Below are 45345 nucleotides of genomic sequence, written 5' to 3' on the forward strand. Positions count from 1 at the left end.
ATAGGCCGGGTGTGGAAGCGGGGTAACTCGTGGAGCTGACCGGTACTAATATGCCGATGGCTTGACCACTCTTCAGGTGTGTTGCTCGTGTCCACTGTGCGGTTCTTGGGTTACGAACCCCCCACTAGCCCCTTTGGGGTGTGTGGGTGGGGGTTCGTGCTCGCGAGTTGTTTCGGCGGTCATAGCGTCGGGGAAACGCCCGGTCCCATTCCGAACCCGGAAGCTAAGCCCGTTCGCGCCGATGGTACTGCGTGGGGGACTGCGTGGGAGAGTAGGTCGCCGCCGGACTTCACTTAGGAAGGGCCACCCCCCATTGGGGGGTGGCCCTTTCGCATGCCCGGACACGGATGCACAGGTGCGCCGTCGACTCCGTGGGGTCGCGCGATCCCGCTGGGACGCCGTGGTCCGCAGCGACGGGCTGTGGTCCCGAGCCCTCCGAGGGCGACGAGCGGACCGCGGCCGAGCGCCGGGCGAGACGGGCACCCGTCGGCTCGTGGAGCGACATCGCCGTCGCGCATGATGGTGCCGGTCGCCGTGCGCGCGCCGGTGCAGCCCAGGAGGACGTGCGCCGTCGCCCGGCGAGAGCAGAACAGCTGGTGGACCGAGTGCGCGTCCCGGACCGAGGAGGACCCATGGCCGAGTGGACCGGAGACGACCGTGCGGGGCGGAGAGAGCCACGCGAGGGCGACGGTGCCGGGCGTCACGGGGGCGACCGCGACCGTGCCCCGCGGGGTCGAGGTCCTCGTGCCGGTGACGACCGCGCCCGCGACGGTCGCGGACGGGACGACCGGACGGGCCGCGGGGAGCGAGACCGGACCGGAGGACCGCGGTCCCGCACGGGAGGTGCGGGCGACCGTGGCTGGGGCGACCGCGGGCCGGGGGCGCGTGGCCACGCCCCCCGCGGCCGCACGGGCCCCGGGGGTGCGCACGGTGGTCGGGAGACCCGTGCCCCCCGGCCGGTGGAGCCGCCCCTTCCCGACGACGTCACGGGCAAGGAGCTCGACGCCGACGTGCGACGCGACCTCAGCGGGCTGTCCGGGGAGAACGCCACCGCCGTCGCGCGGCACCTCGTGCAGGTGGCGCGCCTCCTCGACGACGACCCCGCCCTGGCGCTCGAGCACGCCCGCGCCGCCCAGCGCCGTGCGGGCCGGGTGGGCGCCGTCCGCGAGGCGACCGGGCTCGCGGCCTACCGGGCCGGCGAGTACGAGGAGGCGCTGCGCGAGCTGCGCACCGCCCGCCGGATCACCGGTTCCCAGGAGCACCTGCCGGTCATGGCCGACTGCGAGCGCGGGCTCGGACGGCCGGAGCGCGCCCTGGACGCCGCCGCAGGGCCGGCGGCGGACGCGCTGGACCGTGCCGGACTCATCGAGCTGGCCATCGTCGTCGCCGGGGCGCGCCGGGACCTCGGGCAGGCGGACGCCGCCGTCCTCGAGCTGCGGCTGCCCGAGCTGACGGGCTCGGTGCCGCCCGGGCTGCGCGAGTCGCAGGCCCGCCTGCAGGAGGCCTACGACGACGCCCTCGCCGCGGCGGGGCGCCCCGTCCCGCCGCGCGGGCGCGGCGGTGCCGGCGGTCCCCAGGCCGGTGGGGGCGGCGGCGCCGACGAGGACGACGACGTCCTGCTGTGGGAGGAGGACGCGTGAGCGGTCCGGGTCCCGGCCCCGCCTCCGGCTCGCCCGAGCGGGGGGACGGCCTCGGCACCTACGAGTGGCTGCAGCGGGGGCTCGGCCTCCTCGAGGGCGGTCACGCCGCCGCGGCCGCCACGGTGCTCGAGCGGGTCGCCGAGGACGAGCCGCGCTCGGCGAGCGTCCTCGAGGCCCTGGCGCGCGCGCAGTTCATCGCCGGTCGGCCGGGGGCCGCGGTCCGCACCTTCGAGCGCCTCGCCGAGGTGGCCCCGGACTCGGACTACGCGCGCTTCGGCTACGGCCTGTCCCTGCGACGCCTCGGCCGCCTGCCGCAGGCCGCCGAGCAGCTCGCGCTGGCCGTCGCCATGCGCCCGCAACGCGCCGAGTACGTGGAGGCGCTGAGCAGCGTCCGCGCCCTCCTGCGGCCGCGTCCCGGCGCGAGCGGTGCGGGCGAGGCGACGGGCGAGGGCCCCGACAGTGCCGCGCCCGGCCTGCTCGACGTCGGGGGGACCACGCCCGACGACGAGGGCACGGGCACGGACGGCGACGGCCGTGGCTGACGCCCTCGTCGCGTCGGCGGAGGTGCTCCTGCTCGACCTCGACGGCACCGTCTACGCCGGGGACCGACCGGTCCGGGGCGCCGCCGAGGCCGTCGCGGCCTGCCGCGCGCGAGGGGTGGCCGTGCGCTTCGTCACGAACAACGCCTCCCTGCCCCCCGAGGAGGTGGCCGCGCACCTCGGTCGCACGGGCGTGCGCGCCTCCGCCGAGGAGGTCCGCACGTCCTCGCAGGCGGGCGCGAGCCTCGTCCTCGACCGCTGCGGCGCCGGCGCGCGCGTGCTCGTCGTCGGCGGGCCGGGCGTCGCCCTCGCGTGCCGCGCCGCCGGCCTGGTGCCGGTGACGTCCGCGGACGACGAGCCGGTGGCCGTCCTCCAGGGCTTCGGCCCCGACGTGGGCTGGGCCGCGCTCACCGAGGCCGCGTACGCCATCAGGGCGGGCGCCCTGTGGGTGGCGACCAACGTCGACACCGTCCTCGCGCGCGAGCGCGGCCCCGCCCTCGGCAACGGCAGCCTCGTCGCGGCGGTCCGGACGGCCACCGGAGCTGAGCCCCTCGTCGCCGGGAAGCCCGAGCGGCCGCTCCTCGACGCGGCGGCCGACGGGCGGCGGGCCCTCGTCGTCGGCGACCGGCTCGACACCGACGTCGCCGGCGCGCGGGCCGCGGGCCTGAGCAGCCTCTGGGTGGCCACGGGCGTGGACGCCACCGCGGTCGTCCTCGACGCCCCGCCCCACCAGCGCCCCGACCACCTCGGCGCCGACCTCGGCGCCCTGCTCGCGCCGGCGGCGACCGTCGTCCGGGAGGGCGAGGGCGCGCAGCGGAGCTGGCGCTGCGGGGACGCGCGGGTCCGGCGGGGTCCGGACGGACTCGTGGCGGAGGACGGCGGCGGACCCCTGGACGTGCTGAGGGCGGCCTGCGCCGCGCGCTGGGAGCTGGAGGACGTCGCCGTGACCGACGACCTGCGGCGCCGGGTGTCGCCGCTGGACGCCCGGTAGCGTGCCCGGGTGACCTCCGGCGACGCCCCGGCCCCCCGACCGGGCCCCGCGCCCGGCCCGAGGCCCGCCCCGGGGGGCGCCCCCGGGCTCGCTCCGGGGCCCCGCCCGGGCCCGCCGGCGCCCCGGCCCCCGGCGGGCGTCCCGCTCGGCTCCGGCCGGGGAGGCGACGGCCCCGACGCCGCCGACCCGGCGGGTGACCCCGAGGTCGCGCAGGTGCTGGCCGACCTCGCGGCGACGCCGGACGAGGCGGGGCCGCTGGAGCAGGCCGCCGCCCTCGAGCGGGCGCAGGAGCGCCTCGCCCGACGGCTCTCGGGCACGGCCCGGTGAGCGCGCCCCGTCGCGCGCGCCTGGACGCCGAGCTGGTCCGCCGGGGCCTCGCGCGCTCGCGGCAGGAGGCCGGCGAGCTCGTGGGAGCCGGGTCGGTGCTCGTGCGGGGCCAGCGCGCCACCAAGCCGGCCACGCAGGTCGAGCGCGCCGACCCGATCGTCGTGGACGAGGTCGGCGAGGGCGAGGGGCCGTCAGGGTCCGGGCGCCGCTGGGCGAGCCGCGGGGCGCACAAGCTCCTCGGCGCGCTGGGAGCCTTCCCCGACGTCGACGTCGCCGGGCGCCTCGCGATGGACGCCGGGGCGTCGACGGGAGGGTTCACCGACGTCCTGCTCGACCGGGGCGCGGAGCGCGTCCTCGCCGTCGACGTCGGCTACGGCCAGCTCGCCTGGCCGCTGCGCAGCGACGACCGCGTCGTCGTGCTCGACCGCACCAACGTCCGCCTCCTCGCGCCCGACGCCGTCCTCGCGCAGCTCGGCGCCCTGCCGGCCCTCGTGGTCGCCGACCTGTCCTTCATCTCCCTGCGGCTCGTGCTGCCCGCCCTGGCGGCCTGCAGCGCCCCCGGCGCCGACCTGCTGCTCATGGTCAAGCCCCAGTTCGAGGTGGGGCGCGAGCGGCTGGGGGCGGGCGGCGTGGTGCGCGACCCGCGCGCCCGGGCGGACGCCGTCGTCGACGTGGCCGCCGCCGCCGTCGACGCCGGCCTCCTCGTCGTCGGCTGCGCCGCGAGCCCGCTGCCCGGCCCGAGCGGCAACGTCGAGTACTTCCTGCGCCTGCGCGCCGGAGGGGCCGGCCCCGCCGGGGTGGACCCCGAGGACCTGGAGGAGGTCGCGCTCGCGGCCGTGCGCAGCGGCCCCGGCGGCAGCGCCAGCGAGGACGACGCGAGCGACGAGGGGGGCGCGCAGTGACCCAGGACAGCCCGGAGACGCAGGAGACCCGGGCGGGGACGGGCGCGGACCCGCAGGCTCCCGCGGGCGAGCGGACCGTCCTCGTCCTCACCCACACGGGGCGGGCGACCGCCGTCGCCGCGGCCCGCGAGCTCGTGGACCTGCTGCGGGAGCGCGGGCTGCGCCCGGTCATGCTCGCCGAGGAGGTCGGGGACATCCCGGGCGTCGGGGACGTGCCGCTGCTCGACCCGGACGAGCTCGAGGACTCGGTCGTGAGCGGGGCCGAGATGGTCGTCGTCCTCGGCGGCGACGGCACGATCCTGCGGGCGGCCGAGCTCGTGCGGCACCGCCCGGTGCCCCTGCTCGGCGTGAACCTCGGCCACGTCGGCTTCCTCGCCGAGAGCGAGCGGGACGACCTGGCGCGCACGGTCGACCGCATCGCCGCCCGCGACTACGTCGTCGAGGAGCGGCTCACGCTCGACGTGCGGGTGCTCCGCGACGGCGAGGTCGTGACGACGTCGTGGGCGGTCAACGAGGCCAGCGTCGAGAAGGCCGAGCGCGAGCGGATGCTCGAGGTCGTCACCGAGGTCGACGGCCGACCCGTGTCGGTCATCGGCTGCGACGGCGTCGTCATGGCGACGCCGACCGGATCGACCGCCTACGCCTTCTCCGCCGGTGGGCCCGTGGTGTGGCCGGAGGTCCAGGCGCTGCTCATGGTGCCCATCTCCGCGCACGCCCTGTTCGCCAAGCCGCTCGTGGCCTCGCCGGGCTCGGTCCTCGCGGTCGAGGTGCTCTCGCGGACCGCCGGCGGGGGCGTCCTGTGGTGCGACGGGCGACGCACGGCGCAGCTGCCGCCCGGCTCGCGCATCGAGGTCACCCGGGGGGTGCACCCGCTGCTGCTGGCCCGCATCTCCGACGGGCCCTTCACCGACCGGCTCGTCGCGAAGTTCCGGCTGCCCGTCGAGGGCTGGCGCGGACCGGTCGACGCAGCCGACGAGGCAGCCGACGACGGGGCCGACGGCGCGGCGGACGACCGGGGCGGGCCGCCCGGGGGACGCTGAGGCGTGCTCGAGGAGATCCGGATCCGCGACCTCGGGGCCATCGACGCCTCGGCGCTCGAGATCGGCCCCGGCCTCACCGTCCTCACGGGGGAGACGGGCGCCGGCAAGACGATGGTCGTCACGAGCCTCGGCCTCCTGCTGGGGGCCCGGGCCGACCCCACGGCCGTCCGCTCGGGCGCGCGGAGCGCCCTCGTCGAGGGGCGCTTCACGCTGCCCGCCACAGGACCCGCCGCCGAGCGCGCCCGGGGGTCCGGCGCCGAGCTGGAGGACGTCGGGGCCGGGCGCAGCGAGCTGCTCGTGGCCCGCAGCGTCGCCGCCGGGGGCCGCAGCCGCGCCCACGTCGGCGGTCGCGCCGTCCCCAACGGCCTGCTCGGCGAGCTCGCCGACGACCTCGTCGCCGTCCACGGCCAGAGCGAGCAGGTGCTGCTGCGCTCGCCCGCGCGCCAGCGCGAGGTCGTCGACGCGTCGGCGGGCCAGGACGTCGCGGAGCCGATGGCGCGCTACCGCACCGCCTTCGAGCGGCACCGCGCCGTGCGCGCCGAGCTGGACGAGATCCGCACGCGGGGCCGCGAGCGGGCCCAGGAGGCCGACCTCCTGCGGCACGGGCTCGAGCGCGTCGAGCGCGTCGACCCGCAGCCGGGGGAGGACCTGGCCCTGGCGCAGGAGGCCGAGCGCCTCACGCACGCCGAGGACCTCCGCCTCGCCGCGGCCACGGCCCGCGCCGCTCTCACGGGTGACGACGACGCCGGCGGGGGCGAGGCCCCGGGGAACGCGGTCGGCGCCGTCGAGGTCGCCCGTCGGGCGCTGGAGGCGGTGCGGGCCCACGACCCGGCGCTCGCGGCGCTGGCCGACCGCCTCGCCGAGGTGTCCGTCCTCGTCGTCGAGGCCGGCGCCGACGCCGCCGCGCACCTCGCCGAGCTGGAGGCCGACCCCGCGCGGCTCGCCGTCGTGCAGGAGCGGCGCGCCGAGCTCGCGGCGCTGGTGCGCGCCTACGGCGAGGACGCGTCCGCCGTCCTCGCCTGGGCCCGGGAGGCCTCGCAGCGCCTCCTCGAGCTCGAGGGCGACGACGACCGGGTGGGCGCCCTCGAGGAGGAGGACCGCGCCCTCGCCGAGGAGCTGGAGGCCCTCGCCGGCCGGCTGCACGACGCGCGGGCGGCCGCGGGCGAGCGGCTGGCCGCGGCGGCGAGCGCGGAGCTCGAGGCCCTCGCGATGGCCGGGGCCCGGCTCGAGGTGAGGGTCGAGCGCACCGAGCGGCTGTCGGCCACGGGAGGTGACGACGTCGCGCTGCTGCTCGCGGCCCACGCCGGCGCCGAGCCCCGGCCGCTCGCCCGGGGCGCCTCCGGGGGCGAGCTGTCGCGCGTGATGCTCGCGCTCGAGGTCGTGCTCGCCGAGGCCGACCCGGTGGAGACCTTCGTCTTCGACGAGGTCGACTCGGGCGTGGGGGGTCGCGCCGCAGTCGAGATCGGCCGCCGCCTGGCCGCGCTCGCGGAGCGCTCCCAGGTCCTCGTCGTCACCCACCTGCCGCAGGTGGCGGCCTTCGCCGACCACCACCTCCTCGTCGAGAAGGGCGGCGACGGCAGCGTCGTCGCGAGCGGCGTGCGCGCGCTCGAGGGCGAGGACCGGGTGGCGGAGCTGGCGCGGATGCTCGCCGGGCGCGGCGGCTCCACGAGCGCGCGCGCCCACGCGGCCGAGCTCCTCGAGGGCGCCCGCCACCGGTGACGCCCGACGGCGCGGCGCGCGCGGGTCGTGGTGCCGGGGACGGGGCGTCGACGTGGGACCATCGGCCACGATGAGACGCGTCCTGCGCCGGCGGCCCGCCGCGCCCACCACCGCCGGCGGCGTCGTGCGCGTCGACCGCCGCACGAAGGACCTCACCAAGAGGCTCCAGCCGGGGGACGTCGCCCTCATCGACCACGAGGACGTCGATCGCGTCGCCGCCGAGGCCCTCGTCGCCGCGCAGCCGGCCGCCGTCGTCAACGCCGCGGCGAGCACCTCCGGGCGCTACCCGAACCTCGGGCCGCAGATCCTCCTCGACGCCGGCGTCGTCCTCCTCGACCGGGTGGGCCCGGACGTCATGGGCGCCCTGCACGAGGGGCAGGCGGTGCGCGTCGACGGCGACCGGCTCCTCCTCCTCGAGGACGGCGAGGAGCGCGTCATCGCCACCGGCGTCCGGCAGACGCCGGAGACCGTCGCGGCGGCCATGGAGGAGGCGCGCGAGGGCCTCGGGTCCCAGCTCGAGCTCTTCGCCGCCAACACGCTGGAGTACATGCTCCGCGAGAAGGACCTCCTCTTCGACGGGGTCGGCGTGCCCGACGTGCGCACGTCCTTCGCCGGGCGCCAGGCCCTCGTCGTCGTCCGCGGCTACCACTACCGGGAGGACCTGGCCACGCTGCGGCCCTACATCCGCGAGTACCGGCCGGTGCTCATCGGCGTCGACGGCGGCGCGGACGCGGTGCTGGAGGCGGGCCACGCCCTCGACATGGTCGTCGGCGACATGGACTCCGTCTCGGACGCGGCGCTGACGAGCGGCGCGGAGGTCGTCGTGCACGCCTACCGCGACGGCCGCGCCCCCGGGCTCGACCGGGTGCGCGCCCTGGGCGTCGACCCCGTCGTCTTCCCCGCCACGGGCACGAGCGAGGACGTCGCCATGCTCCTGGCCGACGACCGCGGCGCCGAGCTCATCGTCGCCGTCGGCACCCACGCGACCCTCGTGGAGTTCCTCGACAAGGGGCGCGCCGGCATGGCCAGCACCTTCCTCACGCGCCTGCGCGTGGGCGGCAAGCTCGTCGACGCCAAGGGCGTCTCGAGGCTGTACCGCCAGCGGATCTCCACGGCGCAAGTGGCCGCCCTCCTGCTCGCGGGCCTGCTCGCGCTCCTCGTCGCGCTGCTGTCGACGTCGGCGGGCCAGACGCTCGTGTCGCTCCTCGGGGCCCAGCTCGACGGCCTGCTCGCCCCGCTGCTCTCGTGGACCGGCTGAGCCGCGGGCAGGCCGCGGGCCGGACCGCCCCGCCCCGGCGGCCCGCCGCACCGACCCGCACCCCGCGCGCCGCACGGCGGGCACGACCGCTCCTGGGAGACCACCGGTGATCGACTTCCGCTACCACCTCGTCTCGCTCGTCGGGGTCTTCCTCGCCCTGGCGATCGGCGTGGTGCTCGGCGCCGGGCCGCTGCGCGACTCCATCGGGGACACCCTCTCCAGCCAGGTCGACCTGCTGCGGGAGGACCGCGCGCAGCTCCAGGGGCAGGTCGACGACCTGTCCGGCCAGCTGGCCGCCCGCGACGCCGCCCTGGCCGCGGTCGCGCCCGCCGTCGCGGAGGGGGTCCTCGACGGCACGACGACCGTCGTGGTGGCCCTGCCCGGCGCCGACGGCGAGCTCGTGGAGGACCTGTCCGACGGCGTCGCCGACGCGGGCGGCGCGGTCAGCGGCGTCGTCGACCTCCGGGACGCCTGGAGCGACCCCGAGGCCTCGGAGGCCCGCGACGAGGTGGCCGCGGCCCTCCCGGAGCGCGCTCTCGGGGAGGTGACGACCGAGGACGCCGGGACGCCGGCGCTGCTGTCGGCCGCGCTGGCCGGTGCGGTCGTGGCCCCCGACCCCGTCCTCGCGGGGACGGCGTCGGTCGCCGGTCGCGAGGTCCTCGACGCCCTCGCGGCCGCCGACCTCGTGCAGCTGGAGGGCGACCCCGTGCTCCGCGCCGCGACGGCGCTGGTCGTGGCCCCGGCCCCCGCGCAGCAGCCGGCCGACGGTGACGCGGCGCCCGGCGCGAGCGCCGAGCTGGCGCTGCTGCAGGCGCTCGAGGCCACCGGCGCCGGGGTCGTCCTGGCGGGCCCGGCGGAGGCGGCCGCCGAGGGCGGCGCCGTCGCCGTCCTGCGGGGGGACGACCTCGCGGGCCTCGTCACGGGCGTCGACGGCGCGGGCTCCGCCGCCGGGGAGCTCGCCGTGGTGCTCGCCCTGCGCGAGCAGCTCGACGGCGGCGCCGGGCAGTACGGGGCGGGCGACGGCGCGGGCGCGGCGCTGCCTCCGCTGGCCGCGGCGCGCGCCGCGGCCGCCGAGCAGCCCGGCGGTGAGGGGTGAGCGCCCGGGCCCTGCCGGCCGCCGCCGCGGCGGCGACGACGGGGCTCGCCTGGGCCGCGGCGCGGCGCCTGGCCGCCCGGCCGGCGGGGGAGCGCTGGGCGCGCACGAACCACCGCGGGCGGCCGCTCACCCTCCTCGAGGGTCCCGCGCTCGCCGTCGGCGCCCTGGCCGGCGTCGCCGTCGCGTCCCTGCCCGCGCGGGCGCGGGTCGGGGCGGCGCTCGCCACCGCGGTCGCGGGCGCGCTCGGCGCGGTCGACGACCTCGCCGGCTCCGCCGACGCCCGCGGCCTGCGGGGCCACCTCGGCGCGCTCGCGCGCGGCCGGGTCACCACCGGCGGGCTCAAGGTCGTCGGCATCGGCCTCGGCGGGCTCGTCGGCGCGGCCGTCCTCGACGGCCGCGGCACGGACCCCGACGCGCCGTCGGTCCTCGACCGGCTCGTCGCGGGCGCCGTCGTCGCGGGCAGCGCCAACCTCGTCAACCTCCTCGACCTGCGCCCGGGCCGGGCCCTCAAGGCCGTCCTGCTTCTCGGGCACCTCGTCGGCGGCGCCGGCGTCCCGGGCTCGCGGCCGGGCGCGCCGCTGGCGTCGGCCGGGGCCGGCGCGGCCGCGGCGCTGCTGCTGCCCGACCTGCGCGAGCGCGGCATGCTCGGCGACTGCGGCGCCAACGCGGCGGGCGCCCTCCTGGGCTGCGCGGTGCTCACGCGGACGCGCTCGCGCGCCGCCCGCGCCGCCGTCCTCACCGCCCTGCTCGCGCTCACGGGGGCCTCGGAGCGGGTGAGCTTCACGCGCGTCATCGAGGCCACGCCCGGGCTGCGCGAGCTCGACCGCCTCGGCCGCGCCGCGCCGCCCGCCGGCTCGCCCACCGCCCCGGCGGCGCCGGCCACGACACCCGGCCCGTGAGGGCGCTCGGCCGCGGCCTGCTGGGCGCGGCCGCCCTCATCGCCGTCCTCACCGCGCTCGCCCGCGTCGCGGGCTTCCTGCGCGGGCTCGTCTTCACCGCCGGCGTCGGCAACGCGACCGTGGTCGGCGAGGCCTACAACGCCGCGAACACGGTGCCCAACGTCCTCTTCGAGGTCGTGGCGGGCGGCGCGCTGGCGGGCGCCGTCGTCCCGCTCCTCGCCGGGCCGCTGGCGGCGGGGGACCGGCGGGGCGCCGAGCGGGTCGTGGGCGCGCTGCTGGGGTGGACCCTCGTCCTGCTCGTGCCCGCCGCCGTGGCGGTGGCGGCCCTCGCGGGACCCCTGTCGCACCTGCTGCGGCCCGGGGCCGCGCTCGCCGACCAGCGGGCCCTCGTCGCCGCGATGCTCGTCGTCTTCGCCCCCCAGGTCGTCCTCTACGGGCTCGGCGTCGTCCTCACCGGGGCGCTCCAGGCGCAGCGGCGCTTCACCTGGCCCGCGCTCGCCCCCCTGCTGTCGAGCCTCACGGTCATCGGCGCCTACGCCCTCTACGCGCGTCTTTCGGGGTCCGGGGCGGGCGACGGCGCCGCGGCCGGTCCGGCGCTCGCCGTCCTCGCGGGGGGCACGACGCTCGGCGTGGCCGTCCTCACGCTGCCGCTGCTCGGACCCGTCCTCGCCGGCGGGCTGCGCCCCCGGCCCACGCTCCGCTTCCCCCCCGGGGTGCTGCGCCGCGCCCGGGGGCTCGCCGCGGCGGGGCTGCTCGCCCTGCTCGCCCAGCAGGCCGCCGTCCTGACGGCCCTGCTGCTGGGGGGCCGGCTCGGCGACCCGGCGCCCGGCTCCTTCAGCGTCTTCGTCCAGGTCGTGCAGCCCGTGTCGCTGCTGCCCTACGCCGTGCTCGCCGTCCCCCTGGCGACGAGCGCCTTCCCGCGGCTCGCGGAGATGGCCGCGCGGGGGGACGCGGACGGGTTCGCCCGGACGGCGGCCACGAGCACCCGCGCCGTCGTCCTCGTGGCGCTCCTGGGCAGCGCCCTCCTCGTGGCGGTCGCCCCCGCCGTCCAGGCCCTCTACGCGGCCCTCGACGCGGGCGGGGCGGGGGCGGGGAGCGGCCGCACGACCGCCTACGCCGCCGTGGCGGACGCCGTCACCGCCGTCGCCCCGGCGCTGCTGGGGCTCGCCCTCGTGGCCCACGTGGGGCGCGCGCTCTACGCCCTCGAGCGCGGCCGGGCGGCGGCCACGGCCACCGTCACCGGCTGGCTCGCCGTCGTCGGGGCCGAGGTGGCGCTGGCCGCGGTGCTCCCCGGGGAGGCCCGGGTGGTGGCGCTGGCGGCCGGCACGAGCGCCGGCATGGTGGTGGCCGCGGTGCTGCTCCTGCGGGCCCTGGGCGCCGCGGCGGGGCTCCGCGCCCTGGCCGGCGTGGGGCGCACCCTCGCCGCGTCGCTCGGCGCCGGCGCCGCGGGCGCCGTCGTCGGCCGGCTGGTCGTCGACGCCCTCCTCGGCGCGCTGGACGGGCGCGGCGCCGGCACGGAGCTCGCGGCCGTGGCCGCGGGCGCCGCGGGCGCGGCCGCCGCCGTCCTCGTCACCGCCGCCGGTGCGGCCCTGCTGGACCGCCGGACGGCGGCCGCGGCCCTGGCCCGCCTGCGCGGCCGGCGCGGGGTGCGCCAGGGTGGGGCGGTGCCCGGCGCGACTCCCGGAACGACCCCGGGCGCATCTCCGGGCGCGACGCCGGGCGACGGGACGGGCCGCGACGGGGGCCCCGGGGGCGCGCCGGGCAGCACGCCGCCGCGCGCCGCGCGGGACGACGAGGGGCCGGCGGACGGCCGCGGGAGGGAGCGGACGTGAGGGTGGTGCTCGTCGCCGGCCGCGCCACGGGCGGGATCGCCGGCCACGTCGCCGCGCTCGCCACGGGGCTCGCGGACGCCGGCGTCGACGTCGCGGTCGCGACGGGCGACGCGACGGCCGACCGGTGGGAGGAGCTCGGCGCGGGCGCGGGCCCGGGAGACGTGCACTCGCCCGTCCCCCCCGGCGTCCCGGTCCTGCGGCTGTGGCCGAGCTCCCGCCGGCCGCTCACGGCCCTGCGCCGCGCCCGGGCGCTGCGGCGCCTGCTCGCCGGCGCCGACGTCGTGCACGCCCACGGCCACCAGGCCGGGCTCCTCGCGCTGCTCGCCGCGCGAGGGCTCCGCGGGCCCCGCCGGGCCCGCGGGCGCGCGCGGGCGGCAGGTCCGGCCGTCGTCGTCACCTGGCACAACGCCGTCCTCGCCGCGCCCGGCGGCGCGGCGCAGCGCGCCCTCGAGGTCGCCGAGCGCCTGCAGGCCCGCCGGGCCGACCTGCTCACCGGGGCCTCCGGGGACCTCGTCGCCCGCGCTCGCGCGCTCGGCGCCGGGCGGGTCGAGGTGACGCCCGTCGGGGTCCCCGACCGGGCGGCCGACGGCGGGCGCGGACGCGGCGGCCCGGTGCCGGCCCCGCCGCCCGCCGGCCTGGAGGACCTGCCGCCGGACGCCCTGGTGGTCCTCACCGTGAGCCGCCTGGCCCCCCAGAAGGACCTGCCGACGCTCGTGCGCGCCGCGGCCCGCCTCGGCACCGGGCGCGGGGCGCGGGGGCGGGGCGCCCCCGTCACGTGGTGCGTCGTCGGCGACGGCGACCCGGCCGTCGAGGCGCGCGTGCGCCGCCTCGTCGCGGAGCTCGACGCCCCGGTGCGCCTGCTCGGGGCCCGCCCCGACGTCCCGGAGCTGCTCGCGCGCGCCGACGTCTTCGCGCTCTCGAGCACGTGGGAGGCCAGGTCGCTGGCCGTGCAGGAGGCCATGGCCGCCGGGCTGCCCGTCGTCGCCACCCGCACCGGCGGCCTGCCGGACCTGCTCGAGGGCGTCGGCGCGCTCGTGCCGGTCGGCGACGACCGCGCTCTCGCCGACGCCGTCGCGGCCCTGCTCGCCGACCCCCTGGCGCGCGAGCGCGCGGGTCGCGCGGCCCGCGAGGCCTTCACCGCCCTGCCGGGCCCGCAGGACGTGCTCCGCGGCTGGATCGACCGCTACGCCCGCCTCGCCGCCGACCGCTGAGGCCGCCGACGACCGGGCCCGCCGACGACTCAGCCCGCCGACCGCTGGGCCCGCCCGTCGCTGCTACCGTCGAGGTCCGTGGTGGAACGCGGTCTCTCCCGGTCAGGCGGCGCGCTCAGCGGCAGCGGCACGCGGCACATCTTCGTCACCGGGGGGGTGGCGTCGTCCCTCGGCAAGGGGCTGACGGCCTCCAGCCTCGGTCACCTCCTGCGGGCCCGCGGGCTGCGGGTGTCCATGCAGAAGCTGGACCCGTACCTCAACGTCGACCCCGGGACCATGAACCCGTTCCAGCACGGCGAGGTCTTCGTCACCGACGACGGCGCCGAGACCGACCTCGACATCGGCCACTACGAGCGGTTCCTCGACGTGGCGCTCGACGCGGCGGCCAACATCACGACGGGGCAGGTGTACTCCGAGGTCATCGCCAAGGAGCGGCGCGGGGAGTACCTCGGCGACACCGTCCAGGTGATCCCGCACATCACCGACGAGATCAAGGCGCGCATGCGCGCCAAGGCCGTGCCCGGCCCGGACGGCGAGCCGGCGCCCGACGTCATCATCACCGAGGTCGGCGGCACCGTCGGCGACATCGAGTCGCTGCCCTTCCTCGAGGCCGCCCGCCAGGTGCGCCGCGACGTCGGCCGCGACGACGTCTTCTTCGTGCACGTCTCCCTCGTGCCCTACATCGGCCCGAGCGGGGAGCTGAAGACCAAGCCCACGCAGCACTCGGTGGCGGCGCTGCGCAACATCGGCATCCAGCCCGACGCGCTCGTGTGCCGCTCCGACCGGCCGATCCCCGAGGGCGTCAAGCGGAAGATCGCCGCGAGCTGCGACGTCGACGAGGCGGCGGTGGCCAACGCCGTCGACGCGCCGTCCATCTACGACATCCCCAAGGTGCTGCACGCCGAGGGCCTCGACGCCTACATCGTCCAGCGGCTCGGGCTGCCCTTCCGCGACGTCGACTGGAGCGAGTGGGACCAGCTGCTGCAGCGCGTCCACGCGCCCCGGCACACCGTGCGCGTGGCCCTCGTCGGCAAGTACGTCGACCTGCCCGACGCCTACCTGTCGGTCACCGAGGCCCTGCGCGCCGGTGGCTTCGCGGCCGACGCCCGCGTCGTCCTGCAGTGGGTCGCCTCGGACGAGTGCGCGAGCCCCGAGGGCGCCCGCCGCGCGCTGGCGGGCGTCGACGCCGTCTGCGTCCCCGGCGGCTTCGGCGTCCGGGGCATCGAGGGCAAGCTCGGCGCGCTGACGTGGGCCCGGACCAACAAGGTGCCGACCCTCGGCCTGTGCCTGGGGCTGCAGTGCATGGTCATCGAGCACGCCCGCTCCGTCGCCGGGCTCGAGGGCGCCTCGAGCTCGGAGTTCGACCCCTCGACGCCGTACCCGGTCGTCGCGACGATGGAGGAGCAGAAGGCCTTCGTCGAGGGGGCGGGCGACCTCGGCGGCACCATGCGTCTCGGGCTCTACCCGGCCGCGCTCACGCCCGGCTCGGTCGTGGCCGAGGCCTACGGCGCGGAGCTGGTCCACGAGCGCCACCGCCACCGCTACGAGGTGAGCAACGACCACCGCGAGCAGCTCGAGGCCGCCGGCCTCGTCGTCTCCGGCCAGTCACCGGACCGTGCGCTCGTCGAGTTCGTCGAGCTGCCCCGCGAGGTGCACCCCTTCTACGTGGGCACGCAGGCGCACCCGGAGTTCCGCTCCCGCCCCACGCGCGCCCACCCCCTCTTCGCCGCGCTCGTCGAGGCGGCCGTCGCGCGCCAGCGCGAGGAGCGGCTCGTCGAGGTCGACGAGGTGCTCGCGTGAGCGGCGCCGAGGGGGGCGAGCTCGCCGACGTCCTGGCCCCGCGGCCCGTCGTCGGCCGCGAGACCGTGTACTCCGGCGCGGTCTGGGACGTCGCGAGCGAGCGCGTCGACCTCGGCGGCGACGAGCCCGTGCAGCGGGACAAGGTCGTGCACCCCGGCGCCGTGGGGATCCTCGCCCTCGACGACGCCGACCGGGTGCTGCTCGTGCGGCAGTACCGCCACCCCGTGCGCCACGAGCTGTGGGAGGTGCCGGCCGGCCTGCTCGACGAGGCCGGGGAGGCCCCGCAGGACGCCGCGGCCCGCGAGCTGGCCGAGGAGGCCGACCTCGTCGCGGGGCGCTACGACGTCCTCGCCGAGTGGTACAGCTCCCCGGGCGGGTCGGACGAGGCGCTGCGCGTGTACCTGGCCCGCGACCTGCGGCCCGTCCCCGAGGGCGAGCGCTTCGCGCGCGAGCACGAGGAGGCCGACATGGTCACGCGCTGGGTGGCGCTGGACGAGGCGCGCGACGCGGTGCTCGCCGGCCGCCTGCACAACCCGACGCTCGTCGTGGCGGTGCTGGCCGCCGTCGCGGCGCGCGAGCAGGGCTGGGCCACCCTGCGCCCGGCCGACGCGCCCTGGCCGGCTTTCGCGGACCGCCGGGACTGACGCCGGCCTCAGCCCTTGGCCTGCGACCACCGCTCGACGACGGCGACGTCCGCCGTGAAGCGCACGGGCGGCCGCGCGACCGCACGGCACCAGCGCGCGGAGGCCGCCTCGAGGTCCCGGACGAGCTCGGCGGCGACGTCGGGGGCCGCGTCCTCGCGCACGTGCAGCAGCAGCTCGTCGTGCAGGCAGAGCACGACCTCGCCGTCGCCGGAGGCGAGCAGCCGGGCCCGCACCGTGGCGGCCCACGCCTTGAAGAGCTCGGCCGCCGAGCCCTGGACGACGGCGTTGCGGGCGTAGCGGCCGCGCGCCGCCCGCGCGGCGCGCTCGCGGTCCACGGCCGCCGCTCCCGCCTCGACGGGCACCTCCTCGACGGCGGGCACGCGGACCCGGCGCCCTCCGGCCGTCCGCACGTCCTCACCGGCGGCGCCGCGGCGCGCGGCGTCGACGAGGAAGCCCGTCGCCACGGGGTAGGCCCGCTCCATGGCGGCCAGCGTGGCGCCGGCGGCGCCGCTCGTCTGCCCGTACATGGCCGCGAGCACCGCTACCTTGGCGACCTCGCGGGCCACGCCCAGGCGCGCGGCGACGGGGGAGTAGAGGTCGTCGGCGTCGGCCGCCCGGGCGAGCGCCCGGTCGCCCGAGACGACGGCGAGGACGCGCGGCTCCACCTGGCCGAGGTCGGCGCGCACGAGGAGCCGCCCCGGCTCGGCCCGCACGGCCACGCGCAGCTCGCGCGGCAGGTTGTGCAGCCCGGCCGACGCCGTCATGCGCCCGGCGCCGCCGTCGCTGGCCGACCAGGCCGCGCGCAGGCGCCCGCCCCTCACCGCCTCGTCGAGCCAGCGGTAGCCGTGGGCGACGGCGAAGCGCTCGGCCCGCCGCCACGCCACGAGCGCGCCGAGGGCGGGGTGGGCGCCGTCCTCGGCGGCCAGCCCCTCCAGGCGCCAGGAGCGGGTGTCCGGCAGGTCGAGACCGACGTCGTGCAGGGCCCGGCGCACCTGGGCGGGGCTGCGCAGGTCGACGGGCGACCCCGGTGCGCCGGCGCCCCCGTCGTGGCGGCCCGTCGCGCCGTCGGGGACGCCGAGGGCCGCCAGCACGGGGGCGTCGCGCGCCGCTCGCTGCCTGGCCGCCTCCGCCTCGTCGCGCGGGCGCGGCCCGACCACGCCCTCGACGACGCGAGCCGCCTCCGCGGCGTCCAGGGGGAGGCCGCCGTGCGCGAGCTCGACGGCGAGGACGGCCGCCGCCGACTCCGACCACGCCGTCTGGACGGGGTCGCCGCCCGCGCCGCCCGCGCCGCCCGCGTCGCCCTCGACGTCCCGGCCGCCGGTGCCGCCGGCCGCGCCGGCCGGGGAGGACTCCCGGACGACCGCGCGGAGGCGCTGCTCCTGCAGGCGGGCGGTCTCCAGGGCGACCGCCGCCCAGCGGGCGGCCCTAGCGGGGGAGTCCGCCCACGCCCCGTCCACCCAGTCGGGGCTGAGGTGCCCGTCGGGGCGCACCGGCCCGTCAGCGTCCCCGGCGGCGGGACCGCCGGCGGCGACCTCCAGGCCGCCGGGCGTCCCCCCGAGGTCCAGCTGCCCCGGCACGGGGGCGCCGGCCGGGTCCAGGCCCGCCGCCGCCGCCCGCACCGCCGCCGGGCCGTCGTCGTGCCCGCCCTCGAGGAGGCGGTGGACCGCCGCCAGGTCCCAGGCGCGGGCCGGGCGGGGCGGGCTCGCCGCCGCCTGGAGCGCCCCGAGGACCTCCGACGCCGACCACCACACCCATCGCGGTGACCGCTCGCGCTCCAACCGGTCGAGGGCGGCGGCCGCGGCGTCGACGCCGGACGCCGCCACGGCCCACGACCGCTCCCCGTCCGCCAGGCCCAGCCCGCCCGGCGCCCGGACGACGGCGAGCAGCGCCCCCGGGGTCACGGCGCGGACCCGTCCTCGGTGGCCTCGTGGCCGGCGTCGCGCCCGCCCCGGCCGTCCTCGGTCTCCTCCTCCTCGACGTCCTGGGTCGTGGCCCCGGCCGCACCCCCCGCGGCGGCGTGCAGCCGCTCGACCGCCTCGACGACGTCCGCCTCCGACGCCGGCTTGTCGGGCCGGTGGGCGAGGACCCGCGCGAAGCGCAGGGCGAGACCCGCGGGGTAGCGGGGGGAGCGCTGGACGCCGTCCAGGGCGATCTCGACGACGAGCTCGGGGCGCACGCGCACGACCCAGCCGTCCTCGTCGACCGCGAGGTCCCGCAGCCGCTCCGTCTGCCACGCGAGCATCGCGTCGGTGAGGCCCTTGAAGGTCTTGCCGAGCATGACGACGCCGCCCGGCGGACCGAAGCGGCCCTCGGGGTCGCGGGCGCCCAGCCAGAGGTTGGAGAGGGTGCCGCGGCGGCGGCCGGAGCCGTGCTCGGCGGCCAGCACGACGAGGTCGAGGGTCAGGCGCGGCTTGACCTTCACCCAGGCGGCGCCGCGCCGGCCGGCGGCGTAGGGCGCGTCCGCCGCCTTGACGACGACGCCCTCGTGGCCGCGCGCGAGCGCGTCGCGGGACGCCGCCTCGGCCGCGCCCGGCTCCGCGGGGGAGGCCTCGACGCCGGGCACGGCGAGGGAGGGGGCCAGGCGCAGGAGCTCGGCGCGCCGCCGGCGGAGCGGCTCGTCGAGGAGGTCCTCGCCGTCGCGGTGCAGCAGGTCGAAGAGGACGAGCCGGAGGTCGGGCTCCTCGGCCCCGTCGCCCTCCGCCCCCCGCGCCGGCCCCGGCCCGGCCGCGCCGGCGGACCCCGCCGCTCCGGCCGCGGGGCGCCGCCGCGTCGCCACCCGGGAGGCGGTCTCCTGGAAGGGCAGGGGCCTGCGGTCGCGCCAGTCCGCCGCGCCGCCGGGGAGGAGGCCGAGGACCTCGCCGTCGAGGACGAGCGCCCGGGCGGGCAGCGCGCGCACGGCGTCGGCCACGCCCGCCAGCCGGTCGGTGACCTCCTCGGCCGTGCGCGTCCAGAGCCGGACCTCGTCGCCCTCGCGGTGGACCTGCACGCGGACGCCGTCGAGCTTCCACTCGACGACCGCCGGCCCCGTGCGCGCCAGGGCGTCGGCCACGGAGGGGGCCGAGGCGGCCAGCATGGGCGCGAGGGGGCGGCCGACCCGGAGGCCCACGGCCGCGAGGGCCTCCTGCGCCGCGGCGGGCCCGGGAGCCCCCAGCGCCCGACCGGCCACCTCGACGACGTCGCCCGAGAGCGTGAGGGCGCGGCGGACGGCGGCGGCCGGGACCCCCGCGGCGGCCGCCACGGCCTCGACGAGCACGCCCCGCTGGGCGCCCTGGCGCAGCTCGCCGGAGACCAGCCCGGCGACCAGCCGCTGCTCGGGCCCGGTCGCGGCGGCCAGGACCGCCGCGAGCAGCTCGCGCCGCCGGCCGGCCGACCCCGGACCGGCCTCGGCCGCGGCGGCCTCCATGGCCGCGTCGAGGTCGAGGACGTCGAGCGACGCCTCGGCCGCCGGCGGCGGGCGGTCGGCCAGCGAGCGCCACCCGAGGCCCGTGCGCCGCTGCCGCAGCTCGCCCTCGAGGTAGCGGACGACGACGTCGCGCTCGTCCTCCGCCGCCTCGCGCAGCACCGCGGCGACGAGGTCGCGCTTGCGGGTGCGCGACGACGTGGCGGCGACCTCGTCGAGGCGGGCGGCGAGCACGGCGAGCAGCACGCCCCCATCATGGGCGGGCGCACCGACAGCCGGCCCGGCCGGCGCCGCGCCCGCCGCACCCGCGCGGGGGAGGACCGTCGGCCCGCCGCCCCACCACCCGACGGAGGACACCGTGCCCGACGCTCCCCGCAGCCACCCCGACGACGCCGGCGTGGTGCAGCGCCTCGTCGACCTCGGCGTCCGGGGGGCCGGGCCCCTCGACAGCGCGGCCGAGGTGGCCGCGGCGGCCCTGCGCTCCACCGGAGACCCCGAGCGGGCGATCGACCGCCTCGTGGCCCAGCACGTGCGCCTCGCGGGGGCCGAGGGCTTCGCGACCGGGCTCGGCGGCCTCGTCACGCTGCCCGTCGCCCTCCCCGCGAACGTCGTCGCCTTCTACGCGCTGGGCACGCGCCTCGCGGCCGCCGTCGCCCACGTCCGCGGCTACGACCTCGAGGACGGCCGCGTGCGCGCCGCCGTCCTCGACAGCCTGGTCGGCGCGGGCAACGCCCTGCCGGGGGCGGCCGGCGGGGGGCTGCTCTCGCGGACGCTGCTGCGCGGCCTGCCCACGCCGATGCGGATGGCGGTCAACAAGGGCGTCGGCTTCCGGCTCCTCGGGCAGACGGGCGCGCGCGCCGCCGGGCGCCTCGGCCGCTTCGTGCCCGTGGCCGGCGGCGTCGTCGGCGCCGCCGCCGACGCCTGGCTCATGCGCGGCATCGGTCGCCGCGCCCGCGAGGACTTCCCGGCCGAGGGCACCGCGGGGCTCGCCCGCCGCGCCTGACGGGCACCTCCGGCGGGCGAGCGCGGTGCCCGCACGGCGGGCGGAGCACCGGTGCGGGCTGCCGCCTCCGGGGGCGCCCGCCCCGGGAGGCGGGCCTCGGGTCGTCGGGGAGCCGGGGCCGTCGAGGCGTCGGGGGCAGGTCTCCGCGGGGCCGGCCCGCGACAGCGCTCGTACCCTGGGTGCGTCGGTCCACCGCCCAGCCCCCGGAGGTCCCCCGTGGCCGCTCGTCGTTCCCGCGCCGGCGCCTGGCGCGCCCTCGCCGCCGCCCTCGCCCGCTCCCGCCGCCCCGGCGACCCGGGTCTGCTCGACCAGCTGTCCGCGCTCCCGCGCCTCGTCGTCGCGACGGCGCGCGGCCGCTACACCGGCACCTCGACGCAGCGGCTGGCCCTCATGGCGCTGGCCGCGGCGTACGTCGTCTCGCCCGTGGACCTCGTGCCCGAGGCCGTCTTCCTGCTCGCCGGCCTCGCCGACGACGCCCTCGTCCTCGCCTGGCTCGCGGGCGCCGTCCTGGACGAGACGAGCGCGTTCCTGCGCTGGGAGCGCACCGACGGCGCCGCCCGGGGCAGCCGCGACAGCCGCGGCTCCTCGCGCGGAGAGACGGTCGAGGGGCACGTCGTCGTCTGAGCCCCCGCGGCTCGCGCCGACCGGTCCTCGGAGACCTCCGGCCGCCGCCCGCGGCCTGTGGACGAGCGCTGCGGGCGGTCCCCGCCCGCCGCCACGCTCGCCCGCATGCCGAACCCCTCGCAGCCCCCCGCCCCCTCCCCGTCGTCGCCGCACGGCCGCTCCGCCGGCGGTGGGCCGCCGGCCGTCCTGCGGGTGTCCGACCCGCGCGAGCTGCTCGCCCTGGTGCCGCACCAGCTCGGCTTCACCCCGCGGCGCAGCGTCGTGCTCGTCTGCCTGCGCGGCGAGCGCCGGCGCGTCGGCCTCGTCGTCCGGGCGGACCTGCCGGTGGTCGACGATCGCGAGCGGCGCCTGCTCGCCGCGCGCCGCGTCGAGGCCGACGTCGTGGACCGCCTGGGCGCCGTGGTCGACCGGCTCGTGGCGCTCGCGGTCCGCGACGGCGCCGCGGCCGTGGTGGCCGTCGTCTACGACGACCCGGCCGCCCCCGACCCGGGGGCGACGGCCCCGGGGGCGACGGACCCGGGGGCGACGGACCCGGGTGCGACCGACTGGCTCCTGCCCGGGGCGGCGGCGTCCGGGGAGGACCCGCGCGACACGTCGGTGGCCGGGCTCGTCGAGGTCCTGCTCGGCGGCGCCTGCGCCACCGCGGGCGTCGCGCTCGCCGACGTCTGGTGGGTCGACGGGCACCGCTTCCGCTCCCTCGGCTGCCGCGAGGAGCGCTGCTGCCCGGCGGCCGGCGAGCCGCTGGAGGCGCTGGACGGCACGCTCGTCGCCGCGGAGATGGTCTCCCGCGGCTCCTCGCCCGCCGGCGCGCGCGAGCGCCTGCTCGACGACCTGCGGCCCGCGGGGGCCGAGGCGCGGCGCGACGCCGCCCGCAGCGCGGCCTCGGCCCGGCGCCGGGCGCGACGGGCCGCGGGGGAGCCCTCCCGCGCCGCCCGCGTGCGCGCCGAGGCCCTCGCCGGCCTGCGCGCCGCCGCCGAGGTCGAGCGGCTGGCCCACCTCGCCCGCGAGGAGGGCGGCCGCGGCGGGGGCGCCGACGAGCTCCACGACCCCGCGCTGCTCGGGCGCCTGGCCGCCGCCCTGCGCGACCCCTGGCTGCGGGACGCCCTCCTGGTGAGCCTCGTCCCCGGCGCGGGCGACCTGCCCGAGCAGCTCGTGCTCACCGGCCCGGACGAGCGCGCCGAGGCGCTGCTGGAGACCGTCGTCGGCGACCCGGGGGGCGCCCGCGAGCCGGACCCGGCGCTGCTCGAGCCCACCTGCGCCGTCCTGGCGGCCGTGGTGCGCCACCTGCCGGGCGCGGCGGGTGCCGACGCGCTGGCGGCCCTGGCGTGGGCCGCCTGGTGGAGCGGTGACGGCGCCCGCGCCGTCTCGTGCGCCGAGCGCGCGCTGGAGGCGAGGGCGGGGACGCCGATGGCCGAGCTCGTCCTCGACCTCGTGGACGCCGGGGCGGCGCCCGCCTGGGTGCGGGCGCGACGCGACGCGGAGGTGGCCGGCGGGGCGGACGGGTGAGCTGCGGCCCGACCGCCCGCGCCGCCGGCGGTCCGCACGGTGGGACGCCGCGGCGGACGGTTGAGCGGCCTGACGCGCCGCGGGTACCGTCGAGCCAGGTCATGAGTCCCAGCGCCAAGCCCCGGCTCGCTGGGCGGCAACCCTCCTCCGCGGTGGGGTGCCCCGGGTGATGACCTGGCCCGTCGGAGCCCGGCGGGCAAGCGCGGGCCGGCGAGCACGGCCCCGGGTCCCGAGGAGACGACCGTGGGCAGCACGTCGACCACCACCCGCAGCGGCACGACGGCGGACGCCGGCACCGAGCCCGCCCCGGTCCGGGCGGCGTCCCGGCCCGTGCCGGCGGCCCGCTCGTCCCGCCCCGCGGCCCCCGGCGCCACCGCGGACCCGGGCTCCCGCGCCGAGCTGGTCCCCACCGACCTGGTCCGGGGCGATCGGGCCCCCGCCGACCTGTCCCGGGCGACGGGCGGGCCGGAGGGGGAGCCCGCGGTGCCCGCTCCGGGAGAGGTGGGGCCGCCGCCGGCCTCGGGGGCCTGGCGCCCGGGCGACCCCGTCGGCGGGCGCCGGTTCTGCGCCGTCGGCGACCTGCGCCTGGAGTCCGGCGAGGTCCTGCCCGACGTCGTCCTGGCCTACGAGACGTGGGGCGAGCCCGACGCCGACCGCGGCAACGTCGTCCTCGTCTGCCACGCCCTCACGGGGGACAGCCACGTCAGCGGCCCGGCGGGGGAGGGGCACCCCTCCCCGGGCTGGTGGGACGCGCTGGTCGGCCCGGGCCGGGCCCTGGACACGAGGCGCTGGTGCGTCGTCGCCGTCAACGTGCTGGGCGGCTGCCAGGGCAGCACCGGGCCGTCGTCGACCGCGCCCGACGGCCGGCCCTGGGGCAGCCGCTTCCCGGCCACGACCGTGCGCGACCAGGTGGCCGCCGAGGCGGCGCTGGCCGACGCCCTGGGCGTCAGCGCCTGGGCGCTCGTCCTGGGCGGCTCGATGGGCGGCATGCGGGCGCTCGAGTGGGCCGTCGACCGCCCCGAGCGGGTCCGTCGCCTCCTCGTGCTCGCCTCCTGCGCCGCGTCGAGCGCCGACCAGATCGCCTGGTCGGCGGCCCAGCTGGCCGCGGTCGAGGGCGATGCCGGCTGGGCGGGCGGCGACTACCACGGCGCCGCGGACGGCGAGGGCCCGCACCGCGGCCTCGGGGTCGCGCGGCGCATCGCCCACACGACCTACCGCAGCGCGGAGGAGCTCGGCGAGAGGTTCGGGCGGGCGGGGCAGCCGGGGGAGGACCCGTCCCGCGGCGGGCGCTACGCCGTCGAGTCCTACCTCGACCACCACGCCGACAAGCTGGTCCGGCGCTTCGACGCGGGCTCCTACGTCGTCCTCGTGCGGGCGATGAACGGCCACGACGTCGGGCGCGGCCGCGGCGGCGTCGCCGCGGCCCTGGGGCGCGTGACGGCGACGGCCACGGTCGCCGCGGTGAGCAGCGACCGCCTGTACCCGGTGCGCGACAGCGAGGTCCTCGCCGCCGCGCTGCCCGGGTCACCACCGGTCCGCGTCCTGGAGTCCCCGGCCGGCCACGACGGCTTCCTCGTCGAGGTCGAGGCCGTGGGCGCGCTCGTGCGCGAGCTGCTGGCCGCCCCGGGAGGGCCGACGGGCCTGGCGCCCCGGCCGGCGGGCTAGGCGCCCGGGCGCCCGTCGGCGGCCCAGGACCGCAGGCCGTCCCACGTCGTGGCGAGTCCCGGGTGCAGCGGCAGCGCGCCCACGTCCGCGAGGGCGACCCAGCGCACCTCGTCGGACTCGGCCGTCGCCGCGTGCGGGCGCACGTCCTCGGCGCCGCGCAGGCGCCCGAGCACGACGGTGTAGGTCCACCCCCCGAGGTCGGCGGTGACGCGGCGGTCGAGGACGTCGACGGCGCCCGCCGGGACGCCGGTCTCCTCCCAGGCCTCGCGCAGGGCGCCGGCGACGGCGTCCTCGTGGCTGTCGACGGCCCCGCCGGGCAGCCCCCACGTGCCCCCCAGGTGCGTCCACCCGGCCCGCAGCTGCAGCAGGGCGTGGGTGCGCCCCGCCGGGGCGCCGCCGGCGCCGTCGGCCAGCAGCAGCAGGCCCGCGGCGCCGTGGAGGCCCCAGCGGCGGGCGCCCGAGGCCGTCCGCACCCACCCGTCCCCGTCGCCCACGCGGCCACGCTACGGCGCCGCCGACCGGGCGGCGGGCCGGGTCGCGTCCGGTAGCGTCCTCCGGGCGCCCTCGCGCGGGCCCGGACCGGCGGGCACCGCGCCCGCGGGGGCGGTGCCCGGAGGAGCCCGAGGGAGGCCGCATGAGCGTCGTCGTGGGTTTCGCGCCGACCCGGGAGGGCCGCGCCGCCCTCGCCGCGGGCCTGGCCGAGGCGGTCCGCCGCGGGTCGCGCGTCGTCGTCGTCGACAACCGGCGCGCCGACCCCGACGACCCGGACCCGCGCGCGACGAGCACGGCGGCCCTCGAGGCGCTGCGCCCCGAGGTGGAGGAGGCGCTCGGCGCGGACGCCGGCGCGCCCGCGTACGAGCTGCGCCCCCTGACGCCCGGCGCCGAGCCGTCCGCCGACCTGCTGGCCGTCGCGACCGACGCGGGCGCCGACGTCGTCGTCATCGGCCTGCGCCGGCGGACCCCGGTGGGCAAGCTCATCCTCGGCTCGGGCGCCCAGCGCATCCTCTTCGACGCCCCCTGCCCCGTCCTGGCGGTCAAGCCCTCCTGAGGGCGCCTCGCGCCCGGGCGGACGGCGACCACCCTCCGCGACGCGCGCGCCCGGGCGGCTCCGTCGTCCCGCCCCCGGGCGCCCTCCCGGGCCACCGCCCGTGACCGCGGGTCCCGGCGCCCCCCGGCCGGCCCCGAGCACCGCGCGCGCTGTGCGACGATGGGGACTTGCGAACGACCTGTCTCGCCATGCCCGAAAACGACGCGCCCGCCGGGGCATGGATCGGGGCGGGTGCTCGTTGACCACCTCGTCATCCCGTCCCCGCCTTCTCCCGGGCGTCGCCGCCGTCCCACCCGCCGGCGGTCCCGCCGCCCCGCTCGTCCACCTCGACGAAAGGCAGTCCGTGTCGTCGGTCCCCAGCCCCAGCACCGCCCAGCAGCTCCCCGCCGAGTTCTCCCACCCGCAGCTCCAGGAGCTCCTCAGCTCCGGGCGCGCCTCCGGCAGCGTGACGGCCAGCAGCCTCCGCTCCGCCTGCGAGAGCGCCGAGGTGCCCATGTCCCGCATGAAGTCGGTGCTGCGCGCCCTGGACGAGGCGTCCGTGTCCGTCGTCGTGGACGACCCCCAGCCCGTCGCGAAGCGCGCCAAGCGCACCGCCGCGGCGACGAGGACCCGGGCGGCGACGACCGTGGCGGCGCAGCCGGCCGAGGCGCCCGAGGCGGACGGGGAGCCCGCGGCCCCGGCGCGCAAGGCCCCTGCGCGCAAGAAGGCCGCGCCGGCCGGCGGGGCGGCGGGCGCGAAGACCACGACGTCGAAGAGCGCCACGACGAAGAGCGCCGGCGCGAAGACGGCCGCGAGCGGGTCGAAGACCGCGGCGAAGGGCTCGCGCGGCGGGAGCGCGGACGAGGGCCCGACCGACGTCGCGACGCCGGACGTCGCCGACACCCTCGCCGACGAGGACGCGCAGGCGCGCCCGACGGTCGCCGAGACCGACGCGGCGGACGCCCCCGCCACCGAGGGCAAGGGCGACTCCTTCGTCCTGCGCGACGACGACGACGAGGACGCCCCCGCGGTCCAGGTCGTCACCGCGGGCGCCACGGCCGACCCGGTCAAGGACTACCTCAAGCAGATCGGCAAGGTCGCCCTCCTCAACGCCGAGCAGGAGGTCGAGCTGGCCAAGCGCATCGAGGCCGGCCTCTTCGCCGAGGAGCGCATGACCTCGGGCGAGGTCACCGACGCGCGCTACCACCGCGAGCTGCAGTGGATCGCCCACGACGGCCGCCGCGCGAAGAACCACCTGCTCGAGGCGAACCTGCGCCTCGTCGTCTCCCTCGCCAAGCGCTACACGGGCCGCGGCATGCTCTTCCTGGACCTCATCCAGGAGGGCAACCTCGGCCTCATCCGCGCGGTCGAGAAGTTCGACTACACCAAGGGCTACAAGTTCTCGACCTACGCGACGTGGTGGATCCGCCAGGCCATCACCCGCGCCATGGCCGACCAGGCGCGGACCATCCGCATCCCGGTCCACATGGTCGAGGTCATCAACAAGCTGGCCCGCGTCCAGCGGCAGATGCTCCAGGACCTGGGCCGCGAGCCCACGCCCGAGGAGCTCGCCAAGGAGCTGGACATGACGCCCGAGAAGGTCGTCGAGGTCCAGAAGTACGGCCGCGAGCCCATCTCGCTGTCGACCCCCCTGGGTGAGGACGGCGACAGCGAGTTCGGCGACCTCATCGAGGACTCCGAGGCCGTCGTCCCGGCGGACGCCGTGTCCTTCACGCTGCTGCAGGAGCAGCTGCACTCGGTCCTCGACACGCTGTCCGAGCGCGAGGCCGGCGTCGTCTCCATGCGCTTCGGCCTGACCGACGGCCAGCCGAAGACGCTGGACGAGATCGGCAAGGTGTACGGCGTCACGCGCGAGCGCATCCGCCAGATCGAGTCCAAGACGATGTCCAAGCTGCGCCACCCCTCGCGCAGCCAGGTCCTGCGCGACTACCTGGACTGACCGCCCGCCGGCAGCACCACGACGGCCCCGCCGCTCCGCGAGGAGCGGCGGGGCCGTCGTCGTCCGGGGCCCCGGGGCGGCGAGGGGCCGCTCCGCTAGGGCCCGGCCGCCGGGAGCGCGCCCAGCGGCGCGGTGGCGGTGCCGCTCTCCTCGCAGACCCAGTGCGGGTCGGGTCCGAGGTCGGGCAGCACGTGGAGGACGTGCGGCTGCACGTCGTCGCGCGCGTGGGGCAGGGGGCACGGCGGCCACGCCAGGCCCGAGCCGTCGCGGAGCGCCTCCTGCACGTCCTGGGCCACCTGGCCGGCGACGTGCTCGGCGCCGCCCGGCCACGCGTCGAGCCACCAGCGGCGCTCGCGGACGCAGGCGTCGACGACGTCGACGTGCGCGGCCGAGCCGAGGCCGGCGGCGGACAGGTCGTGGACGACGCGGGCGCGCGCCTCGAGGAGGGCCGGGTGCGTCGGGGTGCCGGGGGAGGGGGCGTCGTCGTCGCTCACGGGAGCCACCACAGCACGGCCGTGAACCACAGGACGGCCGACACGAGGACAGCCGCCAGCTCGATGAGCAGCGCGACGCCGGCGGCCCGCAGCCCCGTCCTCGTGCTGCGCCACGCCGTCGCGGCGTCGGGCTGGCGGTGCCGCTCGGCGAGGTAGAGGCCGCCGAGGAAGCCGAGGACCAGCCCCAGCACGGGGACGACGAAGAAGCCGACGACGCCCGCCAGCCCCCCGATCACCAGGGAGCGGTTGGGCACGCCCGCCCGCTTGAGCGAGACGCCCGCGGTGAGGTACTCGAGCAGCTGGCCCGCCGCCAGCACGACGACGACGCCGACGAGGACCCACCACGCGGCGCCGCCCGTGACGATCGCCCAGACGAGCACCGACGCCGCGACGAGCAGGCCGCCGGGGAGCACGGGCACGACCGTCCCGAGGACGCCGAGCACGACGCCGACGCCGGCGAGGACGGTCACCGTGCTCGCGAAGCCGTCGAGCACCTCACCCACGGCGCCGCCCGGGAGCGCCGCCACGACCCGTCACCGGGCGCAGACGCACGACGGCCGCCGTCCCGGAGAGGGACGACGGCCGTCGGAGCGCCACGAGGTCAGGGTCGCGCGGGGGTCGTGGTGGGTCGGGGGCTCAGGAGCCCGCGAGGCGCGAGGACTCGTCGACGATGTCGGCCCCCGACTCGCGGAGGCGCCCTTCGTGCTCGCGCCCGTGGTGGTTGCAGAAGTACAGCTCGCCGCCGGAGGGCATCCGGACGAGCAGGTAGGCCTGGGCTCCGCACCGGTCGCAGCGGTCGGCCGCGGTGAGGTGCTCTGTCGCGAGGGTGGCGGTCACGTCGTCCTTCCCAGGGGCTCTCGGTCGTTCCGTGGTTCACCGACTCCAACATCGAACCACGGCCTGCCGTTCCCCCATCGGTCGGACGGGCCCGTTCGCTGACGGAGGAACACCGCGTCGCCCCCCGGGCGCCAGCCCCCTCACCCGTCCGGACCAGCCGGCGACCGGCTCGGCTCCACCGCGCCGTCGGGGGCGCCGTCTAGCCTGGCGGCGTGGCACAGCAGACGTCCGCGCCCGCCCGACCGGCCGCGCCCCGCCGGCCGACCGAGCGCGTCGTGCGCGCGGGGGACCGAGACGACGCGTACACCGCACGGCACCTGTCGGTCCTCGAGGGCCTCGAGGCCGTGCGCAAGCGGCCGGGCATGTACATCGGCTCCACCGACGCGCGCGGCCTCATGCACTGCCTGTGGGAGGTCATCGACAACGCCGTCGACGAGGCCCTGGGCGGCCACGCCACGCGCATCGACGTCGTCCTGCACGCCGACGGCTCGGTCGAGGTCCGGGACGACGGCCGCGGCATCCCGGTCGACGCCGAGCCGAAGACGGGCCTGTCGGGCGTCGAGGTCGTCTTCACGAAGCTGCACGCGGGCGGGAAGTTCGGCGGGGGCTCGTACGCGGCCTCCGGCGGCCTCCACGGGGTCGGCGCGTCGGTCGTCAACGCGCTGTCCGCCCGCCTCGACGTCGAGGTGGACCGCGGCGGCCGCACGCACGCGATGAGCTTCCGGCGCGGTGAGCCCGGCGTCTTCGACGACGCAGGCGGCGCCCCGAGCGCCTCCTCGCCGTTCGCGCCCTTCACCGACTCCTCCGAGCTCGCGGTGCGGGGGCGCACCCGCAAGGGCGCCAGCGGCACGCGCATCCGCTACTGGGCCGACCCGCAGGTCTTCCTGCCCGACGCCGCCTTCGCCTACGACGAGCTCGTGGCCCGCGCCCGGCAGACGGCGTTCCTCGTGCCGGGCCTGCACCTCGTCCTCGTCGACGAGCGGGAGGGCCGCCGCGGCGAGGACGGGGAGCCGAGGGTCGAGGAGTTCCGCTTCGACGGCGGCATCACCGAGTTCGCCGACCACCTCGCCACCGACCCGCCGGTCAGCGACGTGTGGCGGCTGCAGGGCAGCGGCCGCTTCACCGAGACGGTGCCCGTCCTCGACGCCATGGGGCACCTGGAGCCCACCGAGGTCGAGCGCGAGTGCGTCGTCGACGTCGCGCTCCGGTGGGGCACCGGCTACGACACGACGGTCCGCAGCTTCGTCAACATCATCGCCACGCCCAAGGGCGGCACCCACCTCGCGGGCTTCGAGGCGGCGCTGCAGAAGGTGCTGCGCAAGGCCATCGAGGAGAACGCCCGCAAGCTCAAGGTGAGCTTCTCCGGCAAGCCGGGCGGCGACAAGCTCGAGCGCGACGACGTCATGGCCGGCCTCACGGCGGTGCTCACCGTCCGCCTCGCCGAGCCGCAGTTCGAGGGGCAGACGAAGGAGGTGCTCGGCACCTCGGCGGTCCGCGGCATCGTGGCCCGCACGGTGGAGAAGGAGCTCTCCGCCCGGCTGGCCTCGACGCGCCGTGAGGAGAAGGCGCAGTCGGCGGCCGTGCTCGAGAAGGTCGTCTCGGAGATGAAGTCGCGCATCAGCGCGCGGATGCACCGGGAGACCCAGCGGCGCAAGAGCGCCCTCGAGAGCTCGTCGCTGCCGCCCAAGCTCAAGGACTGCCGCAGCAGCGACGCCGACCGCACCGAGCTCTTCATCGTCGAGGGCGACAGCGCCCTCGGCACGGGCATGCGCGCCCGCCAGAGCGAGTACCAGGCGCTGCTGCCCATCCGCGGCAAGATCCTCAACGTCCAGAAGGCGTCGCTGGCCGACATGCTCGGCAACGCCGAGTGCGCGGCCATCCTGCAGGTCATCGGGGCCGGGTCGGGGCGCTCCTTCGACCTCGAGGCGGCGCGCTACGGGCGGGTCATCGTCATGACCGACGCCGACGTCGACGGCGCCCACATCCGCACGCTGCTGCTCACGCTGTTCTTCCGCTACATGCGCCCCCTCGTGGAGGCGGGCCGCGTCTTCGCCGCCGTCCCGCCGCTGCACCGGGTGGAGGTCCTCGGCGCCGGCCGCCGCCCCGCGGAGGTCGTCTACACCTACTCCGAGGCCGAGCTGGCGAGCCTGCTGCGCGACCTCGAGAAGAAGGGCCGCCGCTGGAAGCCGGGCATCCAGCGCTACAAGGGCCTCGGCGAGATGGACGCCGACCAGCTGGCGGAGACGACGATGGACCCGACCCGGCGCACCCTGCGCCGGGTGCGCATCGAGGACGCCGCCGCGGCCGAGCGGGTCTTCGAGCTGCTCATGGGCGGGGAGGTCGCGCCGCGGCGCGACTTCATCGTCGAGGGCGCCGCCGACCTCGACCGCGAGCGCATCGACGCCTGAGCCGGGGACGCCGCCCCGCGGCGCCGGTCCGGCCCCCGGGTCTCGGGACGCCGGGGGAGCGGCGGGGCGGGCGGCCGGTGCGGGCCGGGTCAGCCGACGCGGCCGGCGACGCTGACGACGGCCTGGGGCAGCGGGGTCCCGGAGCCGTCGCGGCGCCCCTGCTCCGCCGGCAGCGGCACCGCCGCCCCCGTCGCGGCGCCGGCGGCCACCGGGCCGGCGCCGACGAAGGCGACGAGCAGCGCGTCCTCGCCCCGCAGGAAGCGGTGGCAGCGGACGCCGCCGGTCGCACGGCCCTTGGCGGGGTACTCCGCGAACGGCGTCACCTTCGCCGTGCCCGCCTGCGTGCCGGGCAGGGCGCCCGCCGAGCCGGCCACCGTCACCACGGCCGCGGCGTCCTCGGCGCCCTGCGCCACGGCCCCGAGGTGCAGCACGCGGGCGCCGGGCGCGAGGCGCACGCCCGCGACGCCACCGGCGGCGCGGCCCTGCGGCCGGACGGACGCGGCCGGGAAGCGGAGCAGCTGGGCGTCGGTGGTGACGAGCACGAGGTCGCGGTCGTCGTCGGGCAGGTCGAGCGCGCCGACGACCTCGTCGCCGTCCTTGAGGGCGACGACGGGGAAGTCCTCGCGGGCCGGGGCCTCGCCGGGGGCGACGCGCTTGACGACGCCGCCGGCCGTGGCGAGCGCCAGCCCGCCGGCGCCCTCGGGCACGTCGAGCCGGGCGAGGCCGACGACGCGCTCACCGCGCTCGAGGGCGGTGGCGAAGTCGACGAGGGGCGCGCCGCCGGCGAGCGACGGCGGGCCGGCGGTCGGCGGGAGGGCGGGCACGTCGACGACGGGCAGGCGCAGCACGCGGCCGCGGCTCGTGACCGCGCCGACCTCGCCGCGGGCGGTGGTCGCCACGGCGGCGACGACGACGTCGTGGGCCGAGCGGTCGGCCCCCGGCAGGCCGGCGGGCTCGGGCGGCGGCGCCCCTCCGGCGCCGACCCCGTCGCCGGCGCCGGAGGTCCGGGCGAGCAGGCCCGTGGCCGACAGCAGCAGCCAGCACGGGTCGTCGGGGACCTCGAGCGGCGTGGCGGGGCCCTTGCCCCGGGCTCCGCGGGCGGCGGGAGCAGCGGCGCCGGACGCCTCGAGAAGGACGGTGCGCCGCGGCGTCCCGTGCTCGCGGGCCACCTCCGCCAGCTCGTCGGAGACGACGCCGCGCAGCCGCGCCTCGTCGCCGAGGATCGCCTCGAGCTCGTCGATCGCCGCGCGCAGCTCGTCGCGGCGCGTCTGCAGCTCGAGCGTGGAGAAGCGCGTGAGGCGGCGCAGCTGCAGCTCGAGGATGTGGTCGGCCTGGGCCTGGCTGAGCTCGAAGACGGCCATGAGGCGCGAGCGGGCGGCCGCGGCGTCGTCGCTGGAGCGGATGACGGCGATGACCTCGTCGATGTCGGCGACGGCGACGAGCAGGCCCTCGACGAGGTGCAGGCGCTCGGTCGCCCGCTGCAGCCGGTACCGGCTGCGCCGGCGCACGACGTCGAGCCGGTGGTCGACGTAGACGGACAGCAGGTCCCGCAGCCCGAGGGTGCGGGGCTGGCCCTCGACGAGGCAGACGTTGTTGACGCCGAAGGAGTCCTCCATCGGCGTCAGGCGGTAGAGCTGCTCGAGGACGGCGTCGGGGTCGAAGCCGGACTTCACCTCGACGACGAGGCGCAGCCCGCTCTCGCGGTCCGTGAGGTCCTGGACGTCCGAGACCCCTTGCAGCTTGCGGGACTTCACGGCGTCGGCGATCTTCTCGACGACGCGCTCCGGGCCGACGCCGTAGGGCAGCTCGGTGACGACGATCCCCCGGCGGCGCGGGGTGATCTGCTCGACGCGCGTGGTGGCCCGGGTCCGGAAGGTGCCCCGGCCCGTCGCGTAGGCCTCGCGCACGCCCTCCAGGCCGATGATCCGCCCGCCCGAGGGCAGGTCCGGCCCGGGCACGAAGCGGAGCAGGTCCTCGAGCGTCGCGCCCGGGTGCTCGATGAGGTGGCGGGCCGCGGCGACGACCTCGACGAGGTTGTGGGGCGGCATGTTCGTCGCCATGCCGACGGCGATGCCGCTGGCGCCGTTGACGAGCAGGTTGGGCAGCGCCGACGGCAGGACGCCGGGCTGCTGCAGCGAGCCGTCGTAGTTGGGGACGAGGTCGACGACCTCCTCGTCGAGGTCGGCCACCATGAGCGAGGCGGCGGCCGCCATGCGGGCCTCGGTGTACCGCGCCGCCGCCGGGCCGTCGTCGAGGGAGCCGAAGTTGCCGTGCCCGTCGACGAGGGGCAGCCGCAGGCTGAAGGGCTGGGCCATGCGGACGAGCGCGTCGTAGATGGCGGTGTCGCCGTGGGGGTGCAGCTTGCCCATGACCTCGCCGACGACGCGGCTGCACTTGACGTGCGCCCGCTCGGGCCGCAGGCCCATGTCGGACATCGCGTAGAGGATCCGGCGCTGGACCGGCTTGAGGCCGTCGCGCGCGTCCGGCAGCGCGCGGGCGTAGATGACGGAGTAGGCGTACTCGAGGAACGACCCCTCCATCTCGGCCGCGACGTCGATGTCGACGACGCGGCCCTCGCCCGGGGGCGGGCCGGCGGGGGCGGAGGTGCGGCGGGCCATGGCCCCATCCTCGCGGACGCCGGACGCGCTCCGGCGGAGGACGGGCCGCGGGGCCCGGCGCTCGCCCCGCCCGGCGCGACCGGTGGGCCCCCGCGCGCGGGCGGCCCTGGCTAGCCTCCCCGCCATGGGGGCCTCGGGGGGCGTCGCGGCGCCGGCGGCGCCCGGCGTCCGGCTCCGGCTGCTCGGTCCGCTGGCCGTCGAGGTCGACGGGCGCGGGGTCGAGCTCGGGGGGCCGCGCCGCCGCGCTCTGCTCGCGCGCCTCGCCCTCGCCCGCGGCGCCGTCGTCTCGGCCGACCGGCTCGTGCACGACGTCTGGTCGGGCGAGCCGCCGCCGACCGCCCTCGCCGCCCTCCAGGTCCAGGTGTCCCACCTGCGGCGGGCGCTGGAGCCGGGGCGCGCCCGCCGCGCCCCGGCGCGGGTGCTCGTCAGCGCCCCTCCCGGGTACCTGCTGGCGCTGCCGCGCGCGGCGGTGGACGCGTGGCGCTTCGAGGACCTCCTCGCCGACGCCGCGGACCAGCCGCCCGCCGAGGCGCGGCACCGCCTCGACGAGGCGCTCGGCTGCTGGTCGGGCGACGCCCTCGCCGAGGTCCGCGACGCGGGGTGGGCCCGCCCGGAGGCCGACCGGCTCGAGGAGCTGCGGGCGACGGCGCTCGAGCGCCGAGCGGCGGCGAGCCTGGCGCTCGGCGCGCCCGCCGACGCCGTCGCGGCGATGGCGTGGCTGGTCCACGACCAGCCGGCCCGCGAGGGGGCGGTGGGGCTGCTCGCCCTGGGGCACTACCGCGCCGGCCGCCAGGGGGAGGCGCTCGCCGTCCTGCGGGCGGCCCGCGCCCACCTGGCCGACGAGCTCGGCGTCGACCCCGGCCCGGCGCTGCGCGCCCTGGAGGCGGCCGTCCTGGCGCAGGACGCGGCGCTCGACGGCCCCGTCGGCGCGGTCGTCGTGCCGGGGCCGCCGACCCGCTCCCCCTCCGGCCCGGCGCAGGGGGACGGAGGAGGGCACGGGCGGGAGGTCGCCGGTGGGCACGGGCGGGAGGGCGGAGCCGGGGAGCGGCCGGCGGAGGGCCGGGCCGGGCTCCTCGTGGGGCGTGCGGCGGAGGAGGCGGCGCTCGTCGCGGCGGCCGAGCGCGTGCGGGTCGGCGGGGCCGCCGCCGCCTGGCTCGAGGGCGAGGCCGGGGAGGGCAAGACGACGCTCGCGGAGGCCGTCGGCGCGGCGCTCGCGGCGCGGGGGTGGGCGCTGGCGCGGGGCCGCTGCCCGGAGGCGCAGGGCGCCCCGCCGGGCTGGGCGTGGTCGCAGGTGCTCGAGCAGCTCGACGTCCCCGGTGCGCCGTCCCGGCACGGGGGTGCTCCGACGGGTGGGGCCCCGACGGACGGGGCCGCGGCGGAGGGGACCGCGGCGGAGGGGACCGCGGCGGGGCTGGGCGCCGGGACGCCCTTCGCCCTGTCCCGGGCGCTCGCGACGGCGCTCGCGGCGGCCGCGGCCCGCGCGCCCGTCGTCGTGCTCCTCGAGGACGCGCACCGGGCCGACGACCTCACCCTCGCCCTGCTCCGGCACGGCCTCGCGGAGCTCGGGGACGCCCCCGTCCTCGTCGTCGTCACGCTGCGCCTCTCCGAGGCGCCCGCCGACCTCGTCGCGGTGCGCGCCGCCCTGGCGGGGCGGACGGCGGGGCACGTCGACCTCGCCGGGCTGCCGCGGGCGGCCGTCGCGCAGCTGGCCGGCGCGGAAGGGGTGGAGGAGCTCGACGGCGCGTCCCTGGACCTGCTCGTCGAGCGGACCGGGGGTAACCCCCTCTTCGTGCGGGAGCTCGCCCGGCTGGTGGCCGCCGGTGACCCGGCGGCGCTGGGCCGGGTCCCGCGCGGGGTCGCCGACGTCCTGCGCTGGCGCCTCGCCCGGCTCCCGGCGCCGGCGCTCGCCGTGCTCCGCCAGGCCTCCGTCCTCGGGCGCGAGGTCGACCTGGCGGTGCTCGCCGCGACGACGGGCCGCGACGAGGACGAGCTCGCCGACGCCCTCGAGCCGGCCGTCCTCGCGGGCGTCGTGGACGAGCCGGCGCCCGGCCGTCTGCGCTTCTCGCACGTGCTGCTGCGCGACGTCCTCCACGAGGACCTGCCGCGCCTGCGACGGACCCGGCTGCACGCGGCCGCCGTCGAGGTCCTCGAGCGCTCGGCGCCCCACGAGCTCGAGGCGCTCGCCCACCACGCGAGCGCGGGCCTCACCGCGGCGACCGCCGAGCGCGCCCTGCGCCACGCGACCGCCGCGGCGCGGGCCGCGGAGGCCGTGGGCGCCGCGGCGGTGGCGGGGCGCCGGTACGCCGAGGCCGTCACGGCGCTCGACCTGAGCGGCCGCGCGGAGTCGGGGGAGGCGGTCCGGGCGCGGGCGCGCGCGGTGCGCCACCTCGCCCGCGCCGGCGACGCCGTCCGGGCGCGCGCCCTGCAGCGGGAGGCCGTCGTGCTGGCGGGCGGGGACGACGAGCTGCTCGCCGAGGCGGTCCTGGCGTGGGACGCCCCCCTCGTGTGGTCGGTCCGCGAGGCGCGGCAGCCCGACGCCGTCCTCGTCGGAGCGGTGGAGCGCCTGCTGCGCCGGCCGCTGCCGGACCTGGTGCGCGGCCAGGTGCTGTGCGCGCTCGTCCGCGAGGTCGAGGGCGAGGACGTCCCCGCCGCGGCCGCGGCGGCCGACGAGGCGCTCGCCCTGGCGCGGCGGTGCTGCGGGGCCGGCGCGGACGTCGCGGCCGCGCCCCCCAGGGCGGGCCCGGCGTCCTCCCGGGCAGGGGAGGAGGCCGCGCGGCTGCTGTGCTCGGCGCTGGGGGCCCGCGCGTACGTGGCGCTCGGGCCGGACCTCGCCGGCGAGCGGGACGCCCGCGCCCGGGAGCTCCTCGCCGCGGCGCGCGCGCACCGGCAGGCCGACCACGAGGCCGTCGGCCACTGGTTCGCCTTCCTCGCGGCCGCGGCGCGGGCGGACCTCGCGGGCGCCGGGGCCGCGCTCGAGGAGGCGGTGCGGCGCAGCGCCGCAGGGCAGCTCGGCCCCGTGCTGCGCACCGTGGACTTCTGGCGGGCGAGCCTCGACGTCGTCGCCGGCCGGCTGCCCGCCGCCGCGCGCCGCTACGCGCGGGGCGCGGCGCGCATGGCCGCCGACGGCGCCCCCAACGCCGCGATCATGGACCTGCTGGGGCGGGTGGCCGTCGGCCTCGCGGGCGACGGCCTCGCGGCGGAGGTCGAGGAGCTCCTCGCCGCGGACCGGGCCTCGGGCGGCGCCCTCGCCCGCGTCGTCGCGCTCGCCCTCGCCGACGCCGGGCGGGTCGACGAGGCGCGCGAGCGGCTGGCCGCGGCGCGGCCGGTCGCCCGCGACTACTACTGGCTCGCCCTGACGGCCCTGCGGGCGCGGGCGGCGGCGCGGCTCGAGGACCGCGCCGCCGCCCGCGCCTGCTACGACGAGCTGCTGCCGTGGGCCGGCCGGGTGGCCGGCCTGGACTCCGGCTCCCTGCCCGTGGGGCCCGTCGACGCCGCGCTCGCCGGCTGCGCGGACGTGCTGGGCGACGGCGCGGCGGCCGACGCGCACCGCGCCGCGGCGGCGCAGCTCCTCCGGCACCTCGGCCGCGGCGGCGCCTGAGCGGGCGCCAGGGGCAGCGACGTCCGCGAGGGCCACGGTCCCGCCCACGCGGGGCGGCTCACGCCGCCCGGCCGAAGACGAGGCGCTCGAAGCGCCGGTGCCGTGGCCGCACGAGCGCCAGCAGCACGCGCATGACCGGGCCGGCCTCGGCCAGCAGGACGGCCATGACCTCGGGCTCCACCGTGTCGGCGATCCGGGGCAGGACGAAGCCGAGGTCGCTGTCGCGCCGCGCGACGCCGGCCATGACGCGCTGCCAGTCGGCCACGGAGACGTGCTCCTCCATGACGGGGAAGATCGTCCGCTCCTCGTCGGCCATGTGCTCGACGAGCAGGTCCCGCAGGTCGGCCAGCCGGACCGCGAGCGCCGTCGCCGCGTCCTCCGAGCGCGGGGACGCCGCGAGCGCGCGGGCGGCCGCCCGGACGCGGTCCATGCGGGGGTCGAGGACGGAGTGGTCGTCGCTCAGCTCGTCGAGGTCGACCGCGTCGCCGGCCGAGCCGACGATGACGGGCCACAGGAGGTCGTCCTCCGCGGCGTGGTGGTGGTGGATCGACGTCATCGACTTGTCGACGTACCGCGCCAGCGCCGTCGCGCGCCGGCGGTCGAGCACCTCGGTGCCGGCGGCGACGTCGTCCGCGAGGGCGGTGAGGCGGTGGGCGTCGCGCAGGAGGACCTGGTGGATGACGCGCAGGTGCAGGAGGTCGACGACGGGCTCGCCGGGACGGCGGGGGGTGACGGCGACGGGGGGCGTGGTGGTGCTCATGGCGGCTCCTCGGAGGGGGTCCGGCGGTCGGTCCCGACCGCCGGGGACGACGCTGCCGCCCGCCCCTTGCCGCTCACCTACCGCTCGCTTACGCCCCGGGCCCGCCCACGGCCGCGGGCGGAGCCTCGTCCCGTCCGCCCAGCGGCGTCCCGAAGCGCCCGTCGTGGGCGACGTCCTCGAGCGGCCGTCGCCGCGAGGGCCGCGGCCCGCCGGGGGGTGGGCCGTCGGGGTGCGGGGCCGGCGTCCCCAGCGCCACCGCCATGACGGGCGTGCGGTCGGGCGGGACGCCGAAGGCCGCACGGACGGCGTCGACGCGCGCGGTCGGCACGCCGAAGGGGCAGGCGCCCAGGCCGGCGTCCTCGGCGCCGAGCAGGAGCAGCGCCACGGCCATGCCCGTGTCCACGTGCCAGTACGGCACGGGCCAGCGGGCGGCGAGGTCGACGGGGGCGTGGTCGCCGGAGGCCTTGTCCGCCAGGGCGTACCGCTCGCGGTAGGCCTCCTCGCGGCTCCAGGCGACGACGAGGGCCGGGGCGGTGCGCAGCCCCCGCAGCCAGCGGTCGGGCGCCCGCCCCTCCTCGGTCGTCACCTCCCAGTACCGGGCGACGTCGCGGGACCGGCTGAGCACGAGGAAGTCCCAGCCCTGGGAGGCGCCGGCGCTCGGCGCGCGTGAGGCGAGGTCCACGAGGTCGTGCAGGAGGACCCGCGGCACGGGCGCCGCGGGGTCGAAGGACCGCTGGGCCCGGCGGGCGCGGACGGCGTCGGGCACGTGCACCCGCGGAGTCTCCTCGCTGCGCCCCGCCGGTGTCCTCCCCGGTCCTCGCCGTCCCCGGTCGTCGTCGTCCCCCGTCGGTACGCTCGGTCGTCGTGGACGAGGCCGTGGAGGAGGCGCCGGGCTACCCGCGCCACTGGGAGGCCGACGTCCTCCTGCGCGACGGGGGCACCGCCCACCTGCGGCCCATCACCCCGGCGGACGCGGAGGCGCTGCAGCGCTTCCACGTGGCGCAGTCGCCCGAGTCGGTCTACCTGCGCTTCTTCTCCGCGATGCCGCGCCTGTCGGAGCGGGACCTGCGGCGCTTCACCCGGGTCGACCACGTGGACCGCGTGGCCCTCGTCGCCACCATCGGCGACGACATCGTCGGCATCGGGCGCTTCGACCGCCTGGACGAGGGCGACGGCGGGCGGGCCACCGCGGAGGTGGCGTTCAACATCTCCGACGCCCACCAGGGGCGGGGCCTCGGCTCCGTGCTCCTCGAGCACCTCGCCGCGGCGGCGCGCGAGCGGGGCGTCCACCGGTTCGTCGCCGAGGTCCTCCCGCAGAACCGGCGCATGACGAGCGTCTTCCGGGACGCCGGCTACGAGGTCACGCACGCCTACGACGACGGCGTCGTGACCCTCGGCTTCGACATCGACCCGACCGAGCGGTCGCTCGCCGTGACGTCGGCGCGCGAGCACCGCGCCGAGGCGAGCAGCCTCGAGGCGCTCCTGACGCCGCGGTCGGTCGCCGTCGTGGGCGCCAGCCCGCGCCCCGGCTCCGTCGGGGGCGTCCTGCTGCAGGACCTCGTCCGCGGCGGCTACACCGGGCGCCTGCACGCCGTGCACCCGGAGGCCGTCGAGGTGGACGGCGTCCGCGCCTCGGCGAGCCTGCAGGACCTGCCCGAGCCCGTGGACCTCGTCGTCGTGGCCGTGCCGGCGGAGTCCGTGCTCGAGGTCGTCCGCGACGCGGCCCGGGTCAGCGCCCGCGGCGTCGTCGTCGTCTCCAGCGGGTTCGCGGAGACCGGGCCGGCGGGCCTGGAGCGCCAGCGCGCGCTCGTGCGGCTCGCCCGCGCCAACGGCATGCGCGTCGTCGGCCCGAACTCGTTCGGGCTCATCAGCACCGCACCGGACCTGCGGCTCAACGCCTCCCTGGCGCCCGACCTCCCGCCGGAGGGCGCGCTCGGCCTCTTCAGCCAGTCCGGCGCCCTCGGCGTCGCCGTCCTGTCCTCCGCGGCGCGGCGGGGCCTCGGCGTCTCCAGCTTCGTGTCGGCGGGCAACCGGGCCGACGTCTCGGGCAACGACCTCATGCAGTTCTGGGAGGAGGACCCGCGCACGCGCGTCGTGGGCCTCTACCTCGAGAGCGTGGGCAACCCGCGCAAGTTCTCGCGCGTCGCCCGGCGGCTCGCGCGCTCCAAGCCCGTCGTCGTCGTGAAGTCCGGCACGACGGGCGGCGCGCCCCCCGGCCACGCCGTGCGCACCAGCCGCGCCCCCGCCGCGGCCCTCGACGCGATGCTCCGCCAGGCCGGCGTCATCCGGGTGGAGACCATCCACCAGCTCTTCGACACGGCCCAGCTGCTCGTCGCGCAGCCGCTGCCCGAGGGGCAGCGGGTGGCGGTGGTGGGCAACTCGGCGGCGCTGGGGGCGCTCGCGGCCGGAGCGCTGGAGAGCTGGGGCCTCGAGGTCCCGGAGCCGCCCCTGTCCGTCCACCCCGAGGCCGACGCCGACGAGTGCGCCCGGGCCGTCGAGGAGGTCTTCGCCCGCCCGGGCGTCGACGCCGTCGTCGCCTGCTTCGCCCCGCCGCTCGGGGTCGTCGACACCGGCGTGGCCCGGACGCTCGCCCGCACCGCCGCGGCCTCCGACCGCACGACGGTCGCCTGCTTCCTCGGCATGCACGGGGTGGAGGAGGCGCTGTCGGCGCCGGGCGCCGACGGGCGGCCGCGGGTCGTGCCCGCCTACCCGAGCCCCGAGGACGCGGTGCGCGCGCTCGTCTCGGCCGTGCGCTACGCCCAGTGGCGGCAGCGCGACCCGGGACCCCGTGTCGCCCCCGAGGGCGTGGAGCCCGACGCCGCCCGCGCGGTGGTGGAGGAGGCCCTCGCGGGCCTGCCCGCCGACGAGGACGGGCGCGTGGCCCTCGAGCTGGGCCCCGCGGCGGCCGGGCGGCTGCTCGCCTGCTACGGCGTCGCGCTGCAGCCGTCGCGGGTCGTCGTCGACGTCGAGGAGGCGCTCGCGGCGGCCGACGACGTCGGGTACCCGCTGGCGCTGCGCTTCGCCGACCGCGAGCTGCGCCGCCGCCGCGACCTCGGCGGCATGCGCACCGACATCGCGAGCCCCGCCGAGCTGCGGGCCGACTGGGCGGCCCTGACGTCCCAGCCGGGCGTCGAGGGACGGCCGGTCCTCGTGCAGGCGATGGCGCCGCCCGGCTCCGCCGTGACGGTGAGCACGATGGAGGACGAGCTCTTCGGCCCCGTCGTGTCCTTCGGGCTGGCGGGGGACGCCTCCGAGCTGCTCGGCGACGTGGCCCACCGCATCCCGCCGCTGACGACGGGCGACGTCGCCGACCTCGTCCGCGGGGTCCGCGCGGCGCCCCGCCTCTTCGGCTACCGGGGCAGCCCGCGGCTCGACGTCGCGGCGCTCGAGGACCTGCTGGCGCGCGTCAGCGTCATGGCCGACGACCTCCCCGAGCTCGCCGAGGTCGTGCTCAGCCCGGTGGTGGTGTCCCCGCAGGGCCTCAGCGTGCTGCTCGCCCGCGTGCGCCTCGAGCGCGCCGCGCGGCGGCGCACGGACACGGGCTCCCGGCGCGTCCTGCGCTGACGCGCTCACCCCGGGGTGGGCCGCGGGGAGGCGGCCCGCGGCGATCAGGTGCCGAGGGCGCGGACCGGCACGCCGAGGCGCCGGAGCTCCTCGGGCGTCCTCGTCGTCAGCAGCCAGTCCCGGTGCACGGGGTCGGCGTGGGGCCGGTCGTGCTCGACGAGCGCGTCGTCGGTGACGAGCAGGGCCCGGTGGCCCAGCTCGGCGAGCGCGGCCTCGACCGCCGGGACGTCGGCGGCGGGCAGCAGCTCGAGCAGCAGGTCGGGGCGCGAGGCCTCCAGCAGGCGGCGGCCCGAGCGCAGGACCTCTCCCTCGGCGCCCTCGACGTCGATCTTGGCCACGGTGGGTCCCGTCCCGCCGGGCGTCCGGTCGAGCAGGGCGTCGAGCGACGTCGTCGGCACGAGGACGCCGTCCGCGACCTCCTCGCCGGTCGAGAGGAAGTCCGGCAGCGCGGAGCCGCCGCGGCCGGAGGGGACGCGCAGGGTGCCCCCGTCCCGGCCGACGCCGGCGAGGTGGACCTCGACGCGCGGCAGGAGGTCGTTGGCCAGCAGGTTGTCGAGCAGGGCCACGGCGTTCGCGGGCACGAGCTCGAAGGCGTGCACGCGCGCCGCGGGCTCGGCGAGGGCGGCCACGAGGGAGAAGACCCCGGTGTAGGCGCCGACGTCGAGGACCGTGCGCGCACCGGGGACGAGGCGGGCGAAGACCTCGAGCGCGAGCTGGTCGGCCGCGCCCGGGCGCCGGCCCCCGCCCCAGTGGAGCTCCTTGGCGACGACGCACCGGGCGGGGGAGAGCATCGTGAACTCGTGGCCGGCGACGCGGCCCTGCACGCGCCGCACCGTCGCCGGCGCGGGCAGCCGGCTCGCCGCGGCCGTGCCGCTGCGACGCTCGACGACGGCGTGCAGCACCGGGGCGACCAGCGGCGCCGAGGCGGCGCGCTTCACGTGCTTCTTGGTGCCGTACCAGGAGCGGCGCCGGGCGCTGCGCGCCGCCGGTCCCGCCGTCGCGACCGCGTCGTCGTCCACGCGCGCGACGGTAGCCGTGGCCGCCCCGGCGCGGGGCGCGGGAGCGTCGGTGGCGGGTGGCACGATGCGGGCCGTGCCCTCGTCGCGCCCGCCCCGCTCCTCCGGCCCCTCCGGCCGCACCCCCGCCGGCCGCCGGTCCTCGCCGGCGCCCGGCGACGCGCTGGCGCCCGACCTGCGGCGTGCGGTGGAGCACGCGGGCTACTACCCCGCGCTCGTCGCCGACGTCGTGGCGGTCGCCCTCGGCGGCGAGGAGGCGCGCGCCCACCTCGTGCACCAGGAGACGACCTTCGACGGCGAGGAGGTCCGCCGCCACGTCACGGTGGTCGTGCTGACCCCGACCCGCCTCGTCGTCGCCCACGCCGACGACGGCACCGACCTCGTCGCCGAGGGCTCCGGCTCCCCGCGCGCGCACGCCGCCGCGGCGTCGACGGAGGCCGTGCCTTTGCAGCAGGTGCGCTCGGTGCTCCTGTCCCACGTGGTCCAGCGGCCCGACCTCTACCGGGCGGGGGACCCCGCCGCGGAGCTCACGGTGACGATCGGGTGGGGATCGGTGCAGCGCCTGGACCTCGAGCCCGCCTCGTGCGCCGACCCGCAGTGCGACGCCGACCACGGCTACAGCGGCTCGCTGTCGAGCGACGACGTCGTCCTGCGCGTCAGCGCCGCCGCCGACGGCGCCGACGCCGTCGCCCGGGCGCTGCGCTTCGCCGCCGCCCTCTCGGCCGCCACGTCCACGGGACCCGGGCCGGGACCGACGTGAGCGGGGGCCGGGGGAGCGGCCGGCCCGAGCCGTCGGGAGCGGGCGGCGCCGCCCGGCCGGCCACGGCCGGCGCCCTCGCGGACGTGCTGCCCGCCGCGGCCGCGGCGGGCAGCACGTCCGCAAGGGCGCCGGCCGTGGCCGGCCGGGCGGCGCCGCCCGGCCGGCCACGGCCGGCGCCCTCGCGGACGTGCTGCCCGCCGCGGCCGCGGCGCTGGGCGCTCCCCTGCGTCCCGTGCCGGTCGAGCTGCCCGAGGCCCCGCGGGTGTGCGTCCTGCTCGTGGACGGCCTCGGCGACCGGATCCTGCAGGCCGCCGGCCGCTCCGCCGGGTGGCTCGGGGAGCTGCGGTCCGGCGCGGCGCACGTCCTGCGCGCCGGGCACCCGTCCACGACGGCGACGTCGATGGGCTCCTTCGGGACGGGACTGCTGCCGGGGGCCCACGGCCTCGTCGGGTACGAGGTCCTCGACCCGGGCCGCGGGGTCCTGCTCAACGAGCTCGCCTGGGACCCTGCCGTGGACCCGCGGGAGTGGCAGCCGGCGCCGACGGTCTTCGAGCACCTCGGCGGGGCCGGCGTCGCGTGCGTGCAGGTGGGCCCGCCGCACTTCGCCGGCAGCGGTCTCACCGAGGCGGCGCTGAGGGGGCCGCAGTACATCGCTGCCCGCTCGCTGCAGGACCGCGTGGATGCCGCCGCCTCCGCCATCCGCAGCGCCCCGCGCACGCTCGTCTACGTCTACTGGGGCGACCTCGACAAGACCGGCCACGAGTCGGGGTGGCGCAGCGAGGCGTGGGAGCGCGAGCTGGCGGAGGTCGACCTCGCGGTGCGCCAGCTCGCGCGCCGCCTCCCCGCCGACGCGCTGCTCCTCGTCACGGCCGACCACGGGATGGTCGACGTCCCCCTCGGCGCCCGCCTCGACCTCGCCGAGGACGCCGACCTCGCTCTCGGGGTGCCCCTGTCCGGCGGGGAGCCCCGGGCACCGATGCTCTACTGCGCGCCCGGCGAGGCGGACGCCGTCCTCGCCCGCTGGCGCGAGCGGCTCGGCCCGGACGCGCAGGTGCTCGCCCGTGACGAGGCCGTCGCCGCGGGCTGGTTCGGCCCCGTCGCCCCGCACGTCCTCCCGCGCATCGGCGACGTCGTCGTCTCCTGCGCGCCGGGCACCTCAGTGCACGACTCGCGGACGCAGCGCCCCCAGCTCAAGGGCCTGGTCGGGATGCACGGTGGGCGTACCGACGACGAGACGCACGTGCCGCTGCTCGTCGCCGACCCGCGCGCCGGCTGAGGAGCGCGCCGCCGCCGAGCCGGGACACGCACCAGCACCGACGACGACGCCGCCGGCGCGCTCTGCGTGCGGCGCACCGGTGCGACGGCCGCTCGTGGCACCTGTGCCGTCATCAGCTCCGGCGGGACCTCCACCCGAGATCCCCCGCTGCTGAGGTCCGCCGCCGTCAGCCGCTCTCCGGTGGCGGTCGTGCCACCACGAGCGGTTTAGAAGGGCGGAGGGCCCGCGCCCCAGCCGCCGTGGTCGGCGCCGTGGGCGAGGGCGGCGGTCGCGGGTGCCGGGTGGTCGGTGAGGGGCTCGTGCTGGCGGTGGTGCTCGTCGCGGGTCCAGCCGGTGTCGCGGTGGGCGAGGTCGTCGGTCGGGTAGGGGTGGCCGACGAGCAGGCGGGGGTGGAGCTCGACGTGGCCGTCGAGGTCGTGGACGTCGTCGCGGNCGGTGTCGCGGTGGGCGAGGTCGTCGGTCGGGTAGGGGTGGCCGACGAGCAGGCGGGGGTGGAGCTCGACGTGGCCGTCGAGGTCGTGGACGTCGTCGCGGCGGCCACAGGTGTCGAGGGTTCCCTGGTCGTACGCGGTGGCGTCGAGGGGATCCGCGTGGTGCTGGTGGTGTCGTGCGCCCGTGGTGGTGCGCGTGGCCGGGACGAGGCGGTAGCCGGCGGCAGCGATGCGCCAGGTCGCGGCGGGTCGGCGGGTCGTCGACGTCGCGCTGGCGCCGCTCCTGGTGAGGGCGTGGTCGTCGCTTCGCGCGGGTTCGGGCGTCGCGTCGGTGCCGTCGTGTCGGGGCGTGCCGTCCGTGTTGGTGGCCGGGACCGGTGCGACGGGGGCGGGGTGGTCGGCTCCTGGCGGGGTGGGTGCGGGGGGGCGGGGGAGCAGGGGTGGGCCGGGGACGGTGGTGGTCTGTCCCAGGGGTGAGGTCCAGGTGACGCTGCTGTCGG

At 79.2% G+C, this 45345-nt stretch carries 35 protein-coding genes, 1 rRNA gene and 1 riboswitch; of the genes, 26 read left to right on the plus strand and 10 right to left on the minus strand.

Annotation, left to right across the window (positions count from 1 at the left end; translation table 11 throughout):
• The first annotated feature begins 171 nt into the window (after positions 1–171).
• From rrf to WDV85_RS16845, 15 genes are all read left to right on the plus strand, one after another.
• Positions 172–288: ribosomal RNA gene (rrf, locus tag WDV85_RS16775) — 5S ribosomal RNA — on the plus strand.
• 671 nt (positions 289–959) lie between these two features.
• Positions 960–1640, plus strand: coding sequence for a hypothetical protein (locus WDV85_RS16780; protein ID WP_339571712.1), 681 nt, complete (start codon positions 960–962; stop codon positions 1638–1640).
• Positions 1637–2182, plus strand: coding sequence for a tetratricopeptide repeat protein (locus WDV85_RS16785; protein ID WP_339571713.1), 546 nt, complete (start codon positions 1637–1639; stop codon positions 2180–2182). The genes WDV85_RS16780 and WDV85_RS16785 overlap by 4 nt, the downstream gene beginning before the upstream one ends.
• Positions 2175–3170, plus strand: coding sequence for an HAD-IIA family hydrolase (locus tag WDV85_RS16790; RefSeq protein ID WP_339571714.1), 996 nt, complete (start codon positions 2175–2177; stop codon positions 3168–3170). Before WDV85_RS16785 ends, WDV85_RS16790 begins: the two co-directional genes overlap by 8 nt.
• Before the next feature lie 9 nt (positions 3171–3179).
• Positions 3180–3497 carry a hypothetical protein gene (locus tag WDV85_RS16795; RefSeq protein WP_339571715.1) on the plus strand — a complete coding sequence of 106 codons (318 nt, stop codon included), beginning with the start codon at positions 3180–3182 and terminating at the stop codon, positions 3495–3497.
• Positions 3494–4399: a TlyA family RNA methyltransferase gene (locus tag WDV85_RS16800; RefSeq protein ID WP_339571716.1), complete on the plus strand. Its 906-nt coding sequence runs from the start codon at positions 3494–3496 to the stop codon at positions 4397–4399. The genes WDV85_RS16795 and WDV85_RS16800 overlap by 4 nt, the downstream gene beginning before the upstream one ends.
• Positions 4396–5439 carry an NAD kinase gene (locus tag WDV85_RS16805; RefSeq protein WP_339571717.1) on the plus strand — a complete coding sequence of 348 codons (1044 nt, stop codon included), beginning with the start codon at positions 4396–4398 and terminating at the stop codon, positions 5437–5439. Before WDV85_RS16800 ends, WDV85_RS16805 begins: the two co-directional genes overlap by 4 nt.
• A gap of 3 nt (positions 5440–5442) precedes the next feature.
• On the plus strand, positions 5443–7158 hold the full coding sequence (gene recN / locus WDV85_RS16810) for a DNA repair protein RecN (RefSeq protein WP_339571718.1): 1716 nt from the start codon (positions 5443–5445) through the stop codon (positions 7156–7158).
• A 70-nt stretch (positions 7159–7228) separates the two neighbouring features.
• The gene (steA, locus tag WDV85_RS16815; protein ID WP_339571719.1) at positions 7229–8416 is read left to right on the plus strand and encodes a putative cytokinetic ring protein SteA; all 1188 of its coding nucleotides are present in this window, start codon (positions 7229–7231) and stop codon (positions 8414–8416) included.
• 106 nt (positions 8417–8522) lie between these two features.
• The gene (locus tag WDV85_RS16820) at positions 8523–9512 is read left to right on the plus strand and encodes a copper transporter (protein ID WP_339571720.1); all 990 of its coding nucleotides are present in this window, start codon (positions 8523–8525) and stop codon (positions 9510–9512) included.
• The gene (locus WDV85_RS16825) at positions 9509–10411 is read left to right on the plus strand and encodes a hypothetical protein (protein WP_339571721.1); all 903 of its coding nucleotides are present in this window, start codon (positions 9509–9511) and stop codon (positions 10409–10411) included. Before WDV85_RS16820 ends, WDV85_RS16825 begins: the two co-directional genes overlap by 4 nt.
• On the plus strand, positions 10408–12243 hold the full coding sequence (gene murJ, locus WDV85_RS16830) for a murein biosynthesis integral membrane protein MurJ (protein WP_339571722.1): 1836 nt from the start codon (positions 10408–10410) through the stop codon (positions 12241–12243). Before WDV85_RS16825 ends, murJ begins: the two co-directional genes overlap by 4 nt.
• On the plus strand, positions 12240–13454 hold the full coding sequence (locus WDV85_RS16835) for a glycosyltransferase family 4 protein (RefSeq protein WP_339571723.1): 1215 nt from the start codon (positions 12240–12242) through the stop codon (positions 13452–13454). Before murJ ends, WDV85_RS16835 begins: the two co-directional genes overlap by 4 nt.
• Before the next feature lie 60 nt (positions 13455–13514).
• Entirely contained in the window at positions 13515–15254 is a 1740-nt protein-coding gene (locus WDV85_RS16840; RefSeq protein WP_171204155.1) for a CTP synthase, read from the plus strand.
• Positions 15251–15898: an NUDIX hydrolase gene (locus tag WDV85_RS16845; protein WP_339571724.1), complete on the plus strand. Its 648-nt coding sequence runs from the start codon at positions 15251–15253 to the stop codon at positions 15896–15898. The genes WDV85_RS16840 and WDV85_RS16845 overlap by 4 nt, the downstream gene beginning before the upstream one ends.
• A gap of 8 nt (positions 15899–15906) precedes the next feature.
• Here the strand turns inward: WDV85_RS16845 and WDV85_RS16850 are convergent, their stop codons facing one another.
• Together WDV85_RS16850 and WDV85_RS16855 are read right to left on the minus strand one after the other, a co-directional pair.
• Positions 15907–17799 (minus strand): DNA polymerase, encoded by a 1893-nt coding sequence (locus WDV85_RS16850; protein WP_339571725.1) that lies wholly within the window; start codon positions 17797–17799, stop codon positions 15907–15909.
• Positions 17796–19544: an ATP-dependent DNA ligase gene (locus WDV85_RS16855; protein WP_339571726.1), complete on the minus strand. Its 1749-nt coding sequence runs from the start codon at positions 19542–19544 to the stop codon at positions 17796–17798. The genes WDV85_RS16850 and WDV85_RS16855 overlap by 4 nt, the downstream gene beginning before the upstream one ends.
• A gap of 112 nt (positions 19545–19656) precedes the next feature.
• On the opposite strand from WDV85_RS16855, the gene WDV85_RS16860 reads away from it, so the two are divergent.
• From WDV85_RS16860 to metX, 4 genes are all read left to right on the plus strand, one after another.
• On the plus strand, positions 19657–20301 hold the full coding sequence (locus WDV85_RS16860; protein WP_339571727.1) for a hypothetical protein: 645 nt from the start codon (positions 19657–19659) through the stop codon (positions 20299–20301).
• A 216-nt stretch (positions 20302–20517) separates the two neighbouring features.
• Positions 20518–20925, plus strand: a complete 408-nt coding sequence (locus WDV85_RS16865) for a YkvA family protein (RefSeq protein ID WP_339571728.1) — start codon at positions 20518–20520, stop codon at positions 20923–20925.
• A 105-nt stretch (positions 20926–21030) separates the two neighbouring features.
• Positions 21031–22431 carry a DUF4192 family protein gene (locus WDV85_RS16870; protein WP_339571729.1) on the plus strand — a complete coding sequence of 467 codons (1401 nt, stop codon included), beginning with the start codon at positions 21031–21033 and terminating at the stop codon, positions 22429–22431.
• A 97-nt stretch (positions 22432–22528) separates the two neighbouring features.
• A riboswitch (SAM riboswitch) is annotated at positions 22529–22640 on the plus strand.
• 274 nt (positions 22641–22914) lie between these two features.
• The gene (metX, locus tag WDV85_RS16875; RefSeq protein WP_445263379.1) at positions 22915–24096 is read left to right on the plus strand and encodes a homoserine O-acetyltransferase MetX; all 1182 of its coding nucleotides are present in this window, start codon (positions 22915–22917) and stop codon (positions 24094–24096) included.
• Here metX and WDV85_RS16880 read toward each other — a convergent pair.
• Entirely contained in the window at positions 24093–24590 is a 498-nt protein-coding gene (locus WDV85_RS16880; protein WP_171204306.1) for an NUDIX domain-containing protein, read from the minus strand. The two genes, metX and WDV85_RS16880, sit on opposite strands and share 4 nt — an antisense overlap.
• 140 nt (positions 24591–24730) lie before the next feature.
• On the opposite strand from WDV85_RS16880, the gene WDV85_RS16885 reads away from it, so the two are divergent.
• Both WDV85_RS16885 and WDV85_RS16890 read left to right on the plus strand, forming a co-directional pair.
• On the plus strand, positions 24731–25144 hold the full coding sequence (locus tag WDV85_RS16885; protein WP_298989162.1) for a universal stress protein: 414 nt from the start codon (positions 24731–24733) through the stop codon (positions 25142–25144).
• Positions 25145–25487: 343 nt separating this feature from the next.
• A complete protein-coding gene (locus WDV85_RS16890; protein ID WP_339571731.1) occupies positions 25488–27083 on the plus strand; it encodes an RNA polymerase sigma factor in 1596 nt (531 codons plus the stop codon).
• Positions 27084–27178: 95 nt separating this feature from the next.
• On the opposite strand, the gene WDV85_RS16895 is transcribed toward WDV85_RS16890, so the two are convergent.
• The 3 genes from WDV85_RS16895 to WDV85_RS16905 form a co-directional block, all read right to left on the minus strand.
• Entirely contained in the window at positions 27179–27577 is a 399-nt protein-coding gene (locus WDV85_RS16895; RefSeq protein ID WP_339571732.1) for a hypothetical protein, read from the minus strand.
• The gene (locus tag WDV85_RS16900) at positions 27574–28104 is read right to left on the minus strand and encodes a DUF456 domain-containing protein (protein WP_339571733.1); all 531 of its coding nucleotides are present in this window, start codon (positions 28102–28104) and stop codon (positions 27574–27576) included. The genes WDV85_RS16895 and WDV85_RS16900 overlap by 4 nt, the downstream gene beginning before the upstream one ends.
• 109 nt (positions 28105–28213) lie before the next feature.
• Positions 28214–28414: a DUF7455 domain-containing protein gene (locus WDV85_RS16905; protein ID WP_171203702.1), complete on the minus strand. Its 201-nt coding sequence runs from the start codon at positions 28412–28414 to the stop codon at positions 28214–28216.
• A gap of 275 nt (positions 28415–28689) precedes the next feature.
• On the opposite strand from WDV85_RS16905, the gene WDV85_RS16910 reads away from it, so the two are divergent.
• Entirely contained in the window at positions 28690–30822 is a 2133-nt protein-coding gene (locus tag WDV85_RS16910; RefSeq protein ID WP_445263380.1) for a DNA gyrase/topoisomerase IV subunit B, read from the plus strand.
• A gap of 89 nt (positions 30823–30911) precedes the next feature.
• Here WDV85_RS16910 and WDV85_RS16915 read toward each other — a convergent pair whose 3' ends face one another.
• Positions 30912–33440, minus strand: coding sequence for a DNA gyrase/topoisomerase IV subunit A (locus WDV85_RS16915; protein WP_339571735.1), 2529 nt, complete (start codon positions 33438–33440; stop codon positions 30912–30914).
• A 124-nt stretch (positions 33441–33564) separates the two neighbouring features.
• Between WDV85_RS16915 and WDV85_RS16920 the strand changes: the two genes are divergently transcribed.
• On the plus strand, positions 33565–37038 hold the full coding sequence (locus tag WDV85_RS16920; RefSeq protein WP_339571736.1) for a BTAD domain-containing putative transcriptional regulator: 3474 nt from the start codon (positions 33565–33567) through the stop codon (positions 37036–37038).
• 58 nt (positions 37039–37096) lie between these two features.
• Here WDV85_RS16920 and WDV85_RS16925 read toward each other — a convergent pair whose 3' ends face one another.
• The gene (locus WDV85_RS16925; protein ID WP_339571737.1) at positions 37097–37798 is read right to left on the minus strand and encodes a hemerythrin domain-containing protein; all 702 of its coding nucleotides are present in this window, start codon (positions 37796–37798) and stop codon (positions 37097–37099) included.
• An 88-nt stretch (positions 37799–37886) separates the two neighbouring features.
• Complete coding sequence (locus tag WDV85_RS16930; protein ID WP_339571738.1) at positions 37887–38570, minus strand: nitroreductase family protein; 684 nt, start codon at positions 38568–38570, stop codon at positions 37887–37889.
• Positions 38571–38662: 92 nt separating this feature from the next.
• On the opposite strand from WDV85_RS16930, the gene WDV85_RS16935 reads away from it, so the two are divergent.
• Positions 38663–41362: a bifunctional acetate--CoA ligase family protein/GNAT family N-acetyltransferase gene (locus WDV85_RS16935; protein ID WP_339571739.1), complete on the plus strand. Its 2700-nt coding sequence runs from the start codon at positions 38663–38665 to the stop codon at positions 41360–41362.
• Positions 41363–41406: 44 nt separating this feature from the next.
• On the opposite strand, the gene WDV85_RS16940 is transcribed toward WDV85_RS16935, so the two are convergent.
• Complete coding sequence (locus WDV85_RS16940; protein WP_339571740.1) at positions 41407–42381, minus strand: FkbM family methyltransferase; 975 nt, start codon at positions 42379–42381, stop codon at positions 41407–41409.
• A gap of 64 nt (positions 42382–42445) precedes the next feature.
• Between WDV85_RS16940 and WDV85_RS16945 the strand changes: the two genes are divergently transcribed.
• Positions 42446–43138: a DUF5998 family protein gene (locus tag WDV85_RS16945; protein ID WP_445263378.1), complete on the plus strand. Its 693-nt coding sequence runs from the start codon at positions 42446–42448 to the stop codon at positions 43136–43138.
• A 187-nt stretch (positions 43139–43325) separates the two neighbouring features.
• Positions 43326–44414 carry an alkaline phosphatase family protein gene (locus tag WDV85_RS16950; protein WP_339571742.1) on the plus strand — a complete coding sequence of 363 codons (1089 nt, stop codon included), beginning with the start codon at positions 43326–43328 and terminating at the stop codon, positions 44412–44414.
• Positions 44415–45345: the final 931 nt, after the last annotated feature.

It is taken from the genome of Pseudokineococcus sp. 5B2Z-1 (genome assembly GCF_037482305.1).
GTDB lineage: Bacteria > Actinomycetota > Actinomycetes > Actinomycetales > Quadrisphaeraceae > Pseudokineococcus.

Excerpts from the sequence above, each read along its gene's own strand:
- steA (WP_339571719.1), top strand. The coding sequence starts at position 7,229 with ATGAGACGCGTCCTGCGCCGGCGGCCCGCCGCGCCCACCACCGCCGGC.
- WDV85_RS16870 (WP_339571729.1), top strand. The coding sequence starts at position 21,031 with ATGCCGAACCCCTCGCAGCCCCCCGCCCCCTCCCCGTCGTCGCCGCAC.
- WDV85_RS16885 (WP_298989162.1), top strand. The coding sequence starts at position 24,731 with ATGAGCGTCGTCGTGGGTTTCGCGCCGACCCGGGAGGGCCGCGCCGCC.
- WDV85_RS16915 (WP_339571735.1), bottom strand. The coding sequence starts at position 33,440 with ATGGCCCGCCGCACCTCCGCCCCCGCCGGCCCGCCCCCGGGCGAGGGC.
- WDV85_RS16920 (WP_339571736.1), top strand. The coding sequence starts at position 33,565 with ATGGGGGCCTCGGGGGGCGTCGCGGCGCCGGCGGCGCCCGGCGTCCGG.
- WDV85_RS16925 (WP_339571737.1), bottom strand. The coding sequence starts at position 37,798 with ATGAGCACCACCACGCCCCCCGTCGCCGTCACCCCCCGCCGTCCCGGC.
- WDV85_RS16945 (WP_445263378.1), top strand. The coding sequence starts at position 42,446 with ATGCGGGCCGTGCCCTCGTCGCGCCCGCCCCGCTCCTCCGGCCCCTCC.